General features: G+C 60.3%; 47 protein-coding genes and 1 pseudogene (1 of these 48 running past the window's edge). 29 read left to right on the top strand and 19 right to left on the bottom strand.

What is annotated here, in order from left to right:
• The 9 genes from gltB to BW686_RS20590 form a co-directional block, all read right to left on the bottom strand.
• Positions 1-2,356: the 5' portion of a glutamate synthase large subunit gene (gene gltB / locus BW686_RS20635; protein WP_084919346.1), read on the bottom strand. Its footprint begins 2,090 nt before the window's first position; the window shows 2,356 of its 4,446 coding nt (coding positions 1-2,356); the start codon lies at positions 2,354-2,356; the stop codon falls past the left edge of the window.
• Positions 2,357-2,714: 358 nt separating this feature from the next.
• Positions 2,715-4,337, bottom strand: a complete 1,623-nt coding sequence (locus BW686_RS20625) for an SPOR domain-containing protein (protein ID WP_084919345.1) — start codon at positions 4,335-4,337, stop codon at positions 2,715-2,717.
• Positions 4,338-4,347: 10 nt separating this feature from the next.
• Positions 4,348-5,451: a 3-dehydroquinate synthase gene (gene aroB, locus BW686_RS20620; RefSeq protein ID WP_084919344.1), complete on the bottom strand. Its 1,104-nt coding sequence runs from the start codon at positions 5,449-5,451 to the stop codon at positions 4,348-4,350.
• Positions 5,452-5,566: 115 nt separating this feature from the next.
• A complete protein-coding gene (aroK, locus tag BW686_RS20615) occupies positions 5,567-6,085 on the bottom strand; it encodes a shikimate kinase AroK (protein WP_084919343.1) in 519 nt (172 codons plus the stop codon).
• A gap of 4 nt (positions 6,086-6,089) precedes the next feature.
• Positions 6,090-8,195, bottom strand: a complete 2,106-nt coding sequence (gene pilQ / locus BW686_RS20610) for a type IV pilus secretin PilQ (RefSeq protein ID WP_179149335.1) — start codon at positions 8,193-8,195, stop codon at positions 6,090-6,092.
• A 47-nt stretch (positions 8,196-8,242) separates the two neighbouring features.
• The gene (pilP, locus tag BW686_RS20605; protein WP_084919341.1) at positions 8,243-8,770 is read right to left on the bottom strand and encodes a type 4a pilus biogenesis lipoprotein PilP; all 528 of its coding nucleotides are present in this window, start codon (positions 8,768-8,770) and stop codon (positions 8,243-8,245) included.
• Positions 8,767-9,390 (bottom strand): type 4a pilus biogenesis protein PilO, encoded by a 624-nt coding sequence (gene pilO, locus BW686_RS20600; protein ID WP_084919340.1) that lies wholly within the window; start codon positions 9,388-9,390, stop codon positions 8,767-8,769. Before pilO ends, pilP begins: the two co-directional genes overlap by 4 nt.
• Entirely contained in the window at positions 9,387-9,962 is a 576-nt protein-coding gene (locus BW686_RS20595; RefSeq protein ID WP_084919339.1) for a PilN domain-containing protein, read from the bottom strand. The genes pilO and BW686_RS20595 overlap by 4 nt, the downstream gene beginning before the upstream one ends.
• Entirely contained in the window at positions 9,962-11,026 is a 1,065-nt protein-coding gene (locus tag BW686_RS20590; protein ID WP_007248061.1) for a pilus assembly protein PilM, read from the bottom strand. Before BW686_RS20590 ends, BW686_RS20595 begins: the two co-directional genes overlap by 1 nt.
• A 210-nt stretch (positions 11,027-11,236) precedes the next feature.
• Between BW686_RS20590 and BW686_RS20585 the strand changes: the two genes are divergently transcribed.
• Positions 11,237-13,678: a penicillin-binding protein 1A gene (locus BW686_RS20585; RefSeq protein WP_373271045.1), complete on the top strand. Its 2,442-nt coding sequence runs from the start codon at positions 11,237-11,239 to the stop codon at positions 13,676-13,678.
• 203 nt (positions 13,679-13,881) lie between these two features.
• On the opposite strand, the gene BW686_RS20580 is transcribed toward BW686_RS20585, so the two are convergent.
• From BW686_RS20580 to rpmE, 3 genes are all read right to left on the bottom strand, one after another.
• On the bottom strand, positions 13,882-15,150 hold the full coding sequence (locus tag BW686_RS20580; protein ID WP_024672916.1) for a malic enzyme-like NAD(P)-binding protein: 1,269 nt from the start codon (positions 15,148-15,150) through the stop codon (positions 13,882-13,884).
• A 183-nt stretch (positions 15,151-15,333) separates the two neighbouring features.
• Entirely contained in the window at positions 15,334-16,137 is an 804-nt protein-coding gene (locus BW686_RS20575; RefSeq protein ID WP_179149334.1) for a thermonuclease family protein, read from the bottom strand.
• A gap of 19 nt (positions 16,138-16,156) precedes the next feature.
• On the bottom strand, positions 16,157-16,384 hold the full coding sequence (gene rpmE / locus BW686_RS20570; protein ID WP_084919337.1) for a 50S ribosomal protein L31: 228 nt from the start codon (positions 16,382-16,384) through the stop codon (positions 16,157-16,159).
• Between the two features lie 168 nt (positions 16,385-16,552).
• Between rpmE and BW686_RS20565 the strand changes: the two genes are divergently transcribed.
• The 9 genes from BW686_RS20565 to BW686_RS20525 all read left to right on the top strand — a co-directional run bounded on the left by BW686_RS20565 (position 16,553) and on the right by BW686_RS20525 (position 27,596).
• Positions 16,553-18,772 (top strand): primosomal protein N', encoded by a 2,220-nt coding sequence (locus BW686_RS20565; protein WP_084919336.1) that lies wholly within the window; start codon positions 16,553-16,555, stop codon positions 18,770-18,772.
• A 97-nt stretch (positions 18,773-18,869) separates the two neighbouring features.
• Positions 18,870-20,606: an arginine--tRNA ligase gene (gene argS, locus BW686_RS20560; RefSeq protein ID WP_084919335.1), complete on the top strand. Its 1,737-nt coding sequence runs from the start codon at positions 18,870-18,872 to the stop codon at positions 20,604-20,606.
• Between the two features lies 1 nt (position 20,607).
• A complete protein-coding gene (locus tag BW686_RS20555) occupies positions 20,608-21,303 on the top strand; it encodes an SPOR domain-containing protein (RefSeq protein WP_084919334.1) in 696 nt (231 codons plus the stop codon).
• A gap of 388 nt (positions 21,304-21,691) precedes the next feature.
• Positions 21,692-22,222, top strand: coding sequence for an ATP-dependent protease subunit HslV (gene hslV, locus BW686_RS20550; protein WP_003392345.1), 531 nt, complete (start codon positions 21,692-21,694; stop codon positions 22,220-22,222).
• A gap of 66 nt (positions 22,223-22,288) precedes the next feature.
• A complete protein-coding gene (gene hslU, locus BW686_RS20545) occupies positions 22,289-23,626 on the top strand; it encodes an ATP-dependent protease ATPase subunit HslU (RefSeq protein ID WP_084919333.1) in 1,338 nt (445 codons plus the stop codon).
• Between the two features lie 92 nt (positions 23,627-23,718).
• Positions 23,719-24,090, top strand: coding sequence for a gamma-butyrobetaine hydroxylase-like domain-containing protein (locus BW686_RS20540; protein ID WP_084919332.1), 372 nt, complete (start codon positions 23,719-23,721; stop codon positions 24,088-24,090).
• Between the two features lie 209 nt (positions 24,091-24,299).
• Entirely contained in the window at positions 24,300-25,979 is a 1,680-nt protein-coding gene (gene phaC / locus BW686_RS20535) for a class II poly(R)-hydroxyalkanoic acid synthase (protein WP_084919331.1), read from the top strand.
• Between the two features lie 99 nt (positions 25,980-26,078).
• Positions 26,079-26,933, top strand: a complete 855-nt coding sequence (gene phaZ / locus BW686_RS20530) for a poly(3-hydroxyalkanoate) depolymerase (protein WP_084919330.1) — start codon at positions 26,079-26,081, stop codon at positions 26,931-26,933.
• A gap of 48 nt (positions 26,934-26,981) precedes the next feature.
• Positions 26,982-27,596, top strand: coding sequence for a TetR/AcrR family transcriptional regulator (locus BW686_RS20525; protein WP_084919329.1), 615 nt, complete (start codon positions 26,982-26,984; stop codon positions 27,594-27,596).
• 172 nt (positions 27,597-27,768) lie between these two features.
• Here the strand turns inward: BW686_RS20525 and BW686_RS20520 are convergent, their stop codons facing one another.
• Both BW686_RS20520 and BW686_RS20515 read right to left on the bottom strand, forming a co-directional pair.
• A complete protein-coding gene (locus BW686_RS20520) occupies positions 27,769-28,578 on the bottom strand; it encodes a phasin family protein (protein WP_084919328.1) in 810 nt (269 codons plus the stop codon).
• Between the two features lie 10 nt (positions 28,579-28,588).
• On the bottom strand, positions 28,589-29,062 hold the full coding sequence (locus BW686_RS20515; protein WP_084919327.1) for a phasin family protein: 474 nt from the start codon (positions 29,060-29,062) through the stop codon (positions 28,589-28,591).
• A 178-nt stretch (positions 29,063-29,240) separates the two neighbouring features.
• Between BW686_RS20515 and cysC the strand changes: the two genes are divergently transcribed.
• On the top strand, positions 29,241-29,834 hold the full coding sequence (cysC, locus tag BW686_RS20510) for an adenylyl-sulfate kinase (RefSeq protein WP_256899034.1): 594 nt from the start codon (positions 29,241-29,243) through the stop codon (positions 29,832-29,834).
• A 54-nt stretch (positions 29,835-29,888) separates the two neighbouring features.
• Here cysC and BW686_RS20505 read toward each other — a convergent pair whose 3' ends face one another.
• A complete protein-coding gene (locus BW686_RS20505) occupies positions 29,889-30,167 on the bottom strand; it encodes a polyhydroxyalkanoic acid system family protein (RefSeq protein ID WP_084919325.1) in 279 nt (92 codons plus the stop codon).
• Between the two features lie 143 nt (positions 30,168-30,310).
• Here BW686_RS20505 and ubiE point away from each other — a divergent pair, with 143 nt between their 5' ends.
• The 12 genes and pseudogenes from ubiE to BW686_RS27700 all read left to right on the top strand — a co-directional run bounded on the left by ubiE (position 30,311) and on the right by BW686_RS27700 (position 40,551).
• Entirely contained in the window at positions 30,311-31,081 is a 771-nt protein-coding gene (ubiE, locus tag BW686_RS20500; RefSeq protein WP_084919324.1) for a bifunctional demethylmenaquinone methyltransferase/2-methoxy-6-polyprenyl-1,4-benzoquinol methylase UbiE, read from the top strand.
• Positions 31,081-31,704, top strand: coding sequence for a ubiquinone biosynthesis accessory factor UbiJ (locus tag BW686_RS20495; RefSeq protein ID WP_084919323.1), 624 nt, complete (start codon positions 31,081-31,083; stop codon positions 31,702-31,704). Before ubiE ends, BW686_RS20495 begins: the two co-directional genes overlap by 1 nt.
• Entirely contained in the window at positions 31,701-33,320 is a 1,620-nt protein-coding gene (ubiB, locus tag BW686_RS20490) for a ubiquinone biosynthesis regulatory protein kinase UbiB (RefSeq protein WP_084919322.1), read from the top strand. The genes BW686_RS20495 and ubiB overlap by 4 nt, the downstream gene beginning before the upstream one ends.
• 67 nt (positions 33,321-33,387) lie before the next feature.
• A complete protein-coding gene (gene hisI / locus BW686_RS20485) occupies positions 33,388-33,780 on the top strand; it encodes a phosphoribosyl-AMP cyclohydrolase (RefSeq protein WP_003414224.1) in 393 nt (130 codons plus the stop codon).
• 2 nt (positions 33,781-33,782) lie between these two features.
• Positions 33,783-34,115, top strand: a complete 333-nt coding sequence (locus tag BW686_RS20480; protein ID WP_002551631.1) for a phosphoribosyl-ATP diphosphatase — start codon at positions 33,783-33,785, stop codon at positions 34,113-34,115.
• A 44-nt stretch (positions 34,116-34,159) separates the two neighbouring features.
• Positions 34,160-34,435: a twin-arginine translocase TatA/TatE family subunit gene (locus tag BW686_RS20475; RefSeq protein ID WP_084919321.1), complete on the top strand. Its 276-nt coding sequence runs from the start codon at positions 34,160-34,162 to the stop codon at positions 34,433-34,435.
• Positions 34,436-34,439: 4 nt separating this feature from the next.
• Positions 34,440-34,895, top strand: coding sequence for a Sec-independent protein translocase protein TatB (tatB, locus tag BW686_RS20470; RefSeq protein WP_084919320.1), 456 nt, complete (start codon positions 34,440-34,442; stop codon positions 34,893-34,895).
• A complete protein-coding gene (tatC, locus tag BW686_RS20465) occupies positions 34,892-35,692 on the top strand; it encodes a twin-arginine translocase subunit TatC (protein ID WP_084919319.1) in 801 nt (266 codons plus the stop codon). The genes tatB and tatC overlap by 4 nt, the downstream gene beginning before the upstream one ends.
• Positions 35,689-36,396, top strand: coding sequence for a 16S rRNA (uracil(1498)-N(3))-methyltransferase (locus BW686_RS20460; protein ID WP_084919318.1), 708 nt, complete (start codon positions 35,689-35,691; stop codon positions 36,394-36,396). The genes tatC and BW686_RS20460 overlap by 4 nt, the downstream gene beginning before the upstream one ends.
• A 174-nt stretch (positions 36,397-36,570) precedes the next feature.
• Positions 36,571-38,406, top strand: a complete 1,836-nt coding sequence (locus tag BW686_RS20455; protein ID WP_373271044.1) for a methyl-accepting chemotaxis protein — start codon at positions 36,571-36,573, stop codon at positions 38,404-38,406.
• Positions 38,407-38,607: 201 nt separating this feature from the next.
• Positions 38,608-39,690, top strand: a pseudogene (locus tag BW686_RS27705) (methyl-accepting chemotaxis protein); the annotation flags it as partial.
• Positions 39,676-40,551, top strand: a complete 876-nt coding sequence (locus BW686_RS27700; RefSeq protein ID WP_444860438.1) for a methyl-accepting chemotaxis protein — start codon at positions 39,676-39,678, stop codon at positions 40,549-40,551. The pseudogene BW686_RS27705 and the gene BW686_RS27700, both read left to right, overlap by 15 nt.
• 563 nt (positions 40,552-41,114) lie before the next feature.
• On the opposite strand, the gene mdoH is transcribed toward BW686_RS27700, so the two are convergent.
• The 4 genes from mdoH to pip all read right to left on the bottom strand — a co-directional run bounded on the left by mdoH (position 41,115) and on the right by pip (position 47,335).
• Positions 41,115-43,694, bottom strand: coding sequence for a glucans biosynthesis glucosyltransferase MdoH (mdoH, locus tag BW686_RS20440; protein WP_084919315.1), 2,580 nt, complete (start codon positions 43,692-43,694; stop codon positions 41,115-41,117).
• Positions 43,687-45,624, bottom strand: coding sequence for a glucan biosynthesis protein G (locus BW686_RS20435; RefSeq protein WP_084919394.1), 1,938 nt, complete (start codon positions 45,622-45,624; stop codon positions 43,687-43,689). The genes mdoH and BW686_RS20435 overlap by 8 nt, the downstream gene beginning before the upstream one ends.
• Positions 45,625-45,884: 260 nt before the next feature.
• On the bottom strand, positions 45,885-46,322 hold the full coding sequence (dtd, locus tag BW686_RS20430) for a D-aminoacyl-tRNA deacylase (RefSeq protein ID WP_084919314.1): 438 nt from the start codon (positions 46,320-46,322) through the stop codon (positions 45,885-45,887).
• A 41-nt stretch (positions 46,323-46,363) separates the two neighbouring features.
• Positions 46,364-47,335, bottom strand: coding sequence for a prolyl aminopeptidase (pip, locus tag BW686_RS20425; RefSeq protein WP_084919313.1), 972 nt, complete (start codon positions 47,333-47,335; stop codon positions 46,364-46,366).
• Between the two features lie 280 nt (positions 47,336-47,615).
• On the opposite strand from pip, the gene BW686_RS20420 reads away from it, so the two are divergent.
• From BW686_RS20420 to BW686_RS20395, 6 genes are all read left to right on the top strand, one after another.
• Positions 47,616-50,066, top strand: coding sequence for a glycogen/starch/alpha-glucan phosphorylase (locus BW686_RS20420; RefSeq protein ID WP_084919312.1), 2,451 nt, complete (start codon positions 47,616-47,618; stop codon positions 50,064-50,066).
• A 1,070-nt stretch (positions 50,067-51,136) separates the two neighbouring features.
• The gene (locus BW686_RS20415) at positions 51,137-53,944 is read left to right on the top strand and encodes a DUF2339 domain-containing protein (RefSeq protein ID WP_084919311.1); all 2,808 of its coding nucleotides are present in this window, start codon (positions 51,137-51,139) and stop codon (positions 53,942-53,944) included.
• Between the two features lie 25 nt (positions 53,945-53,969).
• On the top strand, positions 53,970-55,322 hold the full coding sequence (locus BW686_RS20410) for a DUF3999 domain-containing protein (protein WP_179149340.1): 1,353 nt from the start codon (positions 53,970-53,972) through the stop codon (positions 55,320-55,322).
• A 134-nt stretch (positions 55,323-55,456) separates the two neighbouring features.
• Entirely contained in the window at positions 55,457-56,467 is a 1,011-nt protein-coding gene (locus BW686_RS20405) for a class 1 fructose-bisphosphatase (protein ID WP_084919309.1), read from the top strand.
• A 253-nt stretch (positions 56,468-56,720) separates the two neighbouring features.
• Positions 56,721-56,975 (top strand): outer membrane protein assembly factor BamE domain-containing protein, encoded by a 255-nt coding sequence (gene bamE / locus BW686_RS20400; protein ID WP_084919308.1) that lies wholly within the window; start codon positions 56,721-56,723, stop codon positions 56,973-56,975.
• 3 nt (positions 56,976-56,978) lie between these two features.
• Positions 56,979-57,557: a lipocalin family protein gene (locus BW686_RS20395; protein WP_084919307.1), complete on the top strand. Its 579-nt coding sequence runs from the start codon at positions 56,979-56,981 to the stop codon at positions 57,555-57,557.
• Positions 57,558-57,671: the final 114 nt, after the last annotated feature.

The following is a 57,671-nucleotide window of genomic DNA, read 5'->3' as shown; positions in this document are numbered from 1 at the left end:
CGAACTTGAGCAAACCGCCCTGCTGGATCGGCTTGCGCGGGCTCCAGGCTTCGGCAGCCAGGGCCTTTTGTTCGGCTTCGATGTCGACGAAACGCGCGCCTTTCAGGCGGCTCGGTACACCGCGGAAGCTGGTGTTACAGACTTCTTCGGACAGGCCAATGGCTTCGAACAACTGCGCACCCCGATAGGACGCGACGGTCGAAATCCCCATCTTCGACAGGATCTTGAGCAGGCCCTTGGTGATGCCTTTACGGTAGTTCTTGAAGACCTCGTACAAATCGCCCAGCACTTCGCCGGTACGGATCAGGTCACCCAGCACTTCGTAGGCCAGGAACGGGTACACCGCCGACGCGCCGAAACCGATCAGCACGGCGAAGTGATGCGGATCACGCGCCGTGGCGGTTTCGACCAGAATGTTGCTGTCGCAACGCAGGCCCTGCTCGGTCAGACGGTGGTGAACTGCACCGACCGCCAGGGAGGCATGCACCGGCAACTTGCCCGGTGCAATGTGGCGGTCGCTCAGCACGATCAGTGTACGACCGGCACGCACGGCCTCTTCGGCCTGATCGGCGACGTTGCGCACAGCGGCCTCAAGGCCCAGGCTCTCGTCGTAGTTCAGGTCGATGATCTGGCGCTCGAAACCCGGGCGCTCCAGGCTCATCAGCGAACGCCACTTGGCCGGGGAAATGACCGGCGAGCTGAGGATCACACGCGAAGCGTGTTCTGGCGATTCCTGGAAAATGTTGCGCTCGGCACCGAGGCAGATCTCCAGCGACATGACGATGGCTTCGCGCAGCGGGTCGATCGGCGGGTTGGTGACCTGCGCGAACTGCTGGCGGAAGTAGTCATAAGGCGAACGCACGCGGCGCGACAGCACAGCCATCGGCGTGTCATCGCCCATCGAGCCAACAGCCTCCTGACCTTGTTCACCCAGCGGACGCAGCACCTGATCACGCTCTTCGAACGTGACCTGATACATCTTCATGTACTGCTTGAGCTGCTCGCTGTCGTAAAAAGCCGAACCGTGATCGTTGTCTTCCATGGTGGCCTGAATGCGCAGGGCATTCTTGCGCAGCCATTGCTTGTACGGATGACGCGACTTGAGGCGGTTGTCGATGGCATCGGTGTCGAGGATCTGACCGGTTTCGGTGTCCACGGCAAAAATCTGCCCCGGACCGACACGGCCCTTGGCGATGACATCTTCAGGTTTGTAGTCCCACACGCCGATTTCCGACGCCAGGGTGATGTAGCCGTTCTTGGTCGTGACCCAGCGCGCCGGGCGCAGGCCGTTACGGTCGAGCAGGCAGACCGCATGCCGACCTTCGGTCATCACGATGCCGGCCGGGCCGTCCCACGGCTCCATGTGCATGGAGTTGTATTCATAGAAGGCCCGCAGATCCGGGTCCATTGTTTCGACGTTCTGCCACGCAGGCGGAATGATCATGCGCACGCCGCGAAACAGGTCGATGCCGCCAGTGACCATCAGTTCGAGCATGTTGTCCATGCTCGATGAGTCGGAACCCACGCGGTTGACCAGCGGGCCGAGTTCATCCAGGTCCATCAGGTCATTGGTGAACTTGGTGCGCCGCGCCTGCGCCCAGTTGCGGTTGCCGGTAATGGTGTTGATCTCGCCGTTGTGGGCAAGAAAGCGGAACGGCTGCGCCAGCGGCCATTTCGGCAGGGTGTTGGTCGAAAAACGCTGGTGGAATACGCAGATGGCGGTCTGCAGACGCTCGTCGCTCAGGTCCGGGAAAAAGGCCGTGAGGTCGGCCGGCATCATCAGGCCTTTGTAAATGATGGTCTTGTGCGAAAAGCTGCAGATGTAGTGATCGGTGTCCGCCGCGTTGGATACCGACGAGCGGCGACGCGCACTGAACAGCTTGATCGCGAATTCCTGATCGCTCAGGCCTTCGCCGCCAATGTAGACCTGCTCGATTTTCGGCAACCGCTCCAGCGCCAGTTGACCCAGCACGCTGGTATCGATCGGCACCTGACGCCAGCCCACCAGATCCAGGCCTTCGGCCAGAATCTCGCGGTTCATGTTTTCGCGTGCCGCCTCGGCTTTGGCGTCGTCCTGATTGAGGAACACCATGCCCACAGCGTATTGGCGGGGCAGATCGACACCAAAGTGTTGTTTGGCCATTGCACGCAGGAAGCCGTCAGGCTTCTGAATCAACAGACCGCAACCGTCGCCGGTCTTGCCGTCGGCGTTGATACCGCCACGGTGGGTCATGCAGGTCAGGGCCTGGACGGCCGTCTGCAACAGGTGATGACTGGGCTCGCCCTGCATATGAGCGATCAGGCCGAAGCCGCAGTTATCCTTGAATTCATCTGGTTGGTACAGACCTGCTTTCATAGACACTTTCTCACCAGGCTGCCTCTATGCGAGGCAAATTTCCTTTTAATTCAACCTATTACCTGACACGCCGAACGTACGCCGGCTTCGGACAGGCAAAAACGGAGGTCATTGTACACAGCGACACAAGCGCTCACAAATTTAGCGACGATTGGTTGATAATCAATGTCGCAATTATGAAAGTTTTAAAGCGGGTCGCTGTGCTAGTCAAAGTATTTCGTCATAAATCTGACTGACGCGACGGAGACTGTAGGGCGTTTGTAACGCGGACGCTGCAAGGCGCGCACCGATAAGGTGACGCGCCTTGCAGGTTAAGTCAGGTGTGTCGGCGGACGGCCCGGATAGGGCCGTTGCGACTTCAACGAGTGGCGCCGAGCTCTTGTTGGACGCTGGCGACAGTACGAGGCCAAGGTTTACCAGCCTGAACCTTGGCTGGCAATACCTTGATGGCTGCCAAGGCGGCAGCGCGGTCAGGAAAGTTGCCATACGTCACGACGTACAGCGGCTTGCCCTGCAGGGTTTTCTTGAAATAACGGTACTCGCTGCCCTGCTCTGCGATGTAGGCCTGAGCCGTCGCTTCGGAGCTGGTGCCCAGAATCTGCACCACATAATGGCCTGGCGCCTGACTGCTGTACCAGCTACCACCGGTGGCAGCCTTGCCAGCGGCGGCGGGTTTCTCGGCAGGCTTGGCAGCAGGGGCCGGAGCAGGCTTGGCCGTCGCAACCTGAGCCGGCGCAGGGGCTGGCTTGGCGGCCGGCGCTGGCGCAGGGGTAGGCGCAGGAATTGACGAGCGAGGCGTCTGGGCGGCAGCCTGACCTGCCGGAACGCCAGCAGGTGGCGCCGTGGTGGTTACGGTGGGCGGCTGGGCAGGCGAGCCAGTCGGCACGGAGTCTTCGTCCGTATCACTGGAACCGGCAGCTTCAGCCAGCGGACCGCGCATCACCGGTTGCGAATTGCCATTCATGGGCAACGGCATCGGTTGGGAATTGCCCGCGAACTCGATGGCCGGGCCACCATTGTTCGATTGCTGAGCAGTCGGCTTGCCCTCACCCAGCGGCAATTGCGCCTGGGCGGAAGCAGGGGCATTGGCGGTCGTGCCCGTCTTGTCACCACGGCCCGGGATCAGCACTGCTGCTGCCACGGCCACGACAACGACGGCACCCAAGGCCAATACGTGTTTTTTCGGCATTTTGAACCCCACACTTGGACGCTTGACCGCGGAACGACTCGCGATCATCGCCTCGATCATTGAATCGCGGGCTACCTGGTTGATTGCCCCAGGCCAGCCATCGGACTGTTCATGAATATCGGTGATCTGGTCGGCAGTGAACAATGCGATTCCTTGCCCTGCACCCTCCAGACGTTGAGCCAGATACTCCCGGGTTTCCTCTTCCGTATAGGGTTGCAGCTCGATGACGTGAAAGCGTTCGCCTTCGACATCGCCCTGCAGGTCGGCACACATCTGATCGAGACGATCGAGCAGCGATGGCTCTCCGAACAGGAATACATGCGGACGCCCGTCAGGGGTTCCCGCAGCAAGACCCAGCAACGCTTCGAGCGCCGAATCGCCCAGTTGTTCCGCATCGTCAACCAGTACGTAGACTTCCTGGCCGGTCAGACCCAATTGCACGACCTGCGACAGGATCGCCTGCATTTCAGGCTGGGCGACGCTCAGCGACTGAGCGACCTGCTGCAGCACGCCTGCGGCATCGCTGGCACCGCGCGCGGACACCACGACGCTTTGCACCGATTGCTTGTTGGTGCTCGCCACCAGCGCCTGGCGCAGCAGGGTCTTGCCGCTGCCCTGAGGCCCGGTGACCGCCAGCAGCAGCTGGCTGTAACGCGCCAGATGATGAAGCTGACCCAGCACAGGCTTGCGCTGGGCAGGAAAGAATTTGAAGCCAGGTACCCGCGCCGCAAAGGGGTCATGACTCAACTGATAATGACCGAGGAAGGCCTCGTCGGCATGCAAACTAGTCATGGGGTTTCCGTTAACCTCTAAGCTGATCCACCAGGGCGCGGTAATCCGCAACCAGGGTGGCCTGTAATACTTCTTTTGGATAATCGTCCGTGATAACCGCTTCGCCGATCCGGCGCAACAGCACCAGACGCAGGCGACCGTCGATGACTTTCTTGTCGATCGCCATGTGTTCGAGGAAATTATCTTCCGTCATGTCCTGCGGAGGGACGACGGGCAACCCGGCACGCTGAAACAGGCGAATGCCGCGATCCCGTTCCTGCGTGCTGATCCAGCCCAGGCGCGCGGACATTTCCAGCGCCATGACCGTCCCGGCCGCCACCGCCTCGCCATGCAGCCAGACACCATAGCCCATATGCGTCTCGATGGCGTGACCGAATGTGTGACCCAGGTTCAAGGTCGCGCGAACACCCGACTCACGCTCGTCGGCACCGACCACCAGCGCCTTGGCCGCGCAGGAGCGCTCGATGGCGGTGGTCAGGGCAGCCTGATCCAGCTCGCGCAGGGCGTCTACGTGCTCTTCGAGCCAGGTCAGAAACGGCTCGTCGCAGATCAGGCCGTACTTGATGACTTCGGCCAGCCCGGCGGACAGTTCACGCTCGGGCAGGCTGTTGAGCGAGGTGGTGTCGATCAGCACGACGCTCGGCTGATAAAACGCACCGACCATGTTCTTGCCCAGCGGGTGGTTGATACCGGTCTTGCCGCCCACCGAGGAGTCCACCTGGGACAGCAGCGTGGTCGGAATCTGGATGAAATTCACGCCGCGCTGGTAACAGGCGGCAGCGAAGCCTGCCATGTCACCGATCACGCCGCCGCCCAAGGCGATGACAGTGGTGCGACGGTCATGACGGGCCGTGAGCAGACCGTCGAAAATGGTCTGCAGGGTTTCCCAGTTCTTGAAGGCCTCGCCATCGGGCAAGACAATCGGGAGCACGTTGTAACCGGCCAGAGTCCGGGTCAGACGCTCCAGATACAGCGGGGCCACTGTGGTGTTGGAGACGATAGCCACCTGACGCCCGACGATATGCGGGGCCAGTAATTCCGGCTGATCCAGCAGGCCTTCGCCTATATGAATCGGGTAGCTACGCTCACCCAGCTCGACCTTAAGTGTCTGCATGTGTCCCCACATTGATTACCGGTTGCACGGTTGTGTGCTCAGCAGGTCATGACGCCAGGCCATGTACCGTCGCTGTTTTTATGGTCGACGAGGATAGCGCATTTTCGTCTGCGCTTTAACGGGGAGGAAGCTCTGCAAGACGTCCGAGTATCTCGAGAACCACCATTCGGGGTGGCCGCTCATCGGTTTCGATCACCAGATCGGCAATTTCCCGATACAGCGGGTCGCGAATGGCCAGCAATTCGCTCAACACCCGTGCCGGGTCGGCAGTCCGCAACAAAGGACGATTCCGGTCACGCGCGGTACGTCCGACCTGCTGTTCGATGGAGGCATGCAGGTACACCACGCGCCCACCGGCACGCAGGGCCTGACGATTTTCACTGCGCATCACCGCACCGCCGCCGGTGGCCAGAACCACGCCGTCGGCCTCGCACAGCTCGGCAATCATGGCCTGCTCGCGATCACGAAAACCCGGCTCGCCTTCCTTGTCGAAGATCCAGGGGATATTGGCGCCCGTGCGCAGCTCGATTTCCTTGTCGGAATCCTTGAACGGCAGTCGCAACTCTTTGGCAAGCAAGCGGCCGATGGTGCTCTTGCCAGCACCCATCGGCCCCACAAGTATTAAATTTCGCACAAAATCAACGACTCACAGAAATCGCCTGGTTGTTCATGATACGCGGAGTCAAAAATACCAACAGCTCGGATTTGGACTCAGATACCACATCGCGCCTGAAAAGCCGGCCAAGATACGGTACATCGCCAAGAAATGGCACTTTATCGACAACTTTACTTTGCGTATTCGAGAACACACCACCAATGACGATGGTCTCGCCATCGGAAATCAGCACTTTGGCGTTGACCTCGTTCTTCTTGATCGGCGGCACACCCTGCACCGAATTAAGGTAGTCCGGCTCATCCTTGGTGACCTTGACCTCCATGATGATGCGGTTGTCCGGCGTGATCTGCGGCGTCACCTCAAGCGACAGGGACGCTTCCTTGAAACTCACGGTGGTTGCGCCGCTGGAGCTGGATTCCTGGTACGGAATTTCCGTGCCCTTGAGGATCTTGGCGGTTTCCTTGTCGGAAGTGACTACTTTCGGCTGCGAGACGATTTCACCGTTGCCGGTTTTTTCCATCGCGCTCAGCTCAAGGTCCAGCAACGTGTTGTTGGTCACGAAGCCCAGGCCGATACCCGTGGTCGCATCCGCGGCGCCCAGGTCGACGAACGGAATGTTAGGCCCCAGATTGCTGCCGGTGTTGCCCGCCTCATCGCCGTTGTTGTCCAGGCCGCCCGTGCTCCATTTGCTGTTGCCCGACAGGTTGGTCCTGCCGCCCCAGCGCACGCCCAGCTGTTTGTTGTAATCCACGTTGGCTTCGACGATTCGGGCCTCGATCATCACCTGCCGCACCGGGATGTCCAGCTGCGAAACGATACGACGCAGCTCGTCGAGACGCTCCTGGGTCTGATAGGCAATGATGTTGTTGGTCCGGTCATCGACGGTGATCGAGCCACGCTCGTCAGCCTTGGATTCGGCGCTGGTCACCGACTGGAACAGCTTGGCGATGTCAGCGGCCTTGGCGTAGTTGACCTGCAGCAGCTCACGGCGCAGAGGGGCCAGTTCAGCGATCTGCTTGAGCGATTCCAGTTCCTGGCGTTCGCGGGCAGCGATTTCATCGGCTGGCGCGACCAACAGGACGTTGCCGACCTTGCGCTTGTCCAGCCCCTTGGTTTTCAGCACCAGATCCAGCGCCTGATCCCAAGGCACATTCTGCAGGCGCAGCGTAATGCCGCCCTGGACCGTGTCACTGGCCACCAGGTTGAGGTTGGTGAAGTCGGCAATCAGCTGCAGCACCGAACGCACATCGATGTCCTGAAAATTCAGCGACAGTTTTTCACCGGTATACACCGGCTTGTCGGCGGCGCGGCGGTCCAGGTCCTCGTTGGTCAACGGGCGGACGCTGATCGTCAGTTTGTTTTCAGTCTGGAACGCCGAGTAATCGAAAGCGCCCGACGGCTCGATCAGAATGCTGGCCTTGTCGCCGGAGGTCGAAGCACTGACGAATTGCACGGGCGTCGCGAAGTCCTTGACGTCGAGGCGCACGCGCAGCGGATCAGGCAGCAGCGTCTTGGCGAAATCGACGCGAATCTTGCCGCCCTGTTCCTGAATATCAGGGGCGATGCTGGCGTTGCTCAGGTCGATGACCACATTGCCTTCGCCCAGCTCGCCGCGCTGAAAGTCGATATTCCTGATCGCCTTGGCCCCGGCAGGCACGAAAGGTTTGGCGGAAGCTGGCGTGGGAGGCGGCACGGCCACTCGCTGCGCCCCCATCGCGGTGGTTGGCTGGGAAGCCTGTGCGGCGGACGCGCCCTGACCGATGACCACAAACAGATTGTTGCCGTCGACCCGCGAGCTGTAGGGCGCCAGCGTCGTCAGGTTGATGATCACCCGCGTGCGATCCTGGGCCTGCACCACCACCACACTGCGTGCATTACCAGTGCCCAGCTCACGACTTTTGGTCGCCAACTGGCTGGTCACGCCCGGCAGGTCCAGCGCGATGCGCGCCGGTTGCGCGGTGGTATAGCCACGCGGCGCAGGCACTGGCGCGTCAAATGACAGTTTGAGCTCGATGCGATCACCCGGCAGGGCAGCGACATCCAGGGTCTTGAGGGTGGCAGCCTGGAGAACCGGCGACAGCATCGCGATGCATAACGACACGCCGATAATCGAGAAAATCCGGGTCATGATCAATTTCCGTTGAGCGCTACTGTGCATACTTGGCCTTGCCCACTTCATGAGCGTTCTTTGAGGGAAATACTGCGCGGCCTTTCCAGCCAGGCCCCCTCTCCATCAGGAACTATTTCGATGACATCCACCTGCGCATCGCCGATAGAAACGACCCGGCCGTTATTGCGCCCCAGGTAATCCCCCACCTTGACGCGGTGTACACCGCCAGCGCCGCGCAACAAGGCAAAGGTGCCTGACTCGTTGCCAATCGTGCCGACCATCTCGAACGACTCGATGTTGAACCCTTCGAGAAACTGTTTGACCCGATGCTCATCCGGCGCCACCAGCCGTGTGCCCTTCTGGCGATTGAGCAGGTCAATCTTGACCGGCGGCTGAAACGGGCTGCGCAGGGTCGAGGCGTTATACGTGAACGCTTCATAGGGACGGAATTTGGGCAACGGCTCGATGGTGCCGCTCGGACGTGCCCTGGCCTGATCCATGAACTCGGTCAGGTCGGCAAAGTCATTGTCATTGCCGCAACCGGTCAGCCCTGCCAGAACCACACTGACGCACAACACTCGCGCCGCCCTCATTTCTTCAGCCCTTCATCGTTGTAGCGGTAGGTCTTGGCCAGAATGCTCATGCGCAACTTGGCCGGCGCTTTGGGATCGACCGGCTTGATCTCGAAGTCATGCAGCGTGACGATGCGCGGCAGGCTGGCGACGCCGCTGACAAAGGTCGCCAGGTCGTGATAACCACCGACCACGGTGATCTGTATCGGCAGCTCGATGTAGAACTGCTGGACGGCTTCGGGCAGCAGCTTGATTTCCTCGAACTCAAGCCCGCTTCCCAGACCGGTCCGGGTGATGTCCTCGAGCAAGCCGGGCACTTCGGTGTCGCTTGGCAATTGCCTCAACAACGCACCAAAGGTGTTTTCCATTTCTTCCATCTGCTTCTTGTAGGGTTCCAGGTTGGCGGCCTGGAATGCCTTGTTGGAGAACTGCTCCTTGAGCGTGACCTCACTGGTCTGAGCCCCTTCCAGCTGGGTCTCCAGATCCTGAATAAAGAAGAAATAGCCGAGCGCGAAAATCAGTACGGCAACCAGCACGCCCGCAATCACCTTGACGGCGGCAGGCCAGGAACCGGTGTTGTTCAGCTCCAGCTCGCTCACGTCGATCTTGCGCAGCCCGTCCATCCAGTCGGACATGTTCATGGCTTGGCTCCTTCGGCAGCGACAACCGGCGGCTGGGTCTGGCGCACGGTCAGCTGAAAGACGTTGGCCTGATCCACAGCCCCGGCGGTCGTGGCCTTGACCTCGGTCAGGCTCGGTGCCTCAAGCCATTCGGAGGCTTCAAGGTTACGCATCAGGTCCGAAACCCGGTTGTTGGATTCGGCTGCACCGTTGATGGCAATCAGCTTGTTGGCCATCTTGACCTGCGAGTAATAGACGCCATCGGGCAGGGTGCGCGCCAGCTGGTCGAACACACGCCCGGTGATCGGACGGTTGCCTTGCAGGTCCTGGATGATCTTCATGCGCTCAAGCAGTTGCTTGCGACGCGCCTTGAGGTCGCTGATTTCCTTGATGCGGATATCCAGTTGCGTGATCTGGGTCTGCAGAAACGCATTGCGTGCCATCTGATGCTCGATGGCACTGCTGACGTAGCGGTCGATGAGAAACAGAATGCTGACAGACACCACCAGCACGCCGACCAGCGCGGTCAGAAAGCGCTTCTTTCGCTCTTCGCGAAGCTCTTCACGCCACGGTAATAAGTTGATCCGTGCCATCAGTCGAAGCTCCTCAACGCCAGACCGCACGCGATCATCAAGGCAGGCGCATCGCTGGCCAGGGCACCGGCATTGACCTTGGAACTCAAGGCCATGTCGGCAAACGGGTTGGCAACCATCGTCGGCGTACCAATGCGCCGCTGGATCAGATGCTCCAGCCCGGAAATAGAAGCCGTGCCGCCTGCCAGCATGATGTGATCCACGGAGTTGTATTGACCGGCTGCAAAAAAGAATTGCAGGGAACGGGAGACCTGCTGCACCAGTGCGTCCTTGAACGGGTCCAGCACTTCGCTAACGTAATCGTCGGGCAGCCCGCCCTGCTTCTTGGCAAGGCCTGCTTCTTCCATCGAAAGCCCGTAACGGCGCTGAATTTCGTCGGTCAGCTGACGACCGCCGAACAGTTGCTCCCGGGTATAGATGATCCGGCCGTGGTGCAGCACGCTCAGGGTGGTCATGGTGGCGCCGATATCGACCACTGCCACGGTGAGTTCGTCGTGACCGTTGCCCAGTTGCGCGGCCAGCAGGCCGAATGAACGCTCCAGCGCATAGGCTTCGACATCCACGACCCGCGCCGTCAGCCCGGCCAGCGCCAGCGCGGCTTCACGCACCTCGACGTTTTCCTTGCGACAGGCCGCCAGCAGCACCTCGACGCGCTCGGGGTTGCGAACCGAGTAGCCCTGCACTTCAAAATCGATGGCGACTTCTTCGAGCGGATAAGGAATGTACTGGTCAGCTTCAAGCTTGAGCTGGTTTTCCATGTCGTCGTCGGACAGACCGGCGTCCATCTCGATGGTCTTGGTGATCACCGCAGACCCGGCAACGGCCACCGCCACAATCTTGACGCTGGTCTTGGCCTTGACGAGGACGCGAGACAACGCCTGGCCAACCCCTTCGAGCTCGGCAATATTCTTTTCGACGACAGCGTTGGCCGGTAGCGGCTCGACTGCGTAAGACTCGACCTTGTAACGAGTGCCGGAACGACTCAATTCCAGGAGTTTTACCGAGGTGGAGCTAATATCGATCCCTAGAAGGGTGTTGGCCTTCTTACTGAAGAGTTCGAACACAACCTGATTCCTATTGAGTTTCCGTCACTTACGGAGTTATTTCGGGTCAACGTCACTGTCGACAGCCTTGACAGTAGCGCAAATCACGCTCGGGGACGAAAAATGCTTATAATGCCCAGCGTTTTTTTCATTTAAGAAAGCTTCAAGGCGTGTTCATTTGTAAACGCCTGCGCTTAACCCATTATTTTTTCTGGAAATCCAAAAGCCTTGATACGCCTGCTGAAGTTTTTCTGGTGGTCCCTCGTCGCGGTAATCTGCTCGCTGTTGCTTGGCTTGAGCGGCGCGTTTCTTTACCTGAGCCCGACCCTGCCCTCCGTTGAAGCGCTGCGAAGCATTCAACTGCAAATTCCCCTGCGCGTGTTCAGCAGCGACGGCAAGCTGATCGCCGAATTCGGTGAAATGCGTCGCACGCCGATTCGCTTCGCGGAAATCCCGCCCAATTTCATCAACGCCCTGTTGTCGGCCGAAGACGACAACTTCGCCAACCACTACGGCGTCGACCCTGGCAGCCTGATGCGCGCCGCCACCCAACTGGTGAAGAGCGGCCATATTCAGTCAGGCGGCAGCACCATCACCATGCAGGTCGCAAAAAACTTTTTCCTGACCAGCGAGCGAAGCTTTTCACGGAAAACCACCGAGATTCTTCTGGCCTTGCAAATCGAGCGCCAACTCACCAAAGACGAGATTCTCGAGCTGTACGTCAACAAGATTTACCTGGGTAACCGGGCCTACGGCATCGAGGCGGCGGCGCAAGTCTACTATGGCAAATCGATTCGCGATGTAAGCCTTGCGCAAATGGCCATGATTGCCGGTCTGCCCAAGGCACCGTCACGTTTCAACCCACTGGCCAACCCGACCCGGGCCAAAGAACGTCGCGACTGGATCCTGGGGCGCATGTACCGTCTCGGCAAGATCGACCAGACCGCTTATCAGGCCGCACTCAACGAACCGCTCAATGCCAGCTATCACGTCCCGACGCCGGAAGTGAATGCACCGTATATCGCTGAAATGGCGCGCGCGGAAATGGTCGGCCGTTACGGCAGCGAGGCCTATACAGAGGGCTTCCGCGTCACCACCACCGTGCCGAGCGACCTTCAGGAGCATGCCAACAAGGCCATCCAGCAAGGCCTGATCGACTACGATCAGCGCCACGGCTATCGCGGTCCTGAAAGCCGCTTCCCGGCCATGACCCGTGCCAACTGGGTACAGGAACTGACCAAACAACGGACGATCAACGGCCTCGAACCCGCCATCGTGACCCAGGTCGACAAGACCGGGCTGCGTGTTCTGACCCGCAATGGCGAGAAGGAAGAAACCGTCGACTGGGCCACCATGAAGTGGGCGCGTCCTTATCTGAACACCAACAGTTTGGGTGCGAATCCGAAGCAACCGGGCGACGTGGCGAAAGTGGGCGACTTCGTGCGCTTGCTGCGCCAGGAAGACGGAACGCTGAAGTTTAGTCAAATTCCCGTCGCGCAAAGCGCCCTGGTTTCGCTTGACCCGCAGAATGGCGCCATTCGTGCGCTGGTCGGCGGCTTCGCGTTCGAGCAAAGCAACTACAACCGGGCCATGCAGGCCAAGCGTCAGCCAGGTTCCAGCTTCAAGCCGTTCATCTACAGCGCCGCCCTCGATAACGGCTACACCGCATCGAGCCTGGTGAACGACGCACCTATCGTGTTCGTTGACGAATACCTGGACAAGGTCTGGCGTCCGAAGAACGACACCAACACCTTCCTTGGCCCGATCCGCCTGCGCGAAGCGCTGTACAAGTCCCGCAACCTGGTTTCGATCCGCCTGCTTCAGGCACTGGGCATCGACAGCACCATCGATTACATCACCCGCTTCGGCTTTGCCAAGCAGGACCTGCCGCGCAACCTGTCGCTGGCACTGGGTACGGCCACGCTGACCCCGATGGAAATCGCCACGGGCTGGGCCACTTTTGCCAACGGCGGCTACAAGATCAGCCCTTATCTGATCCAGACCATCGAGAACCGTGACGGCCAGACGCTATTTGTCGCCAATCCGCCCAGCGTGCCGGCCAACGACGTCAAGACCGCGCCTGATACGTCGACCTTCGCCGTGCATGACAGCCCAAGCGTGGCCACCACCGCGCCGGGTACGCCAGCCGAACCTCAGGCGCCGGCCTTTGCCGAGCGTATTGTGGACGGCCGCACGACTTACATCCTGAACAGCATGCTGCAGGACGTGATCAAGCGCGGCACGGGCCGTCGCGCCCTGGCCATGAACCGTCCGGACATCGCGGGCAAGACCGGTACGACTAACGACTCCAAGGATGCGTGGTTCTCCGGCTACAACGCGGATTACGTCACCACGGTGTGGAGCGGCTTTGACCAGCCGGAAAGCCTTGGCCGTCATGAATTTGGCGGTACGGTTTCGCTGCCGATCTGGATGGACTACATGAGCGCCGCGCTCAAAGACAAGCCACCTCATCAGCAGGCCGAACCGGCGGGCATCCTCAGCCTGCGAGTGGACCCACTGAGCGGTCGCGCCGCAACGCCAAGCACACCTAACGCGTTCTTCGAGCTGTTCAAAAGCGAAGACACGCCACCGAGCGTCAACGAACTGGGCGGCAGCAGCGCGCCCGGCAGCCCGCTGCCAGCAGATGAATCAGCGCCAATCGACCTGTTCTGATAGCGCGGGCTTGTGACGCGGTGCGTCACGAAGGGCATTCCCGAGCAGGAACGTGCAAAACGATAGTTCGATAACTATCGTGCCGACGCTCTGCGTCGGTATGCCGTTCTGGACGCCCTGCGTCCGTTTTGGAACAGGCACAGCGTTACCTGAGGCATAAAAAAACCCCTGCATCGCTGCAGGGGTTTTTTGTTGCTGCGGGATCAGCCGTTGAACACGTCGTCCACGCTGGTCAGCGGGTAGTGCTTCGGATACGGCAGGGTCGCCACGCCGCTCTCGATGGCTGCCTTGGCGACCGCGTCGGCGATCAGGCCCAGCAGGCGGGTGTCCATTGGTTTCGGGATGATGTACTCACGACCGAATTCCAGCTTGATGCCGCCGTAAGCGTCGCAGACTTCCTGAGGAACAGGCAGCTTGGCCAGTTCACGCAGGGCATTGGCTGCGGCGATTTTCATCTCTTCGTTGATGCGCTTGGCGCGAACGTCCAGAGCACCACGGAAGATGAACGGGAAGCCCAGCACGTTGTTGACCTGGTTCGGGTAGTCCGAACGGCCGGTCGCCATGATCACGTCGCTGCGGGTAGCGTGAGCCAGCTCCGGGGAGATTTCCGGATCAGGGTTCGAGCAGGCGAACACGATCGGGTCCTTGGCCATCAGCTTGAGGTTTTCGGCGCTCAGCAGGTTAGGACCTGACAGGCCCACGAATACGTCAGCACCGTCCAGCGCGTCAGTCAGCGAGCGCTTTTCGGTGGCGTGTGCGAACACGGCCTTGTACTGGTTAAGGTCGGTACGGCCGGAATGGATCACGCCAGTACGGTCGACCATGAAGATGTTTTCGATCTTCGCGCCCATGCTCACCAGCAACTTCATGCACGAGATGGCAGCAGCGCCAGCGCCCAGGCAGACGATCTTGGCGGTGTCGAGGCTTTTGCCGACGATTTCCAGTGCGTTGATCATGCCGGCAGCGGTCACGATGGCGGTGCCATGCTGGTCATCGTGGAAAACCGGAATGTCGCACTGTTCGATCAGCGCTTTCTCGATTTCAAAGCACTCAGGCGCCTTGATGTCTTCGAGGTTGATGCCACCGAAGGTGATGGAGATACGCTTGACGGTGTCGATGAACGCCTGCGGGCTTTCGGAATCGACTTCGATATCGAAAACGTCGATACCGGCGAAACGCTTGAACAGAACCCCTTTACCTTCCATGACGGGCTTGGAAGCCAATGGGCCCAGATCGCCGAGGCCGAGAATTGCGGTGCCATCGGAAATAACTGCTACCAGGTTGCCCTTGCCGGTGTACTTGTAAGCCAGCTCGGGGTCACGGGCAATTTCACGCACGGGTTCAGCAACGCCAGGGCTGTAGGCCAGAGCCAGGTCACGGGCAGTTGCGGTCGGCTTGGTGAGTTCGACGCTCAGCTTCCCCGGACGAGGATTGGCATGGTATTCGAGCGCGGCAGTTTTCAAATCTGACATGTGTTGGATTCCGCTTTTTTTACTGTGGGACAGACGGACCGCCGAGGATACGCAAGATGCATAGTCCTAACAAGACTGACCGGTCAGTGCTGTCAAGAGGTATGACGTTAGACTTTACGCGTAGAGACCTGAAAACCGAACGCGCGACCGCCCGCCAACGAACGGCCGACTTTCCGGAAGTTTCTAACCTTCGGACAGCCTCAACATCGCGGGATGGGTCAACGGCATGAGCCAGCGCGGCTGCCCCGGCGTCAGAGCGCCCCGCCGGGAACGATCAACCACCCAGCCTCGTGCCTCGACGTTCCGGCCCTTGAGCCGCTCCAGCGTGGTGTGATCGAAGCCCGACACCTGGCCCGGCGCGACACGCAGCACCAGCGAGCCTTGTAGCTCGATCCACAGGCCACCGCGATTGCGCTGGACGCTCCTGACCTTGCCAGACACCACGGCAAAGCCGCTCTTATTGATCCTGTCCGAGGGCTGCACCGGCGAATCGCGCCAAAGGCCACGCTTGCCCAGACGCGCCTGACGCTCGGCGCCTTGCTGGCAGTCGACCAGCGCCACATTGGGCGCGACGGCCACAAGATAGCCCAAACCTTCGCTGAGCAACTGCGCCTCGAGATTGCTGCCGTCACGGCCATAGACGTTGGCCAGCGTGCGGCCGTAATGATCCTTGGCCTGCCGACCGACACGCAGGCTGACACGCCCGCCGCTTTCATCCACCAACGCTTGCAGCCGTTTTTTGGCGGTTTCGGCAAATGGCTCGGCAGACTGGCCTTTCTTGCCGGTTTCGGGCGTATTGAGGCCGATCATGCGCACGCTGCGTCCATCGCTCAGACGCAGCGTGTCGCCATCGACCACGCGCTGCACCTGCACAACCGGCAACGACGCAGGCGCAGGGCAGAACGCCTGCGCGCCGGACAGCCAAATCGCGGACATAAAAAAGACGCCCACAAGGGGCGCCTTTTCAAGCAGTCTGGAAAAGCCCAAAGGGCAACCAGTCTTGCTATCAGTCCTGCTTCGCTTTGGTTGCGCCGAACGCACCGAAACGGGACTTGAACTTGTCAACACGGCCGCCAACGTCAAGCGTCTTCTGCTTGCCGGTGTAGAACGGGTGGCACTCGTTGCACACGTCCAGGCTCAAAGGGCCGGTCAGAGTGGAACGGGTTTTGATGACATTGCCGCAGCTGCAGGTCGCGTCAATGGCTTCGTAAACTGGATGGATATCAGCTTTCATCGGTACTTCCTCAGTCTAACGTGCCGCCACCCAACACTATTGTTGAATACCGCACGGAAATAGGCTGCGGATAGTACCAGACAATTGCAACGACGCAAGCGAACCTTCACACCGGTCGTCTGCTAAGATCGCGCCTTCTTATTACAGAACATCACAGGGAAACATCGCGTGCCCGACGCCATCCTGCGCCTTGCCCTGCCCTCGCCGCTCCGCCGCCTGTTCGACTACCGCGCCCCTGCCGGCGTGTCGCGCAGCGCCTTGCAGCCAGGCATGCGCCTGCGAGTGCCATTCGGGCGTCGGGAGATGATCGGCATCCTGGTGGAAGTGGTCGACCACAGCGAAGTGCCTGCCGACAAGCTCAAACCTGCCATTGCCCTGCTGGACAGCGAAGCCCCGTTGCCGCCTGCGCTGTTCAAGCTGTGCCTGTGGACGTCGCAATATTATCAGCACAGCCTGGGTGACACGCTGAGCTGGGCCTTGCCGGTGCTGTTGCGTCAGGGCGAACTGGCCGAGAGCCGTCAGGAGCGTTTCTGGCACGTTGCCCCCGGTGCCAGCGTTGAAGATTCACGCATCGCCCGCGCGCCCAAGCAACGCGAAGCCCTGACCACCCTCGCCCAGCACCCGCATGGCGTGGCGCATCAGTTGCTCAGCAAACTGATGCTCAATAAAGACAGCCTCAACCTGCTGCTGGCCAAAGAGCTGGTGTATGTCGAGGTCCGCAGTCACGCGCCCAGCGCCCGCCATGAACACTGGCTGGCCCAACCGGAGCTGCCCCTCAACACCGAACAACGCGCCGCTTACCAGGCCATCCGCGCCGGGTTCGACAGCTTTCATGCGTTTCTGCTGGCGGGCGTGACGGGCAGCGGCAAGACCGAGGTCTATCTGCAACTGATCCGCGAAACGCTCGAAGCCGGCAAACAGGCGCTGGTACTGATCCCGGAGATCAACCTGGGGCCGCAGACCCTGGCGCGCTTCGAGCAGCGCTTCAACGCCCGGATTGCGCTGGTGCATTCGGCGGTCAATGACCGCGAGCGACTGGATGCCTGGCTGGCCGCCCGCGACGGCGAAGCCGACATCATCATTGGCACGCGCTCGGCCTTATTCACGCCGATGAAGAATCCTGGCCTGATCATCATCGACGAAGAACACGACGGCTCCTATAAACAGCAGGAAGGTCTGCGCTACCACGCTCGCGATCTGGCGCTGGTGCGTGCCCGTCAGGAAAACATTCCGATTGTGCTCGGCTCGGCCACGCCCTCTCTGGAAAGCCTGCACAACGCCTACACCGGCCGTTACGGCCTGCTGCGCCTGAACCAGCGCGCAGGCGGCGCGCAACAGCCGCGCTTCATGCGCCTGGACGTCAAGAGCCGGCCGCTGGACAGCGGCATTTCAGGGCCGATGCAACAGGCCATCGGCCAGACCCTGGCGGCAGGCCAGCAAGTGCTGGTGTTTCTCAACCGTCGCGGTTTTGCGCCGACCCTGCTGTGCCACGACTGCGGCTGGATGTCCGGCTGCCAGCGTTGCGACGCTCGCATGACCGTGCATCAGCGCTCGGGCGAGCTGCGTTGTCACCATTGCGGCTATGTCGAGCGCGTGCCACGCCAGTGCCCCTCCTGCGGCAAGGTGGATCTGCGCCCGGTAGGCGCGGGCACCGAACGCGCCGAAGAGCGGCTGGCGATTCTGTTTCCGGATTTCCCCGTGTTACGCGTGGATCGCGACAGCACCTCGCGCAAGGACGCCATGAACCAGTTGTTTGCGACCATCCAGCGTGGCCAGCCGTGCATTCTGGTCGGCACCCAGATGCTCGCCAAGGGGCATCACTTTCCGAGGGTGACGCTGGTGTCGATTCTGGACGCCGACGGCGGGCTGTTTTCCGGCGATTTCCGGGCCAGTGAGCGCATGGCGCAGTTGATTGTTCAGGTGGCCGGGCGCGCAGGTCGTGCCGAAGAACCGGGCAGAGTGATCATCCAGACGCACCTGGCGGATCATCCGCTGCTGATCCAGCTCACCGAGCAGGGCTATTTCGCTTTCGCCGAACAGGCCTTGAGCGAACGCCGCTCGGCTGGCTTGCCACCGTTCTCGCACCTGGCACTGCTGCGCGCCGAGGCGCACAAGCCCGGTCAGGCCGAAGCGTTTCTTGATCAGGCCTGCAGCGATGCCGAGCAACTGGTCGCACAGATGCAACTGGGCGGCATCGAACTGCTGGGACCCATCCCGGCGCCAATGGAGCGCCGCGCCGGACGCTATCGGGCGCAGTTGCTGGTGCAGTCCAGTGCGCGTGCGCCCTTGCATAAACTGCTCAGTACCTGGTTGCAGGCGCTGGAGCAAATGCCCAGCGGGCGACAGGTCCGGTGGTCGCTGGATGTGGACCCGGTGGATCTTTATTAGGCCACGCCGTTGGCAAGCAGGCTCCGGCAACGGATAATGCAGAGTTTTTCCACCCGCGCATTGAAGCGCCACCGCGCTTGCGGTCGAAGAGAGCACCATGAAAGACACCATTCGCCAGCTGATTCAACAAGCCCTGACCCGTCTCGTCACCGAGGGCGTCTTGCCAGAAGGGCTGACGCCGGCGATCCAGGTGGAAAACGCCCGTGACAAGACGCACGGCGATTTCGCCAGCAATATCGCAATGATGCTCGCCAAGCCGGCCGGCATGAAGCCCCGCGATCTGGCTGAAAAGCTGATTGCCGCGCTGCCTGCCGACGAGCAGGTCAGCAAGGTCGAAATTGCCGGGCCGGGCTTTCTGAACTTCTTCCAGAATACCGCCGCGCTGGCTTCGCGCCTGGACGCCGCCCTGGCTGACCCGCAGCTGTCGGTCCGCAAGGCCGGTGCCGCGCAGCGTGTGGTGGTCGACCTGTCGGCACCGAACCTGGCCAAGGAAATGCACGTGGGTCATCTGCGCTCGACCATTATTGGCGACGGCGTGGCGAACGTGCTGACGTTCCTGGGTGACACGGTCATTCGTCAGAACCACGTGGGCGACTGGGGTACCCAGTTCGGCATGCTGCTGGCCTACCTGCAGGAAAAACCGGCGACCAGCGACGAGCTGTCAGACCTCGAAAACTTCTATCGCGCCGCCAAGCAGCGCTTTGACGAGTCCGCCGAGTTTGCCGAGCGCGCGCGCGGTCTGGTCGTCAAATTGCAGGCTGGCGACGCCGAATGCCTGGCACTGTGGGAGCGTTTCAAGGACATCTCGCTGTCGCACTGCCAGGAGACCTACGAGCGTCTCAACGTCAAGCTGACGCCGGCCGACGTCATGGGCGAAAGCGCCTATAACGATGACCTGGCCAATGTGGTCAACGACTTGAAAGCCACGGGCCTGCTGGTCGAGAGCAACGGCGCGCAGTGCGTGTTCCTCGAAGAATTCCGCACTGCCGATGACACGCCACTGCCAGTGATCGTGCAGAAGGCAGGCGGCGGTTATCTGTATGCCACCACCGACCTGGCCGCCATCCGCTACCGCAGCAAGGTGCTCAAAGCCGACCGCGTGCTGTATTTCGTCGACCAGCGTCAGGCGCTGCACTTTCAGCAGGTTTTCGAAGTGGCTCGCCGTGCCGGTTTCGTCCACGACGGCATGCAACTGGAGCACATGGGTTTCGGCACCATGAACGGTGCCGATGGCCGTCCGTTCAAGACCCGAGACGGCGGCACGGTCAAGCTCATCGACCTGCTCGATGAAGCCGAAGAACGCGCTTACACGCTGGTGAAAGAAAAGAACCCGGACGTCGCCGAGGCCGAGTTGCGCAGCATCGCCAAGGCCGTGGGCATCAGCGCGGTGAAATACGCCGACCTGTCCAAGCACCGCGCCAGCGATTACAGCTTCAACTTCGATCAGATGCTGAGTTTCGAAGGCAATACCGCGCCTTATCTGCTGTACGCCTACACCCGGGTGGCCGGTGTATTCCGCAAGCTGGGCACGCCTTTCGACGCCAGCAAGGGGCAAATCGTCCTTGAAGCGCCGCAAGAGCAGGAACTGGCTGCACGCCTGGCGCAGTTCACTGAAACACTGAATAACGTCGCAGAAAAAGGCACACCGCACGTACTTTGTGCTTACCTGTATGACCTTGCGGGTCTGTTTTCCAGCTTTTACGAAAACTGCCCGATCCTTGGTGCGGAAAGTCCCGATCAGCAACAGAGCCGTTTGCGCCTGGCTGCCCTGACCGGTCGCACCCTCAAGCAAGGCCTGGATCTATTGGGTCTGGAAACTCTGGAGCGTATGTAAGTTGGCAGTTGCGAAGAAAAAACCGGCACCCAAGCGGGGCGCCAGCCGTTATCAGGCACCCGCGAAGAAGCCGATTCCAGGATGGCTGTGGCTGGTAATCGGTTTGAGCGTAGGCGCATTCGTGGTCTTTCTGATGAAGCTCGAACCGGGCGGTGAAGACGTCAAGCGGGTCAAGGCGGACGCCAAAGCTGCGAAAATCGCCGAGGCGAACAAGACACCGCCCAGCCCGACGGCGCCGGTTAAACCCAAATACGACTTCTACACGCTGTTACCGGAGTCGGAAGTGATCGTGCCGAACGAGGCCGTTCCGGAGAAGACCCCGCCGCCAGTGGCGCCGACAGCTCCGGTTTCGCCCGAACAGGCCGCCAAAATCGACACCGCGCGGGCGCAGGCCGCACTCAGCGGCTTGACGCCGCCACCGGCGCCACCTGTTGCCACCACCAAGCCAGCGGCGGTCACGACGTTCTTCCTGCAAGCGGGCTCGTTCCGCAAACAGGCTGACGCCGAGAAAGTCCGTGCGCAGATCATCCTGCTGGGCCAGACCTCGACCGTCGAGTCCGGCACGGTGAAGGACGAAACCTGGTACCGCGTGCTGGTCGGCCCGTTCAGCAACCGCGAACAACTGACCACGGCCCAGAAACAACTGGCGAGTGGCGGATTTAGTAACCTGTTGTTGCAACAACGTCAGAGCCGGTAGTCAACGCACCTCTGTTTCCGTGCTCATCGCGATGTTTCGATGAGTACGGAGCTTCTGCCCAGAGAGCGTAGGCGCGGACTCGTCCGCGATCTGCCGGGAACCGGCAGCAAAACCAGCCGCATTGGTGTATCAGACGCAGCCGAGGCAGCCTGTGTCGGGGCCGCTTCGCAGCCCTTCGCGGACAAGTCCGCGCCTACGTTCCGATAGACCGTGGATAAGTCACCCGGCAGCTTGCGGACAAGCGAAGCGGCACCCGTCCGTTCTCACTGGTGCAGGATCAACTCACAGTCATTCCCCCCCGATTCACCCCCAAGGTTGAAATACTCACCCACACCCCCATATGAGTTTGCATCAGGGCATTTTCGCCCCGCAGTGTGGAGACTCTCCCTTGACCACCATCGTTTCAGTGCGCCGCCACGGTAAAGTTGTCATGGCCGGCGACGGCCAGGTTTCCCTGGGCAACACCGTCATGAAAGGCAACGCCAAGAAAGTGCGCCGCCTGTATCACGGTGAAGTGATCGCCGGCTTTGCTGGCGCCACCGCCGATGCATTCACGCTGTTCGAGCGCTTCGAAGCCCAGCTGGAAAAACACCAGGGGCATCTGGTCCGCGCAGCCGTCGAGCTGGCCAAGGACTGGCGTACCGACCGCTCTCTGAGCCGTCTTGAAGCCATGCTGGCGGTTGCCAACAAGGACGCCTCGCTGATCATCACCGGTAACGGCGATGTCGTAGAACCCGAAGATGGTCTGATCGCGATGGGTTCCGGCGGCGCATTTGCTCAGGCGGCCGCACGCGCCCTGCTGCTCAAGACCGATCTGTCGGCACGCGAAATCGCCGAGACTTCGCTGCACATCGCAGGCGACATCTGCGTCTTCACCAACCACAACATCACCATTGAGGAGCAGGACCTCGCCGGCTAAGCCTCTGCCGGGCCGCACGCGTTGCGGCCCCATTGGCTTTACCGCGCCAGAGGGCCGTGAATAACCATGTCCATGACTCCCCGCGAAATCGTCCACGAACTTGATCGCCATATCATCGGCCAGGACGATGCCAAACGCGCCGTCGCCATTGCCTTGCGCAATCGCTGGCGCCGCATGCAGCTGCCAGAAGAGCTGCGTGTCGAAGTGACCCCCAAGAACATCCTGATGATCGGCCCGACCGGCGTCGGCAAGACCGAAATTGCACGCCGTCTGGCCAAGCTCGCCAACGCACCGTTCATCAAGGTCGAAGCCACCAAGTTTACCGAAGTGGGCTATGTAGGCCGTGATGTAGAGTCGATCATTCGTGATCTCGCTGATGCCGCGATCAAGCTCCTGCGCGAGCAGGAAATCATCAAGGTTCGTCACCGCGCCGAAGATGCTGCCGAAGACCGCATCCTCGATGCGCTGCTGCCACCCGCTCGTGTGGGTTTCAACGAAGACCCGGCACAGAGCAACGATTCCAATACCCGCCAGCTGTTCCGCAAGCGTTTGCGGGAAGGCCAGCTGGATGACAAGGAAATCGAAATCGAGATCAACGAAGCCGTAGGGGTCGACATTTCTGCACCGCCCGGCATGGAAGAAATGACCAATCAGCTGCAAAGCCTGTTTGCCAACATGGGCAAAGGCAAGACCAAGAGCCGCAAGCTCAAGGTCAAGGAAGCGCTCAAGCTGGTGCGCGAGGAAGAAGCGGGGCGTCTGGTCAACGAGGAAGAGCTGAAGGCCAAGGCGCTGGAAGCGGTCGAGCAGCACGGCATCGTGTTCATTGACGAAATCGACAAGGTTGCCAAGCGTGGCAATTCAGGCGGCGTCGATGTGTCCCGCGAAGGCGTGCAGCGTGACCTGCTGCCGCTGATCGAAGGCTGCACCGTGAACACCAAGCTGGGCATGGTCAAGACCGACCACATCCTGTTCATCGCCTCCGGCGCGTTCCACCTGAGCAAGCCAAGCGACCTGGTGCCTGAGCTGCAAGGCCGCCTGCCGATTCGCGTCGAACTCAAGGCCCTGTCGCCGCAAGACTTCGAACGTATCCTCAGCGAACCGCATGCCTCACTGACCGAGCAGTATCGCGAGTTGCTCAAGACCGAAGGCCTGAAAATCGAGTTCAAGCCCGAAGGCATCAAGCGTCTCGCCGAAATTGCCTGGCAAGTGAACGAGAAGACCGAAAACATCGGTGCCCGTCGCCTGCACACGCTGCTCGAGCGCCTGCTGGAAGAGGTTTCGTTCAGCGCCGGAGACCTCGCCATCAGCCAGGACGCAACGACGATTGAAATAGACGCCGAATACGTCAACAGTCATTTGGGCGATCTGGCAGAAAACGAAGACCTCTCGCGTTATATTCTCTGACGATGTAAGCGGTCAGTTGAAAGCTGCAAGCGGTTCTTCGCCCTTGCAGCTTTTTTGCTTCTGCCTGCTGCTTAAACTTGAGGCTGTTTTCAATGCTCCCTACCGCCATTCAGCTGCACAAAGCTTCCAGAACCCTGACATTGAAGTACGCATCGGGTGAGGAATACCACCTGCCTGCGGAGTTTCTGCGGGTGCATTCTCCGTCTGCCGAAGTTCAGGGGCACGGCAAGCCGATCCTGCAATTCGGCAAGCTGGGCGTCGGCCTGACCAAGGTCGAGCCGGCTGGCCAATATGCACTGAAACTGACCTTCGATGACGGCCATGACTCAGGATTGTTCACCTGGGACTACCTGTACCAGTTGGCCAGGCGACAGGAATCGCTATGGGAAGACTACCTTCAGGAATTGCAGAAAGCCGGGAAATCCCGCGATCCTTCGGAGCATGTCATCAAGCTGATGCTTTGAACCACATGGCAATCCATGAGCTACGCTGCTTGTGATTTCAGTCAATCTCGCGTAACCAATGGGTATGGCAAGCTCCCTGCATCGGATTGATGTGAACAGCAGCCTGCAAGGAATACGTCACACGAGCAGTAGTGCCGGCTAAATGCCTGTGTCGCTGGGCCACAGGCAAGGAATGTCAGTGTTCGTCTCAAGACAATGGAGCGTCGTAGATGAGTAAACCGAAAGACGATGAGCTGCAACGCCAGGCCTCCGAGCATACGCTGGGCCTGAACCCGGTTGTCGGGCTGAGGCGCAAGGATTTACTGAGCACCGCTCGCATGGTTCTTCGCCAGGCGTTCAGGCAACCCCTTCACAGCATCAAGCACGTGGCGCACCTGAGCGTCGAACTCAGAAATGTGATGTTCGGTACGTCCGCCTTGCAGCCGACGCCCGAAGACCGGCGTTTTTCTGACCCGGCCTGGAGCCAGAACCCGCTCTATCGCCGCTACCTGCAAACGTACCTGGCCTGGCGTAAAGAGCTGCACGACTGGATCGGCGGCAGCAACCTCACGCAGCAGGACATCAACCGTGGTCATTTTGTGATCAACCTGATGACTGAAGCCATGTCACCCACCAATTCTGCTGCCAATCCCGCCGCGGTGAAGCGCTTCTTCGACACTGGCGGCAAGAGCCTGCTTGACGGGCTGTCGAACCTGGCAAGGGACATGGTGAACAACGGCGGCATGCCAAGCCAGGTCAACATGGAGGCGTTCGAAGTCGGCAAGAGCCTGGGCACCACCGAGGGCTCGGTGGTGTTTCGCAACGAGGTGCTGGAGCTGATCCAGTACAAGCCCATCACCGAACAGGTCCATGAGCGTCCACTGCTGGTGATTCCGCCGCAGATCAACAAATTCTACGTCTTCGACCTGAGCCCGGAAAAAAGCCTGGCGCGCTTTTGCCTGCGCAGCAATGTGCAGACGTTCATCATCAGTTGGCGCAACCCGACCAAGGCTCAGCGCGAGTGGGGGCTGTCGACCTACATCGAAGCGCTCAAGGAAGCCGTTGATGCAGTGCTGGCGATCACCGGCAGCAAAGACCTCAACATGCTGGGCGCCTGCTCGGGCGGCATTACCTGTACCGCGCTGCTGGGCCATTACGCCGCGCTGGGGGAAAAGAAAGTCAACGCCATGACCCTGCTGGTCAGCGTGCTCGACACTACCCTGGACACTGAAGTCGCGTTGTTCGTCGACGAGCAGACCCTTGAGACCGCCAAGCGCCATTCGTACCAGGCGGGCGTGCTCGAAGGTCGCGACATGGCCAAAGTGTTCGCCTGGATGCGCCCCAATGACTTGATCTGGAACTACTGGGTCAACAATTACCTGTTGGGCAACGAGCCACCGGTCTTCGATATCCTGTTCTGGAACAACGACACCACGCGTCTTCCGGCGGCGTTTCATGGCGACCTGATCGAGATGTTCAAGAACAACCCGCTGACCCGCGCCAACGCGCTGGAAGTCTGCGGCACGCCAATCGACCTGAAGCAGGTCACTGCCGATGTGTTCTGCCTGGCAGGCACCAATGATCACATCACGCCGTGGGCCTCCTGCTACAAATCAGCGCGACTCTTTGGTGGCAAGACCGAGTTCGTGTTGTCGAGCAGTGGCCATATCCAGAGCATTCTCAACCCGCCGGGCAACCCCAAGTCGCGCTACATGACCCATGACGAGCTGCCTGAAGACCCGGCCGTCTGGCAGGAAAACGGCACCAAACACACTGATTCCTGGTGGCTGCACTGGCAGGCGTGGCAAACCACGCGCTCGGGGAAACTCAAAAAAGCGCCGACGACGCTGGGCAACAAGGCGTTCCCGACAACCTCGGCAGCGCCCGGCACGTACGTTCACGAACGCTAGGCGCTGCTGCTCTGGAGCATGAACAGAGAGCCTGGCCTCGGTTGACCCCGGGAAACGCAGGATTGTCCTGCCAGCGGTTTAATCAACAGGGCTTCGCGCATGCCGCAACCGTTTGTTTTTCGCTCCATCGACCTGAACGGGCACACCATTCGCACAGCGGTGCGCCCAGGCAAGGGTCATCTGACGCCGTTGCTGATATTCAACGGCATCGGGGCCAATCTGGAGTTGGTGTTTCCCTTTGTCGAAGCACTGGACCCGGACCTGGAAGTCATCGCGTTCGATGTGCCGGGCGTCGGGGGTTCCTCGACACCCAGACGCCCGTATCGCTTTCCCGGCCTGGCGAAGCTGGCCGCGCGCATGCTGGATTACCTGAATTATGGGCAGGTCAACGCGATTGGTGTTTCCTGGGGCGGAGCGCTGGCCCAGCAGTTCGCCCATGATTACCCCGAGCGCTGCAAGAAGCTGGTGCTGGCGGCCACGTCAGCAGGCATGGCGATGGTGCCTGGCAAACCACGGGTGCTGTGGTTGATGGCCAGCCCGCGCCGCTACATCCAGCCGTCCCATGTGATTCGCATTGCGCCGGAAATCTACGGCGGTGCCTTTCGCCGTGATCCGCACCTGGCGGCCAATCACGCGGCCAAGGTTCGCTCGTCCGGCAAGCTGGGCTATTACTGGCAATTGTTCGCGGGCATGGGCTGGACCAGCGTTCACTGGCTGCACAAGATTCGCCAGCCGACACTGGTGCTGGCCGGTGACGACGACCCGTTGATCCCGCTGGTCAATATGCGGTTGCTGGCCTGGCGAATCCCCAATGCCGAGTTGCACATCATCGATGACGGGCACTTGTTCCTGATCACCCGCGCTGAAGCCGTCGCGCCGATCATCATGGGTTTTCTGCGCCAGGAACGGCACCGCGCAGTCATGCACCCGCACCCGTACTCGAAATCGCCCTGAGCACGTTCGACACTTGCAGGCTTGCTGACACTTGAACAAGAAGACCGGATGAAAACCCGCGACCGAATCCTCGAATGTGCATTGACGCTGTTCAATCAGCAGGGCGAGCCCAACGTTTCTACGCTGGAAATCGCCAATGAAATGGGCATCAGCCCGGGTAATCTGTATTACCACTTTCACGGCAAGGAGCCGTTGATTCTGAGTCTTTTCGAGCGTTTCCAGGCAGAACTGGCGCCGCTGCTCGACCCGCCCCCGGATGCCCGGCTCGAGGCTGAAGACTACTGGATGTTTCTGCACCTGATCGTCGAGCGGCTGTCGCACTATCGGTTTCTGTTTCAGGACCTGTCCAACCTCGCCGGACGCCTGCCCAAACTGGCCCGAGGCATTCGCAACCTGCTCAACTCGATCAAGAAGACCCTGGCTTCGCTGCTGGCCCGCCTGAAGGCCCGGGGGCAATTGGTCAGTGAAACCCAGGCGCTCGGGCAATTGGTGGAACAGATCACCATGAACCTGCTGTTTTCACTGGATTACCAGCGAATACTGGGCCGAGACGGCAACGTGCGGGTGGTGGTTTACCAGATCATGATGCTCGTCACCCCGCACCTTCTACCCCGCTCAAGACAGGCGGCTGAACGGCTGGCAATGGGGTATCTGAGCGGATAGACCTGAGCGTCATCGTGCCCGGGAACGTGAGGCGTTCGGCGCACACCTGTCGTGCCCATGCTCTGCGTGGGCATGCCGTTCTGGACGCTCTGCGTCCAATCGCGGGCGCAAGCCTGACAAACAAAAAGCCCGACCTGGCTAGCAGGTCGGGCTTTGGTGTTGCAGCCGGTTATCAGGACTGGCTGGCAGGTGTTTCCGGTGCAGACGCTGGCGCTGGAGCTGCAGTCGAGCTGTTTGCCGGCGTTGCCGATGCCGCAGGTTTGGCGGCAGGCTTGGCAGCGGGCTTTCTGGCCGCAGGCTTTTTCGCTGCGGCAGGTTTGGCGACTGCCTTGGCTTTGCTGGCGGTTGCAGTTGCAGCCTTGTTGGCTGCATCGACCGGCTTGGCCGCCGCTTTTTTCACAGCCGGTTTGGCTGCTGCGGTTTTTCCTGCTGCCTTATCCGCCGTTTTTGCGACGGTTTTGGCGGCCGCTTTGACCAACGGTTTTGCAGCCGCCTTCGGCGCCGGTTTGGCAGCACTCTTGGCCGCAGCAGGCTTGGCGGCAGAAGCACGCGACGCAACAGGTCTGGCCTTCTCCCCGGTCACGTGCTCGATCTGCCGGGTCAGTTGATCGACCTTGCTGTGCAGTTCCCTGACTTCATTGCGGCTCGGCACGCCCAGGCGTGAAATGGCGCTGTTCAGACGCTTGTCAAAAGCCCCTTCCAGCTCATTCCATTTGCCGACCGCGAGGTCTTTGACGTCACCGACACGGGACTTGGCAGCCTTGCCCGCGCCTTTCACCTCATCGAGTTGCTTCTGCGCCTCGACCTTGGTTTCTTTCTCGGCTTTTTCGCCGTCTTTTACCAGCGTTTCGAAAAGCTTGCTGCCGTCATTGCTGATCTTGGAATACGCGCCCAAACCAGCCAGCCAGATCTGCCGAGAGTACTTCTCAACCTCTCCAATCCAGGAGCTGCCATCTTTATCGATTTTCTTTTTGCCAGCCATCCTGCTCTCCTTATTGTCCAGACTCGGAACGTTCGAGCCATTTCGACTCGGAGCGTTTGAGATTTTTAGGCCCGACACGTTCCAGCAACGCTGTCAGTTCATCGAGCTTAGCAGAGAGCGTGTCAACGTCATGTTTAGACGGGATTCCGATGCGGTTCAAGGCTTTTGCGACACGCCGGTCGAAAGCGCCCTCGATAACGCTCAGTTGCGCTTCAACACGGTTCCTGGCGCCTGACACTTCGCCCTTGATTGACTGGATTTCGCCGTTGGCGGCCAGACGTTTTTCATCGACCGTCTTGAGGACTTCCTTCTCGGCCTGCTCGCCGGTCCGGATCAAGTCCTTGAGGTACTGAGCGCCTTCCTCGTTGACTCGGGAACAGGCGCCCAACCCGGCCAGCCAGATCTTGCGGGCATACAGTCGGGCGTCGGAAAGCGTGGAGCCTTGCGGCGCTTCGATCTTTTTCTTCGTGTTCACAGTGGCCACGGTACACCTCATGCTCAAACGTTGAAGTCAGTGCCTCCAGCAGGCATGGGCACAACGCTACCCGCAAAAATTAGAATGCTCACCCTAAGGGCTGCGCGTCGACGCGAGAATGGCACCCGGGCGGTACCAAAAGTATGATGGGCTCATCTGCTCAGAGACGACAGCAAGGAGCTGCCATTTGAACGCCAGCACCCACTCCGCCCCCGGTTGCGAAACAGAGCAGGCGGCTCGGCGGCACACCGCGATAACACTGTGGTTTACCGGCCTGAGCGCTTCGGGCAAATCCACCATTGCCTGCGGGCTGGAGCAGAGACTGTCGCTGGCCGGTCGAGCTGTCGTTGTGCTGGATGGCGATCAACTGAGGCGGGGGTTGAACAGTAACCTGGGCTTCTCGGCAGCGGATCGCCGGGAAAATATTCGACGTACGGCAGAGGTCGCAAAAATTCTGAATGAAGCGGGCCTGACCGTGATTGCGGCGCTTATTTCCCCGTCCTGCGAGGACAGGGCTATGGCCCGAGAGATCATCGGCCCGAACGCCCTCAGGGAGATTTATATCAGCACGCCTCTGGCGACCTGCGAGCAGCGAGACCCGAAAGGTCTTTACGCTCGCGCCCGCGCCAATGAACTGCCTGACTTCACCGGTATATCGTCGCCGTACGAACCGCCTGCATCCCCGGATCTTCGCCTGGACACGTCACGCATGAGCGTTGAAGACTGCGTCCTGCAGATAGACAGCCTGCTGAAGCGTGACGCCGGCTTACCGCCTTCGTAGTGCGCAGGACTGCTTGCGCTCAGGCGCGAAGACAGCCACGGATCATAGACAGGTTCAGGCCGCCAGGGCTTTATCCAGCACTCGTTCGACTTCGGTCTTGATCGGGCCACTCATGGCCGACAACATGAAGCTCAGCTCGATATTGATGCGAATCAGCGCCTCTTCGACTTCGACCTTGCCCTTGGCGCCCTTGCCTTCCAGCATCACGGTATCGCCCACCCATTCGTGCGCCAGGCCATATTTGTCAGTGAGCTTCTGAACCAGCTGTCCGGCCTTCTCACGGGCCTTTTCCAGGCCCAGCGTATGCGGGCGTTCAACGGTTATCTTGGCCATCGGAGGGTTCCTTGATCGTCGGATGAAATGCGGCGCAACTATATACATCCGCCTGCATCCAAAAAAGCGTTGCAAGTGAGCCTTGTCAAGACAAAGCCAGCCTTGGCGATTAGAATGGCCCGCACTCTATTCCGGTGAACGATATGAACGATCAGCGCAAAGGCAGCGATGCCGAACCTACTACTCACTTCGGTTACAAAAATGTACCGGAAAGCCAGAAGGCAGAGAAAGTCGCTGAGGTTTTCCACTCGGTCGCGGCCAAGTACGACCTGATGAACGACCTGCTGTCCGGCGGCATGCACCGTCTGTGGAAGCGTTTCGCTATCGAGCTGTCAGGTGTTCGTACCGGCAACCGTGTACTGGACATTGCCGGCGGCACAGGCGATCTGACCCGTAAATTCTCCAGCCTGGTCGGCCCGACCGGCCAGGTGGTCCTGGCGGACATCAACGCCTCCATGCTCAAGGTCGGTCGTGACCGCCTGCTGGATCTGGGTGTGTCGGGCAATGTCGAGTTCGTCCAGGCCGACGCCGAAAAGCTCCCGTTTCCAGACAACCATTTCGACTGCGTGACCATTGCCTTCGGCCTGCGCAACGTGACGCACAAGGAAGACGCCCTGCGCTCCATGCTGCGCGTGCTCAAGCCCGGCGGTCGCCTGCTGGTGCTGGAATTCTCCAAGCCGACCAACAAGCTCATGTCCAAGGCCTACGACGCCTACTCGTTCGCGTTCATGCCGTTGATGGGCAAGCTGGTCACCAATGACTCGGAAAGCTATCGCTATCTGGCCGAATCGATCCGCATGCACCCCAATCAGGAAACCCTCAAGTCGATGATGGTAGACGCCGGGTTCGACCGCGTGACCTATCACAACATGACATCAGGCGTTGTGGCGCTGCATCGCGGTATCAAACCCTGATGTTGCTTCGGGGGCTGCTCGCCAGCATCGAGCACGGCATCAATCGGGTGTTGCGTCTGGACAGCACGGCGTTGCCGCGCATGGCGCATCTGTCCGGCCGCATCATTGCCGTCGACTGCCGTGATCCGTCCCTGAAACTCTTTATTCTGCCCAGCGACGAGGGCCTGCTGCTGGCGGCTGGCTGGGCGGCCGACGCCGATTGCACACTGCGTGCGCCCGCGTCCAGCCTGATGCGTCTGGCCCTCAGCAAGGACAAGACCGCCGTATTGCACGGCCCTGACGTCGAACTCGACGGTGACAGCGGCGTATTGCTGGAGCTGGTCGGCATCCTGCAGGACCTGGAACTGGACTGGGAACATGAACTGTCCCGCTGGGTCGGCCCGGTCGCCAGCCAGATGTTCAGCAGCCACCTGCGCAGCCAGGGGCGCTGGACCCGCGACAGCATGGCCAGCCTCAGCCAGAACGTGGCCGATTACCTGAGCGAAGAGTCACGCACACTGGTAGGCAACCACGAAGCCGAAGCCCGGTTTGCCGAACTTGATCAGATCAAAATGGATCTGGAACGCCTTGAGGCGCGCTTTGCACGCCTTGCCCACTCCCTCAATACCAGCGATAACGCATGAAGCTGCTTGCCGTCCGCCGTCTGTTTCGCATTCAACGCGTCGTTATTCGTTATCGCCTGGATGACCTGTTGTTCGCCCTGCCCTTGCCGTGGTGGATGCTCGCTGTGCGTTTCGTGCTGCCTTGGCGCTGGCTGCCCCGGCGCAAGTCCGAGCTGAGCCGTGGCGTGCGCTTTCGTCTGGCCCTGCAAGACCTGGGGCCGATCTTCATCAAATTCGGGCAACTGCTGTCTACCCGGCGCGACCTGCTGCCCGAAGACATTGCCGATGAACTGATGCTGTTGCAGGACCGCGTGCCGCCATTCGATCAGCAAGTGGCGATCAAGCTGATCGAGGAGCAACTGGGCGCGCGCATCTGTGATGTGTTCAGTCGTTTCGACGAAACGCCGCTGGCGTCGGCCTCGGTGGCACAAGTGCATGCCGCCTGCCTGAAGACCGGCGAAGAAGTCGTGGTCAAAGTCGTGCGTCCGGGCCTCAAGCCGGTCATCGGTCAGGACCTGGCGTGGCTGTTCATTCTCGCCCGCATGGCCGAACGCGTTTCAGCCGATGCACGCCTGCTGCATCCGGTGCAGGTGGTGATGGACTACGAAAAAACCATCTACGACGAACTCGACCTGCTGCGCGAGGCGGCCAACTCCAGCCAGTTGCGCCGCAACTTCGAAGGCTCCGACCTGCTGTACGTGCCTCAGGTCTATTGGGACTGGTGCCGTCCGAAAGTGCTGGTCATGGAGCGCATCTACGGCCTTCAGGTCACCGACATGGCCGGGCTGGCTGACCAGCGCACTGACATGAAAATGCTGGCCGAGCGCGGCGTGGAGATTTTTTTCACCCAGATCTTTCGCGACAGCTTCTTCCACGCCGACATGCACCCCGGCAATATTTTCGTCAGCACGGTCAACCCGTGGAGCCCGAAATACATTGCCATCGACTGCGGCATCGTCGGCAGCCTGACCCCGGAAGACCAGGATTATCTGGCCCGTAACCTGTTTGCCTTCTTCAAGCGGGATTATCGCCGGGTTGCGCAACTGCACATCGATTCGGGCTGGGTGCCGGCAGAGACCAAGCTCAATGAGTTCGAAGCGGCAATCCGCACGGTCTGCGAGCCGATTTTCGAGAAGCCGCTCAAGGACATCTCGTTCGGTCAGGTGCTGATGCGCCTGTTCCAGACTGCCCGGCGCTTCAACATGGAAGTCCAGCCGCAACTGGTTCTGCTGCAAAAGACCCTGCTCAACATCGAAGGTCTGGGTCGCCAGCTTTACCCGGAGCTGGACCTGTGGAGCACCGCGCAGCCGTATCTGGAGCGCTGGATGCGTGAACGGGTCAGCCCGAAAACCCTGCTGGGCAACCTGCAATCCCAGGTCGAGCAACTGCCGCATATCGCCGGCATGACCCGAGACCTTCTGGAGCGCATGTCACGCCCTCATGCGTCCGATCCGCCACGCCCCTGGCACGACCGCAAAGACGAGCCGATACTGCGGCTGATCGGCGCCGCATTGCTGGTGGGTGGCGCGATACAGGGCTGGGTGATGAGCGAGGCGGCGACCCAGCTGCTGACGCTGACGGCCTGGCCAGCGGCGATCATGCTGATCGCCGGCCTGTATCTGATCGTTCGCCGATAGCCAGCAGCGTATGGCGCTGGCACACTGTTCAATCCGCCGGGCCTGAAGCCCGGCTGCCGGAGTAGATATGAAAGACTGGCTGGACGAGATTCACTGGAACAGCGACGGTCTGGTGCCTGCAATCGCTCAGGATCACAAGACCGGCCGGGTACTGATGATGGCCTGGATGAACCGCGAGGCCCTGAGCCTGACGGCCTCCGAGAATCGTGCAATCTATTGGTCGCGTTCGCGTGGCAAACTCTGGCGTAAAGGTGAAGAATCGGGTCATGTGCAAAAGCTGCACGAACTGCGCCTCGACTGTGACGCCGACGTGATTATCCTGATGGTCGAGCAGATCGGTGGCATCGCGTGCCACACCGGACGCGAAAGTTGCTTCTACCGGGTGTACGAAAACTCAGGATGGAAGACCGTCGACCCGGTCTTGAAAGATCCTGATGCTATTTACCACGCAGGCCACTGAACATGACTGATACGTTGTCCCGCCTGGCCGAAGTGCTGGAATCACGCAAGGACGCCGCTGCCGACAGCTCCTATGTCGCCAGTCTGTATCACAAGGGCCTGAACAAGATTCTGGAAAAGCTCGGCGAAGAGTCGATCGAGACCATCATTGCCGCCAAGGACGCCGCTGTCAGTGGCGATTGCAGTGACGTGATCTACGAAACCGCTGACTTGTGGTTTCACAGCATGGTGATGCTCGCCGCGCTGGGTCAGCACCCGCAAGCCGTGCTCGACGAGCTGGATCGCCGGTTCGGCTTGTCCGGCCACGCGGAAAAAGCCGCACGCACGGCAGAATAACGCTCTCCCCTTTCAAGCTTGAATTCTTCTACGAGGACTGTTTCATGGGTATTTTTGACTGGAAACACTGGATCGTCATCCTGATAGTCGTAGTGCTGGTTTTCGGGACCAAGAAACTCAAAGGCCTGGGCAGCGATGTCGGTGAGTCGATCAAAGGCTTTCGCAAAGCCATGCATGACGATGACAAGCCAGAAGAGCAACCTGCGCCTCAGCCACAACAGGCACAAGCCGCCCCTCAGGGTTCACCCCTGAACCAACCGCACACCATCGACGCCCAGGCGCACAAAGTCGACGAGCCGCTCCGCAAAGACCAGGTTTAAGCCCATGTTCGGTATCAGCTTCTCTGAACTGCTGCTCGTCGGCCTGGTTGCCTTGCTGGTACTGGGTCCCGAGCGTTTGCCGGGTGCGGCGCGCACTGCAGGCTTATGGATCGGTCGCTTGAAGCGCAGCTTCAATGCGATCAAACAGGAAGTTGAGCGTGAAATCGGTGCCGACGAAATTCGTCGGCAGTTGCACAACGAGCACATTGTTTCGCTTGAAGACGAAGCGCGGAAAATGTTCGCTCAGAATCAGCACACCGAGACCCCTTACGAACCGGTGAGTCCGCCACCCGCACCGACAGAATCTGCGGCCACCGCACATCACGAGATCGGCCCCGCAGAACCCGCAGCGCCCAAGACCGGGCTGTCGCTCGATAAAGCCGCGAAGCCAGCCGATGCGTCTGCGCCGCCTCCGACGCCTCCCGCCCACGATTCGTCATTGCCACCACGAGCCCCATGAGCGCTGATATCCCGGAAAACGATCAGCAAATGCCGCTGATCTCGCACCTCACCGAGCTGCGTACACGTCTGTTGCGCTGTGTTGCGGCAGTCTTTCTGATTTTTGCCGGCCTGTTCTACTTCACGCAGAAGATCTACACGCTGGTCTCGGCACCGCTGCGGGTCTATCTGCCTGAAGGCGCAACGATGATCGCCACCGACGTGGCGTCGCCGTTCATCACGCCGTTCAAGCTGACCATGATGGTCGCGCTGTTCCTTTCCATGCCGGTCATCCTGCACCAGATCTGGGGCTTCATTGCGCCGGGCCTGTACAAGCATGAGAAACGCGTGGCCATCCCGCTGCTGGTCTCCAGCATCATCCTGTTCTATGCAGGCATGGCCTTCGCCTACTTTCTGGTGTTCCCGATCATCTTCCACTTCTTCGCCAGCGTGACGCCCGAAGGCGTGTCGATGATGACGGACATCGCCAGTTACCTCGACTTCGTGATGACCCTGTTCTTTGCCTTCGGCGTGGCCTTCGAGATCCCGGTGGCGGTGGTATTGCTGGTCTGGATCGGCATCGTAGACGTCAAATACCTGAAGAAGATCCGGCCTTACGTGATCATCGGCTGCTTCGTGGTCGGCATGATCCTGACGCCACCGGACATCTTCTCGCAGACGCTGCTGGCCGTGCCGATGTGGCTGCTGTTCGAGCTGGGCGTGCTGTGCAGCACGATGATCAAGAAGCGTGGCGATCACCCGGACGATCAAGCGCAAGACGCTGACAAGCCAGACCAGCCACCCGCGACCACGCCGTGAACCTGCTGTTGCTTGAAGAGGCCGATTTCATTGCGGCCGACCGGGTCGTCCTGCGTGACCGACGACTCAGGCACATGCAGGACGTCCATCGGGTCGAAGTTGGCGACAGTTTACGTGTCGGCCGTATCAACGGCCTGCTGGGCAGCGCCGAGCTGCTGCGTCTCGAACCGCATGAAGCCGAGCTGCGTGTTTCGCTGACCGCCGAGCCGCCCGCAAAGCTGCCTTTGACGCTACTGCTGGCCCTGCCACGGCCCAAGATGCTGCGTCGGGTGTTCCAGACCATCGCGACGATGGGCGTGCCGAAAGTCGTTCTGTTGAACAGTTACCGGGTTGAAAAAAGCTTCTGGCAGACCCCCTTTCTGGAGCCGGAGGCCATCCGCGAGCAACTGATTCTGGGGCTGGAACAGGCGCGCGACTGTGTACTGCCCGAAATCGTGATCGAGAAACGCTTCAAGCCTTTCGTCGAAGACCGCCTGCCGCAGATGGCGGCGGACACCCTGGGGCTGGTCGGGCATCCCGGTGACTTTCCTGCCTGCCCGCGCGCTGTCACACAGCCCGTCACCCTGGCCATCGGCCCCGAAGGCGGCTGGATCCCCTACGAAGTCGACCTGTTGCGCCAATCCGGATTGCAGCCCGTGCAACTGGGCGAACGCATCCTGCGCGTTGAAACGGCGGTGGCCGCCCTTCTCGCTCGTCTGTTCTAAGCTCTTTCTCGACGTCGACCAAATCGCTTCAGTTCGCTGATGCGCTGCCGATGTAGGTGAATTCGTGAAACAACAGACATCTAAGGAGCGGTTATGTCTCGTGGGTTATCTCAAAGCCTCGCCAATGCGAGCGTCAGCCTGAAATTGACAATCGGATTCGGCCTGGTGGTGCTGATGACATTGATGATTGCGGCCACAGGCTGGTTCAGTAATCAGGCGTTGATTGATCGCGGTGATCGCGTCACTGCCATTGCGGAAATCAACGAGCTGACCCTGCAACTGCGCATCGACCGCAAAACCTACGAAGACCTGTACAACGCAGAAAGTGCCGCGGTGGTCAAAACGACCCTCGACGCACTGGACGCCGCCCTTCAAACAGCCAGAAACCTGCTGCGCTCTGCCGAAAACATCAAGCTGCTCGACAGCCAGATTCAGGCGACCAACGAGTATCGCCAGTCGTTTGCGGAAATGACCAAAGCCATCGACGCCCGCGAGGCGAGCCGCAGCCAGATGGGCGACAACGCCGACAAGGCGGTGGATCAGGCCAACAAGGTCGAGGCCGAGTTGCTCAAGGCCGACAACATCCAGGCCTTCAACGGCATCGTCGGCGTCAGCAAACTGATTCAACAGGCGCGCTTCCAGGTACGTGGTTACACCTACAGCGGCCGTCCCGATTTTGAAAAGAACGCCAATCAGGCCATCGATGAAGCCGTTGCCGGGATCAATACACTGGCCGGCAATATCGCTTCTGACTACCAGCCCTTGCTGCAACAGGCCGTTGTCGGCCTGAAGGGCTACCGCGAGGCGGTGGGCCGGTATCGGGATGCTCAAGCTGCCAGCAAGGCTGCATTGGAGAAAATGACCACGCTGGGTACGAACATGCTGGCCACCAGCAATGACATGATCACCCGACAAAACAAAAGCCGAGATGCCGAGAGCGACAAGTCGCTCACGTTGATTGTCTCAGCGACAGCGCTGGCACTGGTGCTGAGTATCCTGGCGGCCTGGATAATCACTCGTCAGATCACCACGCCCCTGAAGGAAACCCTTGAAGTCGTCGAGCGGGTCGCCTCGGGTGACCTGAGCCGCAACCTGCGGGTCGATCGCAAGGACGAGCTGGGGATGCTGCAAAGCACCATCCAGCGCATGACCGTCAGCCTGCGCGAGCTGGTCGGCGGCATTCGCGATGGTGTGACACAGATCGCCAGTGCCGCAGAAGAACTGTCGGCCGTGACCGAGCAAACCAGTGCCGGGGTCAACAGCCAGAAGGTCGAGACCGATCAGGTGGCCACGGCCATGCATGAAATGACCGCCACGGTTCAGGAAGTGGCGCGCAACGCCGAAGAAGCCTCGGAAGCAGCCGTCGCCGCCGATCAGCAAGCCCGTGACGGTGAGCGGGTGGTCAACGAGGCGATTGCACAAATCGAACGCCTTGCCGTGGCCGTGGGCAACTCCAGCGAAGCGATGGGCGCCCTGAAGCAGGAAAGCAGCCAGATCGGCAGTGTGCTGGACGTGATCAAGTCGGTTGCGGAACAGACCAACCTGCTGGCCCTGAACGCCGCCATCGAAGCCGCCCGCGCCGGGGAAGCCGGTCGTGGTTTTGCAGTGGTCGCAGACGAAGTACGCAGCCTGGCACAACGCACCCAGAAATCCACCGAAGAGATCGAAGCGCTGATCGCCCGCCTGCAAAGCGGCACACAGCAAGCAGCAACCGTGATGGACAGCAGCCGCGAGCTGAGCTCCAGCAGCGTGGAGCTGACGCGTCGTGCCGGCGGATCGCTGGAAAACATCACCCGCACCGTTTCAGCCATTCAAGCCATGAACCAGCAGATTGCGGCTGCGGCTGAACAGCAGAGCGCCACGGCAGAAGAGATCAACCGCAGCATCATCAATGTGCGCGACGTCTCGGAACAAACGTCGGCCGCCAGTGAAGAAACAGCGGCGTCCAGCGTCGAGCTGGCAAGACTGGGCAACCATCTTCAGTTGCTGGTCAGCCGTTTCACCGTCTGATCCTCCCCCAAAAAGCCCGCGTCGCCCCTTGGCGCGGGCCTTCTCCACCGGCTAAACGTGACGCCCGTCACTGCGCCCTTCAGCTCGGAAATCTCCTACGGCCTTCTCAGGTCACGCAACAGATCGCCATGCCGATGCGCTCACAACGCATGTCCAGACTCGCTCGGGACCTGCTTTTGTTCGCCATTGCTGGAGATTCCAATGTTCCGACTGATCAATCACGCGCTTGAGAACATGAACGTCAGGTTCAAACTGTCACTGGGCTTCGGCCTGGTGTTGTCATTGACCCTGATCATCACACTGGCCGGCTGGCACGGCCTCTACACCATGATCGACCGTTCCGAGTCGCTTTCCGACATCGCCCAACTCACCAGCCTCACCAAGGACCTGCGCGCAGAGCGCATCACTGACCGTGTACAGAAAACCGCAGAGAGCACCGCGCTGGTCACCGAAAAGCTCACGCAACTGAAAACCCAATTGACGTCGCTGCGCAGACAAAGTGTCGAGCAGGCAACGATTACGCTGCTTGAAGGGCAGCTACAGACCTTAAATACGATGGAAAAGACATTCACCGCCGTTGGCGCCAACCGACAGAGTCGCAACCAGACACGCGATCAACTGGAGCAAAAGGCCGAACAGGCGCTGCAGGCCATCGCCAAGGTCGAGGCTGAAGCCCTCAAAAGCGTGAGTCAGGCGCAGAACAGCAGCGAGCGACTGGCGGAATTCACCAACGTCTCCCAGCTCAAGCAGCAGATTGAGATTGCTCGGTATCAGGTTCAGGCTTACACCTTCACGACTCAGGATACGTACGAAATGGCTGCGATTGCCGCCATCGAAGAAGCGCTCAAGGAAATTGAACAGATCGCTCACAGCCAGGGTAATGAAGCGCTCCAAAGCCTGAGGTCGGCGACCCTTGCACTGCAAGGTTACCGGGAACAGCTGAGCGCCTTCAGGCAGATTCAGACCAAAGCCGAGGCCGATCAGGAATCGATGGAGGGCCTGGGCGAACAACTGCTGGAATCGGTGGCCGAACTGACTCGCCTGCAAACCGCCCAGCGTGACAGTGAGGCAGCGAACTCCAGGGTAACCCTGACCAGCGTTGCGGGCCTGGCGTTACTGATCGGGTTGCTGGCTGCCTGGATCATGACCCGCCAGATCACCGTGCCATTGCAACAGACGCTGACGGCGGCGGCACGTATTGCTCAGGGCGATCTGAGCAAGGACCTGAAGGCATCGCGTCGCGATGAAATGGGGGAATTGCAGCGCAGCATGCAGACCATGACGGTAGGCCTGCGTGAGCTGATCGGCGGTATCAGCGATGGCGTGTCGCAGATTGCGAGTGCTGCCGAGCAGCTTTCGGCCGTCACCGGGCAGACCTGCGCCGGGGTCAATAGCCAGAAGGATGAAACCGATCAGGTGGCCACGGCCATGAATGAAATGGCCGCCACTGTGCAAGAGGTTGCGCGCAATGCGCAAGAAGCGTCTCTGGCGGCGGTTCAAGCGGACAAACAGGCGCGCAGCGGCGACGAGGTGGTCGGCAAAGCCATTGCACAGATAGAGCAACTGGCCCTTGAGGTGGTCAACTCCACTCAGTCAATGAATCAGCTCAAGCAGGAAAGCGGCAAGATCGTCGGCGTTCTTGATGTGATCAAGTCGGTATCGCAGCAAACCAACCTGCTGGCCCTGAACGCCGCCATCGAAGCTGCCCGCGCCGGAGAAGCCGGGCGAGGTTTTGCCGTGGTCGCCGATGAAGTGCGCAGCCTGGCGCAGCGGACGCAGAAGTCCACCGAAGAAATCGAGGAGCTGATTGCTGCCTTGCAAACCGGCACCCAGCAGGTCGCGACCACGCTGGACAACAGCCGCAACCTGACCGACAACACCGTAGCGCTGAGCCGCCGTGCGGGGAGCGCCCTGGAAGAAATCACCCGCACGGTGGCGTCTATCCAGCACATGAACGAACAGATCGCCACTGCCAGCGAAGAACAGAGCGTGGTCGCCGAGCAGATCAACCGCAACGTCATCAGCGTCCGCGACATCTCTGAACAGACCGCCGCCGCCAGCGAAGAAACCGCCGCATCCAGCGCCGAACTGGCGCGTCTGGGTATTCACCTGCAAGGGTTGGTGGGGAAATTCAAGGTGAGTTGACGGACCTGTGACACGGAGCGTCACCCAAAGCATTCCCACGCTGGAGCGTGAGGAACGATGATCTCAACTACCGTACACATGCTCCGCGTCACTGAGGTTATCGCTCCCACGCTCCAGCGTGGTAGCGCCGTTCTGGACGCTCCGCGTCCGATCTTGATTCTGCGGTGCGGCGCACATCTGTGACGCAGAGCGTCACCCAAAGCATTCCCACGCTGGAGCGTGAGGAACGATGATCTCAACTACCGTACACATGCTCCGCGTCACTGAGGTTATCGCTCCCACGCTCCAGCGTGGTAGCGCCGTTCTGGACGCTCCGCGTCCGATCTTGATTCTGCGGTGCGGCGCACATCTGTGACGCAGAGCGTCACCCAAAGCATTCCCACGCTGGAGCGTGAGGAACGATGATCTCAACTACCGTACACATGCTCCGCGTCACTGAGATTATCGCTCCCACGCTGGATAATCTCGTTCTGCGTCCTCGTACGACGTTATTCACCGCAGCGAGCCCAATAAAAAGCCCCTGAAGCAGTGCTTCAGGGGCTTTTTCGTTGCCGGGCGGTTTGTTAGACCAGAACCGGCTCCGGTGCTTTCACAGCAGGCTGCAAAGGCAGCAGCGGCGCGTGTGGGTCGGCTTCGATGGAAGCCCTCCACGCGGCCAGCCACTCTTCGTGACCTTCGCTCCAGACCCGCTCGTGCAGGCGGCCCAGGGCGACCGGGTCGCTCAGCAGCATCAGGCGTTCCTGGTTGCTGAGTTTTGCCGGACCGACTTTGAGCGCATGATCAACCCGCTCCATCCGCACCACTTCAATCGGTTGTGCCTGACGGTGACGCGAGGTGGCCAAGGCGCACGCCAGTGCGTTTTGACGAGGATCGACCACGGCCCGAATGAAGCCTTGTTTCAGGGCGTGCCAGCGGTTCTCGTGGGTGTACTGATCGGTAGAGATCAGCTCTTGCGGCGGCTCGAACTCTTCAGGAATCAGGAAGAATTTCTCGTCACGCGCTTTCAGGCCCAGACCGGTACGGCTGGAAATCACCGACACCGGAATCGACAGCATCAACGACACCACGATCGGCGCCAGCCACCACAGGAAGCTCGGGTTCAGCCAGAACACCAACAGTGCCCAGCACGCACCCAGCAACGTTTGCGGGCCATGACGCTTGACCGCTTCGATCCAGGGCGTGGAGTCGTCGTCGCGTTGCGGGGAGTTCCAGGTCGCAGCCCAGCCCAGGAAAGCAGCCAGTACGAAACGGGTGTGGAACAGCATGCGCACCGGCGCCAGCAGCACCGAGAACAGCATTTCCAGCAACATCGAAACCGTTACCTTGAACTTGCCGCCGAAGCCTTTCGCGCCTTTGGCCCAGATCAGAATGACGCTGAGCAGTTTAGGCAGGAACAGCAGAACAATGGTGGTCGAAAACAGCGCGACGGCTTTTTCCGGATGCCACTGCGGCCACAATGGATACAGCTGACGCGGTTCAAGGAAGTAGGTCGGCTCCATCAGCGTGTTCACTGCCAGCAAGGCGGTGGACAGCACCAGGAAGAAGAACCATAACGGCGCCGACAGATACGACATGACACCGGTCAGGAACACCGCACGGTGAACCGGGTGCATGCCCTTGACCAGGAACAGCCTGAAGTTCATCAGGTTGCCGTGGCACCAGCGGCGGTCACGCTTGAGTTCGTCGAGCAGGTTCGGCGGCAATTCTTCGTAACTGCCCGGCAGATCGTAGGCAATCCACACGCCCCAGCCGGCACGACGCATCAGCGCCGCTTCGACGAAGTCGTGAGACAGAATGGCACCGGCGAACGCACCTTTACCGGGCAACGGCGCCAAGGCGCAGTGCTCGATGAACGGCTTCATGCGGATGATCGCGTTGTGACCCCAGTAGTGGGATTCACCCAGCTGCCAGAAGTGCAGGCCGGCCGTGAACAGCGGACCATAAACCCGGGTAGCAAACTGCTGCATGCGCGCATACAGCGTGTCCATGCCCGAAGCACGTGGCGCGGTCTGGATGATACCGGCGTCTGGCGTGGCTTCCATCAAGCGAACCAGACTGGTCAGGCACTCACCGCTCATGACGCTGTCGGCATCGAGCACGACCATGTAACGGTATTCACCCCCCCAGCGACGGCAGAAGTCATCCAGGTTGCCGCTTTTACGTTTTACGCGACGGCGACGACGGCGATAGAAGATGCTGCCGAAACCTTTGATCTCGCGGCATACGTCCAGCCAGGCCTGCTGCTCGGCCACCGCAATATCGGTCTCGTTGGTGTCGCTGAGCACGAAGAAGTCGAAGCGGTCCAGGCTGCCGGTGGCCGCCACCGATTCGAACGTAGCACGCAGACCGGCGAAAACCCGCGGCACGTCTTCGTTGCAGATCGGCATGACCAGCGCGGTGCGGGCACCGGCTTCGATCGGCTCGTTACCGGCGCTGGCACCCGAGATACGGTACTTGTCGCGACCGGTGAGCAATTCCAGAAAGCCCATCAGCGCAGTCCAGAAACCCGCCGATACCCAGCAGAACAGAATCCCGAACAGCAACAGAATGCTGGTCTGAAGTGCGTATGGCATGACCTGAAGCGCAGTCTGCACAAAGGTCTGGCGGGTGATTTCGTCCAGCGAAACCAGCGACCAGCCCTGATACGGCAGAATGCCTTTCATGTACCAGCCCGCCACAATCGTCTGACCCAGCATCAGGATCAGCAGAATGTAGCGGCGAATCGAACCGACGGTGCGCCAGCGCGACTTCGGCAAATCCCGAGGCAGATCGTCATGATCCGGCTTGGGCGGGTTGGTCTTGCCGGTCAGACGACGCCAGCCACGCACCAGAATGTTGGTGCGCCACGGCTCGGGCACCACCTTGGTCCGACGAATCGGCGGCGTGGCTTTAAGGCACAGACGACCGCTGGCATCGACGCCGAGCATCTCGGCTTCTTCCAGGTCTTCTGCGGACAGCGTCAGGCGACGCCCCACCGAAGCCTGGGCGGCCTCGGCAGGATCGTTGACAGGCTGTGCCGAAAGGCGCTCATGCAACTCGGCGAAGGTCTTGCAGCTGGCAAGTTCTGCCCGCTGCGCGTCGCTCATCGGTAGATGTGCCAGGTACTCGTTCAGAGACACGGGCACCAGTTGAGAATTACTCATCGCTTGGCAACTGATAGTTCCAGGTCTCGGTCATGACTTGCAACGTCTTGGCCGGTTCCGGATGGGTGGGCGCTGCCTCGGTTTCAGGCTGCTGATTCTCTTTACCGTCCTTCGCCTTGGCGCCATCGGCCTTGGCTGCGTCAGCCTTGGCAGTGTCGCCTTTCGCGGCGTCTGCCTTGGAGGCGTCGGCTTTGCCGGCTTCAGGTTTGGCAGCGTCGGGCTTGGCGGCTTCAGGCTTCGGCGCGTCGGCCTTGGCGATCTCTACCTGGTCGTTGGCAGACTCTTTAGAGGCGGCCGGCTTGGCAGCTTCTTTAGAGGCAGCTTCCTTGGAGGCGGCTTTCTTCTCGTCGGCTTTATCAGCCACGAGCAGCGCAGGTTCCTTGCCCGGTTCGGCAGGGATTTCACGCAGCAGGTAAGCGCTCATCTCGGTCGGCTTGCTGGAATCCTTGACCTTGACGCGCAGGGTCAGGCGATAGCCCTTGGTGACCGGGTTGTAACGCAGGTTGTTTTCAACCAGCTCGACGTTGTCGTCGGTGGTCACCTGGCTGCGAATGGTCTTGTCTTCCGGCAAGGCGGCCAACACCGGGCCAACGAAGTCGACCAGGAACGCAAGGCTGCCATCCGGCTGACGAACCAGGTTGGACTGACGCACATCACCGATGGAGCGTTGAGTCTGCTTGACCCAGCCCAGGTCCGGCGAGTGAATCGAGTTTTCCTGCATGGTCCAGTGCAGACGGTAATCGAAGCTCATCTGTTCGCCTGGAGCGGCCAGCGTATCAGGCTTCCAGAACGCTACGATGTTGTCGTTGGTTTCGTCGGCAGTCGGAATCTCGACCAGATCGACAGTCCCTTTGCCCCAGTCACCCTTCGGCTCGATCCAGGCGCTTGGGCGCTTGTCGTAGCGGTCATCGAGGTCTTCGTACTGACTGAAGTCGCGACCGCGCTGCAGCAGACCGAAACCACGCGGGTTCTCGACCGAGAAGCTGCTGACGGACAGGTGTTTAGGGTTGTTCAACGGGCGCCACAGCCACTGACCATTGGCAGCCTGAATCGACAGACCGCTGGAGTCATGCAGTTCGCGACGGAAGTTAGGCACACGCGATGGCTGGTTGGCGCCGAACAGGAACATGCTGGTCAACGGAGCAACGCCCAGCTTGGTGACCTTGTCACGCAGGAACATGCGCGATTTTACGTCAACCAGGGTGTTGGTGCCAGGACGCAGGGTCAACTGGTACGCACCCGTAGCACGTGGCGAGTCGAGCAGCGCGAAGATCACCAGATGGTTGTCATCCGGGCCTGGCTTCTCGATCCAGAATTCCTTGAAGCGCGGAAACTCTTCGCCCGATGGCAGCGCGGTGTCGATGGCCATGCCGCGTGCGGACAGACCGTACACCTGACCCTTGCCGATCACGCGGAAGTAGCTCGCGCCCAGCATGGTCATGATTTCGTCCTGCTTGTCATCCTTGTTGATCGGATACAGGACACGGAAGCCGGCATAACCCAGCTTCTCGGTGGATTTCGGGTCGATCTTCAGGTCGCCGAAGTCGAAACGACTCGGGTCGTACTTGATTTCGTCGACGCTGGTCGCGGTGACTTCGTTGATCTTGACCGGCGTGTCGAAGTGCATGCCCTGGTGATAGAACGATATTTTGAACGGCGTCTTTTCGCCCGCCCATTCGGCCTTGTCATCACGGAAGCGGATCTTCTGGTAGTCGGCGAACTTCATTTCGCGCAGTTCGTTCGGCAGATTGCTCCGCGGAGCCTCGAACTTCTGCCCGGCCATTTCTTTGGCCTTTGCCGCTACATCATCAAGACTGAACGCCCACAGCTGGCCTGCACTGAACAGACACACAAGGGCCGAGCCAGCAAGAAGCGCATTGCGCAACCGCTTGACAGGTGTTTTTGGAGCATCACAGGGACTAACAATCACGAGCAACCCTCGCCGAAAACAGATGAAGAAACCAACGGCCAGCTATCGAATGCCGGGTTGGCGAGCATTGTTCCGACTCCGAATGGGCTTAATGATTCCCCAACCGGACGTCAGAACCGCTTTTGTCATACAAATGGACCAACAGTGCCGATCCCCGTAACGCGCGATTATCCAGTAGCGCGCGTGACAACGCATCAGGTATCACAAAGAATTTATCACCCACACCCCCGATAAACCGGGGGTGTGGAAAGAATCATCGTTTATGTATCAAACAAAAACGTCACAGGGCCGTCGTTTATCAGGTGTACCTGCATGTCCGCACCAAATTGGCCCGACGCTACAACCGGATGCGCGATTCTGGCCTGACTCAATAAATAGTCGAACAACTCGGCGCCCAGTGCCGGAGCAGCCGCTTTCGAGAACCCCGCCCGCAGCCCGCTTTTGGTATCGGCCGCCAGCGTGAATTGCGAAACCAGCAACAGGCCGCCGTTCACCTCACGCAACGACAGGTTCATCTTGCCCTCGGCATCGCTGAACACACGATAATTGAGCAGCTTGTGCAGCAACTTATCGGCACTGGCGCGGGTGTCTTGAGGTTCTATTCCAACCAGCACCAGTATGCCGTGATCAATGGCGCCGACGACTTCGCTTTGCACTTCGACGCGTGCATTTCGCACGCGCTGCAACAAACCTTTCATACAGGCATTTCCGGACTCAACACTTAAGGATCAGGAGGCTGTCAGGCCTCTTCGGGCGGCAGATCGAGAAGATTCTGTGCAACCTGCGCGGCCGCACGCACCAGCGCATCGGCGATGCCAGGCTCGGAGGCCGAATGCCCGGCCTCGCGGATCACCTGCAACTCGCTGCCGGGCCAGTTCTGATGAAGCTCCCACGCGTTGTCCAGCGGGCAGATCACGTCGTATCGACCGTGAACGATGATGGCCGGCAGGTGTGCAATCTTCGGCATGTCGCGGATGAGCTGGTTTTCTTCCAGAAAGGCGTTGTTCATGAAGTAATGACATTCGATGCGCGCGATGGACAGCGCGCGGTGCGGCTCGGCGAAGCGATCAACCACCTGCGGATTGGGGCGCAAGGTGGCGCAGCGACCCTCCCAGGTGGACCAGGCCTTGGCGGCATGCATCTGGGCGATCTGGTCCGGACCGGTAAGGCGCTTATAGAAAGCAGCCAGAAGGTTGTCGCGCTCATCCATCGGGATCGGCGCGACGTAATCCTGCCAGTAGTCAGGAAACAGACGGCTCGCCCCGGCCTGATAAAACCAGTCGATTTCCTGCTGGCGTGCCAGAAATACGCCACGCAGGATCAGCGCATGCACGCGATCCGGGTGCGTCTGGGCGTAAGCCAGCGACAGCGTTGAACCCCACGAACCGCCGAACAGCACCCACTTTTCAATGCCCAGGTGCTCGCGAATCCGCTCGAGGTCTTCTACCAGCTTCCAGGTGGTATTGTTTTCCAGGCTGGCATGGGGCGTGGAACGACCGCACCCGCGCTGATCGAACGTAATGATGCGGTAGAGATTGGGGTCGAAGTAGCAGCGGCTGTGCGCATCGCACCCGGAACCGGGACCGCCGTGGATGAACACCACAGGCAAACCTTCAGGCGAACCGCTTTCATCGACGTAAAGCACATGCGGTTGTTCCACGGCCAGATCGTGCCGGGCGTAGGGTTTGATCTGCGGGTACAAAGTCTGCATAAGTGCTCCATAAGTCCAGTTCAGAGGCTTCTATTATTCTGCCGTGGGGCATCATAAACCCGAAACGAAGAATGAGCATGCTGCACGTCATTGATCGGGATGGAACGATCAATGCAAGTGATTTACCAATTTGAACAGTTCGCGAACCAGAGCCGTTAAGCTGGGTCGAAGCGTGAGTCGTAAACCGATTTATTTCTCTAATTTTCAGGAAATAACTGACGACACGCCTACAGTCTAAGAATCCCATATCCCATTCGTCAGACTACTTGAGGTTGTATCGATGTCTCAGGAACCACTTGTTCGTGACGCTGATGTGGCTGCTTTCCGCGCCGCCGTACTCGCCAAACTCACCTACTCGGTGGGCAAGGACCCCGCCCATGCGTTTGAGCATGACTGGTTTGAAGCCGTTGCACTCGCCGCCCGTGACCACATGGTCGAACACTGGATGGACCACACGCGACAGATTTATCGCAAGGTCCAGAAGCGCGTTTACTACTTGTCCCTGGAATTCCTGATCGGCCGGCTGCTGTATGACAGCCTGAGCAACCTCGGTCTGCTGGAAGTCGCCCGCGAAGCACTGACCGAGCTCGGTGTGGACATCGAACGTATCCGCCTGCTCGAACCGGATGCAGCGCTGGGCAACGGCGGCCTTGGCCGTCTGGCCGCCTGTTTCATGGAAAGCATGTCGACCCTCGGCATCGCGGGCCACGGTTATGGCATCCGTTACGAACACGGTTTGTTTCGTCAGGGCATCGTCGATGGCTGGCAGCAGGAACAGACCGAGAACTGGCTGGACTTCGGCAACCCGTGGGAATTCGAGCGCCCTGAAGTGGTGTATTCGATTGGCTTCGGCGGCAGCGTCGACACGGTGACGTCTGAAACCGGTGAGGCACGCCACGCCTGGCGTCCGGGCGAAACGGTCCGGGCCATCGCCTATGACACCCCCGTGGTGGGCTGGCGCGGCAAGAGCGTCAACACCTTGCGCCTGTGGCGCGCCCGTGCGGTAGAAGACCTGCACCTGGAGCGCTTCAACGCGGGCGATCACTTTGGCGCGGTGGCTGAAGTCGTGCGCGCGGAAAGCATTTCCCGTGTGCTGTACCCGAACGACGCGACCGAAGCGGGCCAGGAACTGCGCCTGCGTCAGGAATACTTCTTCGTGTCCGCATCGTTGCAGGACTTGCTGCGTCGTCACCTGAACCAGCACGCCACGCTGACCGACCTGGCCGATCATGCTGCGATCCAGATGAACGACACGCACCCTTCGATTGCGGTTGCCGAACTGATGCGTCAGTTGATCGACAACCACAATATTCCATGGGACACCGCCTGGAAAATCACCGTTGGCACCCTTGGTTACACCAACCACACGCTGCTGCCGGAAGCGCTGGAGACCTGGTCAGTCGGCCTGATGGAGCGGATGCTGCCGCGCCACATGCAGATCATCTACCTGATCAACGCACAGCACATCGACACGCTGCGCGCCAAAGGTGTCGACGACGTCAATGTGCTGCGCGCGGTGTCGCTGATCGAAGAAGACAACGGCCGCCGGGTACGCATGGGCAACCTCGCGTTCCTCGGGTCGCACAGCGTCAACGGCGTTTCGGCGCTGCACACTCAGCTGATGCGCAAGACGGTGTTCGCCGAACTGCACAAAATCTACCCGGACCGGATCAACAACAAAACCAACGGCATCACGTTCCGCCGCTGGTTGTTCCAGGCCAACCCGAAGCTCACCGAAATGCTGGTCGAAGCGCTGGGCGAGGATGTGCTGGACAACGCCGAAACACGTTTGAAAGAGCTGGAGCCGTTCGCCGACAAGTCGTCGTTCCGCAAGCAGATGGCCGATCAGCGTCTGCACAGCAAACGTGCGCTGGCAGCGATCATTCATGAACGGCTGGGCATTGCGGTCAATCCGGCGGCGATGTTCGATGTTCAGGTCAAACGGATTCACGAATACAAACGTCAACTGTTGAACCTGTTCCACACCGTGGCGCTGTATCAGGCCATTCGTGCCGAACCGGGCACAGACTGGGTACCGCGGGTGAAGATCTTCGCGGGCAAGGCGGCCGCCAGTTATCACTCGGCCAAGCTGATCATCAAGCTGACCAACGACATCGCACGGACCGTGAACAACGACCCGACCGTTCGCGGCCTGCTGAAAGTCGTCTTCATGCCTAACTACAACGTCAGCCTGGCCGAAAGCATCATCCCGGCAGCGGACCTTTCCGAGCAGATTTCCACGGCCGGTCTGGAGGCATCGGGCACCAGTAACATGAAGTTCGGCCTCAACGGCGCACTGACCATCGGCACGCTGGACGGTGCCAACGTGGAAATGAGCGAACAGGTCGGCCTGGAACACATGTTCATTTTCGGCATGACGTCGCAGCAGGTTGAAGCACGCAAGCGCGCAGGCGACTTCAGTGCTCACGGTGACGTGGCTGCGTCGGGACGTCTGAACGATGTGCTGCAGGCGATCCGTGGCGGGGTGTTCTCGCCTGATGACCCGAACCGCTATGTGGGCCTGGTGGATGAGCTGCTGGCGTATGACCGCTTCCTGGTCTGCGCCGACTTCGATTCGTACTGGGCGGCTCAGGCCAAGGTCGAAGAACGCTGGCACGACTCCAAGGAATGGTGGCGTTCGGCGGTGCTCAACACCGCACGCATGGGCTGGTTCTCTTCGGACCGGACCATTCGTGAATACGCAGGCGACATCTGGAAAGCGCTGGACTGATCTGGCGCTACTCAGGCACTCACAAGACTCGCGTTACCGCGCTCCAGCGCCGAGCGTTATACGCGAGTCTTGTGGGAGCTTGCTCGCGAAGAGGCCAGCACCGCTGCCTCAGCAAACAAGGCGTTTGAACCAACGTCTTCGTGAGCAAGCTCACTCCCACAGGGATGGCACTCACTCGACTCGCGTTACCGCGTTCCAGAACCGAGCGTTACACGCAAGTCTTGTGGGAGCGAGCTTGCTCGCGAAGAGTCCAGCACTGCTGCCTCAGCAAACAAGGCGTTTGAACCAACGTCTTCGTGAGCAAGCTCACTTCCACATGGATGCCACTCACTTGTCTGGCATTACCGCGCTCCGCCGCTGAGCGTTACACGCAAGTCTTGTGGGAGCGAGCTTGCTCGCGAAGAGGCCAGCACTGCTGCCTCAGCAAAGAAGGCGTTTGAACCAACGTCTTCGTGAGCAAGCTCACTCCCACAGGGATGCCACTCACTTGACTGGCATTACCGCGCTCCGCCGCTGAGCGTTACACGCAAGTCTTGTGGGAGCGAGCTTGCTCGCGAAGAGGCCAGCACCGCTGCCTCAGCAAAGAAGGCCTGTGAACCAACGTCTTCGTGAGCAAGCTCACTCTCACAAGGAGGGCACTCACAAGACTCGCATTACCGCGTTCCAGAACCGAGCGTTATACGCAAGTCTTGTGGGAGCTTGCTCGCGAAGAGGCCAGCACTGCGGCCTCAGCAAAGAAGGCGTTTGAACCAACGTCTTCGTGAGCAAGCTCACTCCCACAGGGATGCCACTCACTTGACTGGCATTACCGCGCTCCGCCGCTGAGCGTTACACGCAAGTCTTGTGGGAGCGAGCTTGCTCGCGAAGAGGCCAGCACCGCTGCCTCAGCAAAGAAGGCCTGTGAACCAACGTCTTCGTGAGCAAGCTCACTCTCACAAGGAGGGCACTCACTTGACTCGCTGTAGCGTCAGCCACGAGCAGGCTGCTGCATAAAACATTACAAACGATGTCCCCCCGCCCCTATATACTGCGCCCGATGAGCCTTCACACACCGAAAAGGATGTCGTCGCGTGCTTTGGATTTGTCTGGTAGTGGGCGGTGCAGTGCTGGGCTACTCGCTGAGTTACGACGAGTGGGCCGGTGCCTTGATTGGCGCAGTCATGGGCTGGGCGGTCTGGGCGGGTATTCGCGTGCGCGTGCTGGGCAGGCAATCCGCTGATCAGTTGCAACAACTCATCACTGCCCGTAAATCCCTCGATTCCGTTCAGCAGCGCCTGAGTGCGCTTGAGCGTCAGTCTGCGCAAGGCGTGCCGCCTGCAAAGGACAGCGCGCCGTTGCCAGTGGACGCCATTATTATCAACGCGCCGACGCAGGGTCCCGAGCTGATATGGGACCTGCCCGACGACGTGCTGCAAGCCGCGCCATCTGCCGAGCCGGTCATTCCACCCACTCAGCCCTCGACGCCCTCCGCCCCTAATCTGCTGGACAGCGCCATTGAGCGCGCCAGGAACTGGCTGCTGGGCGGCAATACGGTGTTGCGCGTCGGTGTGGTGGTGCTGTTTCTCGGCCTGGCTTTTCTGCTGCGCTATGCCACCGAGGGCATGGTCGTGCCGATTGAGGCGCGCTATGCCGGGGTTGCCGTCAGTGCGCTGGCCTTATTGGCGCTGGGCTGGTGGCTGCGGCTGCGCAACGGGCCTTACGCGCTGATGTTGCAAGGTGCAGGCGTTGGCGTTCTGTACCTGACCGTCTTTGCGGCGATGAAGCTCCATGCACTGCTCGACCCCACGCTGGGCTTCGCGCTGCTGGTGGCCATCACCAGCTTCTCGGCCATTCTCGCGCTGACCCAGAACTCGCTGGCACTGGCCTGCGCTGGCGCCCTCGGCGGGTTTGCGGCACCGATTCTGGCCTCGACCGGGCAAGGCAGCCATGTTTCGCTGTTCAGTTATTTCGCCCTGCTTAACGCAGGCATTATCGCCATCGCCTGGTTCAAGGCCTGGCGCATCCTCAACCTGATCGGGTTCGTTGGCACGTTCGGCATCGGTTTCGTCTGGGGCATGAAGGCTTACACGCCCGAGCTGTTCTGGAGCACCGAACCCTTCCTGATTCTGTTTTTCCTGATGTATCTGGTGATCGGCCTGTTGTTTGCTCGGCATAAACTGCTGGAACTCACTGACACGCCACAAAATGCCAGTCGCGAAACCCTGCTGCGCTGGTCCGCACGTCAGGGTGACTACGTCGACGGCACACTGCTGTTTGGCACACCGATAGTCGGGTTCGGTCTGCAGTACGCACTGGTTGAACACCTTGAGTTCGGTGCCGCCTTCAGCGCGCTTGCGCTGGGCCTGATCTACATGGGGCTGGCGCGCTGGCTGGCCGGACGAGCCTCAGGTCGCACGGTACTGCTGATGGAAACCTGTCTCGCCCTGGGCGTGGTGTTTGCCACGCTGGCGATCCCGCTGGGGCTTGGTTCACAGTGGACAACCAGCGCTTGGGCCGTGGAAGGCGCTGCCGTTTTGTGGCTGGGTCTGCGTCAACACCGCAGGCTGACACAGGCGTTCGGCCTGCTGCTGCAACTGGGCGCCAGCGCGATTCTGTTCAGCGGCGGCGCCGACCGCTCGGGGCAGGCATTTGCCAACGATTACTGGACGCCGATGATTCTGGCCATCGCCGCGCTGGTCAGTGCCTGGTGCGTGTTCCGCTTCAATTCCCTGACCCTCATGAACCCGGTCCGCGCCCGAAAATTGCTGATCGTCTGGGGCGCGTTCTGGTGGGTGCTGTCGCTGGCCGACGCGGCGGTCCTGCATGTGTCAGCGTCTTATCTGGCTTCCGTGTTCTTGATAGCCATTGCGCTCAGCGTGGCGCTCTGGACAGCACTCGCTGTGCGCTTGCGCTGGCCGGACCTCGCCACGTTGTGCAGCGCATTGATGCCCTTGTGCGCCGTGTCGTTGATGATCTCAATGGAGCTGCGAAACAATCCCGCAGATAACCTGGGCTGGCTGGCCTGGACAGCAGTGTTCGCCATGCACCTGCTGACCTTGCGCTACTTGTCGGACATGCTGTCCATTCTTGCAAAACGCGTCGCTCACACCGTGGGCTGCCTGCTGATCATCAGCGTGCTGGCACTGGAATTGCGCTTCGGCCTGCTGCAGTTATCCGAGCATTACAACGCTTGGCGCTGGTTGGGCTGGGCGATCCTGCCGAGCCTGTTCCTGCTGGCGATGAGTTCAAAACGGCAGTGGCCGTGGCCTGTGGAAGCCTGCCCCGAGGCGTATCACACAGGGGCAGCCGCGCCGCTGGCGGTCCTGATGCTGGTGTGGTTCTGGCTGGCGAACGTCTTCAGCGACGGCGCGGCCGATCCGCTGCCTTACCTGCCGCTGCTCAACCCACTGGAAATCGGCCTGCTGCTGTCTCTGGCTGGCGTTTGCCTGTGGATGCGCGACTACATGGCGCGCAGGCGAACCTTGCTGGTGGCAGGTGCCTCATTGTTTGCACTGACCACGGCCATGGTCATGCGCACGGCCCATCACTGGGCCGATGTGCCTTGGGACACCGTAGCGCTGCTGGAGTCGATGCGCGTTCAGGCAGGTCTGTCGATTGTCTGGACGTTAATGGCGCTGGCCCTGATGATCGGGGGCCACCTGCGCGCCAAACGAGAGATCTGGCTGGGCGGCGCAGCGTTGATCGGGGTGGTGGTGATCAAACTGTTTTTCGTCGAACTGAGCAATCGCGGCGGCATGGAGCGCATCGTTTCGTTCATCGGTGTTGGCATTCTGCTACTCGTGGTGGGATATTTCGCACCATTGCCGCCGAAACATGCTGTCAAAGAGGCCGACGAAGCACCCGGCCCGGCCCCGACTGCTGCACCTGAAACGCCATGAGGAACTGTTCTTGAGTCATCCTGCCATGAAAATCGCTGTGCTTGGCCTGGCCTTGTGCGCGGCGATCACCGCCAATGCCCAGGACAAGCCCGCAGATTTTGCCAGCCAGACGCCGCTGAGCCTAAGCGGTGAAGGCCCGTGGTATCGCCTCGAGTTACCGCTGGCCGTCCAGCTGAATGCCCGACAGACTGACTTGGGCGACCTGCGCGTGTTCAACGCCGAAGGCCAGCCGCAAGCCTACGCACTCACGCCGCGACAGCCTGCGCGCGAACAGGAACCCGCACCGATAGCGGTCAAATGGTTTGCGCTGTACAGCACCCAGGAATCCGGCGACGCAGCACCCGTCATCCGCATTGAACGGTCAAGCAACGGCAGCGTGATCGAGGTTCAGCCGCAAAGCGACATCGAAGCGGGTGAAGAGGTACTGCGCGGCTGGCTGCTGGACACCAGCGCAATCAAGGCACCGCTTGAACAGTTGATCATCGACTGGAGCGCCGAGCGCGAAGGCTTCCAGAATTTCAGCATCGAGGCCAGCGACGACCTGCAACACTGGCGTAACTGGGGCGAAGGTCAGATCGCACGGCTGTCGTTTGCCGATGAAGTGGTCGAACAGCGAGAAGTCGGCCTGCCCGGCCAGAGCGCCCGATACCTGCGCCTGCTGTGGCGCGCCCCGCACAGCGCGCCGTTGTTGATTTCCGCGCATTTGCTGAGCGCCAGCAGTGACATACCGACGCCGCCGCTGACCTGGTCGCCACCGGTCAAAGGCACGGTAGAAAGCCCCAACGAATACGTCTGGCAATTACCGGCCGGGCTGCCGATCGGGCGCGTGAAAGTCGATATCGCCCAGCCCAACAGCCTTGCACCGGCGATCCTCTACGGCCGGACAGACGCGAAACAGCCTTGGCAACCCATCAGCAGTGGTTTGTTGTATCGCCTGTCGCAAAACGGCAGCGACGTTCTGCAGGATCACTTGCAACTGCCGGGGCGCATCGTTCAACAGCTCAAGCTGGTGGTGGACGACCGGGGCGGCGGCCTGGGTGGCGAAGCGCCGCAGCTGAGTGTCGCGGTGCCAGCCACGGAAGTGGTGTTTCTGGCACGCGGTAACGGGCCTTTCACGCTGGTCGTCGGCAACCCGACAGCCAAGGCGGCGAACCTTTCGCTGGCCACGCTGATACCCGATTACAGCCCGGAAAAACTCGCGTCACTCGGCACCGCAACACCGGCCACTGCGACCATCGCCAACATGGCTGCCGCGCCGATGCCGGTGGCCCCTCAGGGGATTGATTTCAAACGCCTGGGGCTGTGGGCCGTGCTGCTGCTCGGCGTGCTGTTTCTGGGCTGGATGGCATTCAGTACCCTGCGCGCTTCAAAGCGTTGAACGGTGCGGCCTGTCGGCCGCGGTTTGCCCGACATATGAACTGAAACAGTCATAAGCCAGTCTCATAGCAGTATTACGTCGCCACTCGCGTTAAACTGCGCGGGTTTTCATACCCCCTATTTTCGGAGCTATCCATGTCCCGCGTCACACTAAGTCGTTACTTGATTGAGCAGACCCGCAGCAACAACACCCCTGCCGATCTGCGCTTCCTGATCGAAGTTGTGGCGCGCGCATGCAAGGAAATCAGCCACGCGGTCTCCAAGGGCGCGCTGGGCGGCGTACTGGGCAGCATGGGCACCGAAAACGTACAGGGTGAAGTGCAGAAGAAGCTCGACGTGATCTCCAACGAGATTCTGCTCGAAGCCAACGAATGGGGCGGTCACCTGGCCGGTATGGCGTCCGAAGAAATGGACAACGCCTACCAGATCCCGGGCAAATACCCGAAAGGCGCGTACCTGCTGGTTTTCGACCCACTGGACGGCTCGTCGAACATCGACATCAATGCCCCGGTCGGGACTATCTTTTCGGTGCTGCGTTGCCCGAACCAGTACCTGAGCCAGAACGAACCGCTGAACGAGAAAGCATTTCTGCAGCCAGGCACCGAGCAGGTTGCAGCCGGTTACGCGATCTATGGCCCGCAGACCATGCTGGTACTGACCCTGGGCGATGGCGTGAAAGGCTTCACGCTGGACCGCGAAATGGGCAGCTTCGTGCTGACCCATGAAGACATCCGTATCCCGGAATCCACTCAGGAATTCGCGATCAACATGTCCAACCAGCGTCACTGGGAAGCGCCGGTCCAACACTATGTGAACGAGCTGCTGGCCGGTGAAGACGGCCCTCTGAAAAAGAACTACAACATGCGCTGGGTTGCCGCGATGGTGGGCGACGTGCATCGCATCCTGACCCGTGGCGGTCTGTTCATGTACCCGCGCGACAGTCGTGAACCGTCCAAGCCAGGCAAGCTGCGCCTGATGTACGAAGCCAACCCGATGTCCTTCCTGGTCGAACAGGCCGGTGGCGCGTCGACCGATGGCCATCAGCGTATCCTCGACATCCAGCCCGACGGCCTGCACCAGCGTGTAGCGGTTTATCTGGGGTCCAAGGAAGAAGTGGAACGCGCAACGGCGTATCACAAAGAGTAAGACGGCTTCCTGATGCAACAGTGGCGACCCGACCCGCGCGGGTCGCCACTGAACAAATGCCCGCACAAGACGGACAGCTGAAACCCTGGCCAGCGCCCGTCTGCAGGCCAACCCTCTGATCTGCGACACAAATCCTTTCGCCCTGCGGGAACCAGATCCCGTTTTTCTCTTCTAAGCTTTCGGTACTGCGCCAGCGCCAGACTGCATCGGCCTGCACTGCGACGCGCCCCTCTTCCGTTCAGGAGCAACATCCATGTCCTTGCGCACTGTCGCGTTACTGTCCTTCTGCGTGTTACTGGCTGCCTGCAGCAAAATCACCCAGGAAAACTATTCCAAACTGTCCGCTGGCATGCCAAAGGCTCAGGTCGAGTCCTTGCTGGGCAGCCCGACGGAGTGTTCCGGTGCGCTGGGCATGTCCAGCTGTACCTGGGGCGATCAGAACACCTTTATCAGCGTGCAGTACGCAGCGGACAAGGTTGTGCTGTTCTCGGGTCAGGGTCTGAAATAACACATGATCAAGGTATTGGTACGTTTCGGAATTTTTGTCATGGCCAGCTTTCTGGCCATCGGTTTTGCCCATTCGGCTGACAACCTCGAGCCGAAGACTGTGGGCAACGTCGACCTCAAGCAGTACCAGGGCACCTGGTACGAGATCGCACGCTTGCCGATGTTCTTCCAGCGCAAATGCGCCCAGTCCGAGGCGCTGTATACGCTCAAGGACGACGGCAACATTGCGGTAACCAATCGCTGCCGCACGATTGAAGGCGAGTGGGAAGAAGCCACCGGCACTGCCTCGCCGCAGGTCCCCGGTAAAACCGACAAGCTGTGGGTCGTGTTCGACAACTGGTTCTCGCGCCTGCTGCCAGGCGTTGCCAAGGGCGACTACTGGATTCTGAACGTCAGTGAAGGCTACCGCACCGCCGTGGTCGGCAACCCGGACCGCAAATACCTGTGGCTGTTGTCGCGTACGCCGACCGTGTCTCAGGCAGACAAGGAAAACATGCTGAGCAAAGCTCGCCAGCAGGGCTACGACACCTCCCGCCTGATCTGGCGGGAGGATGACTCGAAGATCGGCAAGGGCGAGAAGTAACCAGGACTGGAGACCATGCTCCAGGCTCGCTGCTCTGCCTAATCCTGAATGCCTTGGAGAACGGGCTTCTGCCCGAAGGGCGTGGGAGCGAACTTGTTCGCGAAGACGGTGGTT

Origin of the sequence: Pseudomonas syringae (assembly GCF_002157375.1) — a bacterium.
Lineage (GTDB): Bacteria > Pseudomonadota > Gammaproteobacteria > Pseudomonadales > Pseudomonadaceae > Aquipseudomonas > Aquipseudomonas syringae_T.
The sequence above is the reverse complement of the archived record's forward strand: the minus strand, read 5'-3'. Positions and strand labels throughout refer to the sequence as shown.

Coding starts and splice junctions, on each gene's coding strand:
- BW686_RS20625 (WP_084919345.1), bottom strand. CDS start 4,337: ATGACTAGTTTGCATGCCGACGAGGCCTTCCTCGGTCATTATCAGTTG.
- aroB (WP_084919344.1), bottom strand. CDS start 5,451: ATGCAGACACTTAAGGTCGAGCTGGGTGAGCGTAGCTACCCGATTCAT.
- pilQ (WP_179149335.1), bottom strand. CDS start 8,195: ATGACCCGGATTTTCTCGATTATCGGCGTGTCGTTATGCATCGCGATG.
- pilP (WP_084919341.1), bottom strand. CDS start 8,770: ATGAGGGCGGCGCGAGTGTTGTGCGTCAGTGTGGTTCTGGCAGGGCTG.
- pilO (WP_084919340.1), bottom strand. CDS start 9,390: ATGAACATGTCCGACTGGATGGACGGGCTGCGCAAGATCGACGTGAGC.
- BW686_RS20595 (WP_084919339.1), bottom strand. CDS start 9,962: ATGGCACGGATCAACTTATTACCGTGGCGTGAAGAGCTTCGCGAAGAG.
- BW686_RS20580 (WP_024672916.1), bottom strand. CDS start 15,150: ATGTCAGATTTGAAAACTGCCGCGCTCGAATACCATGCCAATCCTCGT.
- rpmE (WP_084919337.1), bottom strand. CDS start 16,384: ATGAAAGCTGATATCCATCCAGTTTACGAAGCCATTGACGCGACCTGC.
- argS (WP_084919335.1), top strand. CDS start 18,870: ATGAAAGACACCATTCGCCAGCTGATTCAACAAGCCCTGACCCGTCTC.
- hslU (WP_084919333.1), top strand. CDS start 22,289: ATGTCCATGACTCCCCGCGAAATCGTCCACGAACTTGATCGCCATATC.
- BW686_RS20540 (WP_084919332.1), top strand. CDS start 23,719: ATGCTCCCTACCGCCATTCAGCTGCACAAAGCTTCCAGAACCCTGACA.
- phaC (WP_084919331.1), top strand. CDS start 24,300: ATGAGTAAACCGAAAGACGATGAGCTGCAACGCCAGGCCTCCGAGCAT.
- phaZ (WP_084919330.1), top strand. CDS start 26,079: ATGCCGCAACCGTTTGTTTTTCGCTCCATCGACCTGAACGGGCACACC.
- BW686_RS20525 (WP_084919329.1), top strand. CDS start 26,982: ATGAAAACCCGCGACCGAATCCTCGAATGTGCATTGACGCTGTTCAAT.
- BW686_RS20520 (WP_084919328.1), bottom strand. CDS start 28,578: ATGGCTGGCAAAAAGAAAATCGATAAAGATGGCAGCTCCTGGATTGGA.
- BW686_RS20505 (WP_084919325.1), bottom strand. CDS start 30,167: ATGGCCAAGATAACCGTTGAACGCCCGCATACGCTGGGCCTGGAAAAG.
- ubiE (WP_084919324.1), top strand. CDS start 30,311: ATGAACGATCAGCGCAAAGGCAGCGATGCCGAACCTACTACTCACTTC.
- BW686_RS20495 (WP_084919323.1), top strand. CDS start 31,081: ATGTTGCTTCGGGGGCTGCTCGCCAGCATCGAGCACGGCATCAATCGG.
- ubiB (WP_084919322.1), top strand. CDS start 31,701: ATGAAGCTGCTTGCCGTCCGCCGTCTGTTTCGCATTCAACGCGTCGTT.
- hisI (WP_003414224.1), top strand. CDS start 33,388: ATGAAAGACTGGCTGGACGAGATTCACTGGAACAGCGACGGTCTGGTG.
- BW686_RS20480 (WP_002551631.1), top strand. CDS start 33,783: ATGACTGATACGTTGTCCCGCCTGGCCGAAGTGCTGGAATCACGCAAG.
- BW686_RS20475 (WP_084919321.1), top strand. CDS start 34,160: ATGGGTATTTTTGACTGGAAACACTGGATCGTCATCCTGATAGTCGTA.
- tatB (WP_084919320.1), top strand. CDS start 34,440: ATGTTCGGTATCAGCTTCTCTGAACTGCTGCTCGTCGGCCTGGTTGCC.
- tatC (WP_084919319.1), top strand. CDS start 34,892: ATGAGCGCTGATATCCCGGAAAACGATCAGCAAATGCCGCTGATCTCG.
- BW686_RS20455 (WP_373271044.1), top strand. CDS start 36,571: ATGACATTGATGATTGCGGCCACAGGCTGGTTCAGTAATCAGGCGTTG.
- BW686_RS27700 (WP_444860438.1), top strand. CDS start 39,676: ATGCAGACCATGACGGTAGGCCTGCGTGAGCTGATCGGCGGTATCAGC.
- mdoH (WP_084919315.1), bottom strand. CDS start 43,694: ATGAGTAATTCTCAACTGGTGCCCGTGTCTCTGAACGAGTACCTGGCA.
- dtd (WP_084919314.1), bottom strand. CDS start 46,322: ATGAAAGGTTTGTTGCAGCGCGTGCGAAATGCACGCGTCGAAGTGCAA.
- pip (WP_084919313.1), bottom strand. CDS start 47,335: ATGCAGACTTTGTACCCGCAGATCAAACCCTACGCCCGGCACGATCTG.
- BW686_RS20420 (WP_084919312.1), top strand. CDS start 47,616: ATGTCTCAGGAACCACTTGTTCGTGACGCTGATGTGGCTGCTTTCCGC.
- BW686_RS20410 (WP_179149340.1), top strand. CDS start 53,970: ATGAAAATCGCTGTGCTTGGCCTGGCCTTGTGCGCGGCGATCACCGCC.
- BW686_RS20405 (WP_084919309.1), top strand. CDS start 55,457: ATGTCCCGCGTCACACTAAGTCGTTACTTGATTGAGCAGACCCGCAGC.
- bamE (WP_084919308.1), top strand. CDS start 56,721: ATGTCCTTGCGCACTGTCGCGTTACTGTCCTTCTGCGTGTTACTGGCT.
- BW686_RS20395 (WP_084919307.1), top strand. CDS start 56,979: ATGATCAAGGTATTGGTACGTTTCGGAATTTTTGTCATGGCCAGCTTT.